The following is a 57,671-nucleotide window of genomic DNA, read 5'->3' as shown; positions in this document are numbered from 1 at the left end:
GCAGTCGACAAAGCCAACGACACGAACTTCGGGCTCGGGGCGAGCGTCTGGACCGAGGACCGCGACCGCGGTGAGCGGGTCGCCGGTCGCATTGACGCCGGCTGTGTCTACGTCAATCAGCTGGTGAAGTCGGACCCGCGGGTCCCGTTCGGCGGCGTCAAGGACTCCGGCTACGGACGCGAGCTCTCCGAGGTCGGGATCACGGAGTTCGTCAACCGCAAGACAGTGTGGGTGGAGTGATGAAGGCCTCGGACCTGCTGGTCGCCTGCCTCGAACGCGAGGGCGTCGACCACGTGTTCGGCGTCCCCGGCGAGGAACTGGAGGACCTGCTGTTCTCCATCCGGGACTCCGAAGTGCAGTTTATCCCGGTGCGCCACGAGCAGGGAGCGGCGTTCATGGCCGACGTCCACGGCCGCCTGACGGGTGATGCGGGCGTCTGTCTCGGGACGCTCGGCCCAGGCGCGACGAATCTCCTGACGGGTGTCGCCGACGCCCATCTCGACAAGAGTCCGCTAGTCGCGATAACCGGGCAGGGCGGGCTCGAACGCCTCCACCAGGAGAGCCACCAGGCTATCGACGTGCTGCGGACGTTCGAACCGGTGACCAAGTGGAACACGCAGCTCGACAGCCCTGACATCGTCCACGAGTCCGTCCGGAAGGCGTTCAAGGTCGCCGAGTACGAGAAACCCGGCGCGACCCATCTGGAGCTCCCCGAGGACGTCGCCGCCGAGGAGACCGAGATGCGGCCGCTCGAACCCCGGGGACGGGTCCCGTTCGCGGCACCGAATCCGGATACGCTCGCTCAGGTTCAGGAACTCCTCCGAACGGCGGAGCGACCGGTCGTGATCGCGGGCAACGGGGCGGTCCGCACGCAGGCCGCGACCCAGCTCCGGGAGTTCGTTTCGGAGACCGGCATCCCGGTCGTCTCGACGTACATGGGGAAGGGTGCGGTCTCGGACGCCGACGAGCAGTCGCTGATGACGCTCGGGTCCGGGGCGGACGGCGAAGCCTCGCGAGCCATCTCGCGAGCAGACCTCGTCATCACCGTCGGCTACGACATCGCCGAACACGACCCGGCCGACTGGAACGACGGGACGGCACCGCTCGTCCACGTCGACAGCGAGCCCGCGGAAGTGTACGAAGCGTACGAACCCGATCTCGAGGTGATCGCGGACAGCGGTCGGACGCTTCGGAACCTCACCGACTGGTACCAGTCGACCGGGACGACCTTCGAGACGGAGTGGTTCACCGACCTCAGAGAGCGGATCGTCGCCGACATCGACCGGTCCCCGCGGGATACGGCCCCGTTCACCCTCGACGGTGTGCTCCCGGTGCTGCGCGAGGCAATGGCGCCCGAGGACGTGCTCGTGTCCGACGTCGGGAACCACAAGATGGCGATCGCACAGAACTTCCCGACCTACGAGCCCAACACCTGCATCATCTCGAACGGGCTCGCATCGATGGGTATCGCGGTTCCGGGCGGGCTCGCGGCTGACCTGGCGGTCGATGCGAACGTCGTCGCGGCGACTGGCGACGGCGGATTCCTGATGAACGCCGCCGAGATCGAGACGGCGACCCGCTCGGGCTGTGACTACACCATCATCGTATTCAACGACGACGATTACGGACTCATCTCGAAGAAACAGCGCGACCACACGGGAGAGTCGTTCGGAACTGGACTGACCAATCCAGACCTCGTAGCCTTCGCCGAGAGCTTCGGTATCGACGGTTACCGGCCCGAATCGAGAGCCGAGCTTGAGGAAGTGCTAGCGTCCGCGGTCGGCGGTGATATGGCACTTGTCGAGGTCCCCGTCAAATAAACTACCCTCGCCGCGAACGGTGTGGCTCCGGCACTGAGGGCTAAATATTCTCAACCCAGCCCGAATGCCGATTTACTGTCGCTCACCGGTGTCATCGCTTTCGTCATCTGCCAGCACCCTGAACGTGCGCATCATGTCGTGGTCTTCGTGCTCTATCATGTGACAGTGCCACATATAGTCGCCCGTCTGGTCGTTGAATAACCCCTCGAATTCTCCGAAATGAGCGATTACGTGAACGACTTCACCCGGGTCGACGGTGACCACGTCGTTCCAGCCGAGTTCGTATGGCTCAGGTGTCTCGAGCCCAGCCGGGTCGATATCGTCCTTGTTCGGATCATAGTCGCCAGTCGACTGTCGTCCCAGAACTTGGAAATGTACAAGGTGGAGATGTACCGGGTGGGACATTCCGGTGAGATTGGTAAGGCTCCAGATCTCGGTATCACCGAGTGTCGGTTTCTCGGTGACCGGATCGGTGAGCCTGAGACCGGTTGGCTCTTTCTCGGTGCCGAGCAGGTAGAGCGGTCTCCCATAGTCGTCGGCCTGTACAGCGAGTGTGAGGTACCGTTCGGTGTCGACCGAATCGACGGGAATCTCCGGTACCTCTGTCAGCCTGCTAGGGATCTGACTGGTGTCCCGTTCAATTGCCGAATCACTCACGTCGAAGAGCATGACCTCGGAAAGCGGTTCCGAGTCATCCTGTCCGGCATCGACTGCACCACGATACATCGCCGGTGCGTTGTTGTGGAGGAGTAACGTCTCTCCAGCGTAATCCGTGAAATCGACGACGACATCGGCCCGCTGGCTCGACCCGATTTCGAGCCGCTCGTCAACTGTAACCGGTTCCGAGAGGAAGCCGCCATCGTTTCCTATCTGGACGAACGGAGGACCCTCGCCGTCAGTTTCGCCGGACTGTTCGTCGTACGAGAGTACCTCGAGATTGTAAAAGCGGCTATTGGCGCCGTTGAGAATCCGGAATCGGTACTTTCTGGGGTCGACCGACAATCGGGGCCACGCCTTCCCGTTGACAACCGACGTATCGCCGTAGAACTGTGGAACGATGCTTCGCTCGGGATAGGAACCGTCACCGTCATCCTGCTCGTCCGGGACGGCCGTCGGATAGTACAACGACCCGTCTTCGTTGAACGTTCGATCCTGGAGTACGAGCGGAACCTCGTACTCGTCTGCCGGCAGATCGAGATCTCGTTCGTGTTCGCTCCGGAGGAGATAGAAGCCCGCAAGTCCGGCGTAGACGTTCAACCGTGTGATTCCGAGTGAGTGGTCGTGATACCAGAGGGTCGCTGGCGGCTGATCGTTCACGTAGTAGTAGTCTTTCTTTTCGAACGCTGGCCCTGTCTCTTGGAAATCCCGGGTGAACCACGCCTGGGGGTCGCCGTCACTCGCAGCTTCGATATTTCCGCCATGGAGGTGTGTCACGACCCGCGTCCCCGGTGAATCGTACGGCACGATGTCACTGTGGATAGTCGGATCCTCCGGCAGGAGGTGGTCGTCGGGAAGGTCGTTCTGCCACTGGACGTAGATCGGTTCCCCCTGTTCGGCCTCGATCGTCGGACCGGGAAACTGACCGCCGTATCCCCAGACGGTCGTCGCCGGGAGGTCACGGTGGACCTTTTGCTCGACTTCCCGCATTTCGATCTCGTAACGGGGGTGCCCGTTTTTCGTCCCAGTCGGTTCAACAACTCCCGGGCGGGGGACCTCGTCGACCCACTTTTCGAGGTCGGGAGTCGATTGATCAGTCTCGGTCGCCTGTGTCAGCGTCTCCGTTCTCTCCTCGGTAGCTGGTGCGGCTGGTACACTAGTCGCACAGCCTGCGAGAGCCGATGTGCCGGTAATCCCAGCTGCTACGAGAAAGTCACGTCGTGAGAAATCGGTCTCCGGCAAGTCGAATCTATCACTCATTATAGATCGTCAGTAGGTGACCAATGGGTGTACGGGGACGGGGGAATCGATTCGGGGGGCAAGTGTACGTATCCCTGACTTCAGCAGTGAATTCTCAGTATAATGACCGCGCCCCGTGTTTCGAGGGAATATATTCGGAACGGCAGTCAGGAGGGGCGCCGCCCTAGCTGTCCACCATGGGTGCAATCCCGGGAAACATCGAGACGGACCAGCAGCCCCCGATGACGCTCCCGTTACGACACTTCGTCGTCGGCCTCGGATTTCTCCTCGGCGGAACTCTCGTCGGGATCGGGATTGTCGTCAATGCTATTCCCGGGCTCGGAACGCTGGCGCACGTCCATCTGCTGTTGGCGGGGTGGATCTGCATCACGATCATGGGCGCGATGACCCAGTTCGTTCCGGTCTGGTCGGGCGCCACTCTCCACTCTCGCAGACTCGCGAGCGCACAGCTAACCCTCGTCGTCGTCGGGCTGGTCGGGTTCGTGACTGGTCTCGTACTCAACTCACTCGTCTGGCTCGTTCCGTTCGGAGGACTCATGCTCGCCGGCTTCTGGACGTTCGTATACAACATCGGGCGAACACTACTCTCTCTCGACTCCTACGACGTGACCGAGCGTCACTTCCTGCTCTCGTTGGGGTTTTTCGCCGTACTCACAGTACTGGGATTTCTCCTCGCGCTCGATTTCACACGGCCGGTGTTCGCAACTATCGGTGTTAACCGGCCGAACGTCGTCGCGATGCACGCGACGTTCGCTGTCTTCGGAGCGATCCTGACGACCGTCTACGGCGCTCTCTATCAACTCGGAACGATGTTCACCCAGACCGAACTCCACGGCATCGACGAGTATCTGCGGCCGATCGAGGAGGTCGGGCATCCCCTCGGCGTCGTCCTGCTGGCGACCGGAAGGCTCCTGGAGACAGTACTCGTCGCTCGAGTCGGTGCCGTACTCGTACTGGCGGCGGCACTCGCGTTCAGCGCGATACTCGGGCGGAAACTCTACGAAATGCAAGTGGCCTGGACACCGATGCATACGCGGTATGCGATCGTCGTCCCTGGATTGGCCTCATGGGCACTCCTTACAGTACCGGCGTGGCTACCGTCTCCGACTGCACCGGACCATCTCTTCGGAGCGACAGGTGCAGTCCATCTACTCGTCCTCGGCGCTATCGGATTCGTCGTCTTCGGAACCCTCTATCATATCATCCCGTTCATCATCTGGGTCCACCGGTACAGCGACCTCCTCGGGTTAGAGGACGTCCCGATGATCGACGACCTCTACGACGACAGGATCGCGAAGGCGGACGCGACGATGCTGGTGATCGGGACCCTCGTACTCGTCGCGGCCGACTGGTTCGAACTCCCATCGATTCTCCAGATAATCGGTGGCGTGCTCGTGAGTCTCGGAATCCTCGTTTTCACTGCGAACATGCTGTTCGTCATCCGCGACCACAGCCCGCACACCCTGAGTCGGATTCTCCTGGGTTCGCTCGACCCAAGACGGGAATCAACGACACCAGGAGACCAGCCTGTCAAAGAGTGACCACTCGTGAGTCCAACCACGGTGTGTCCGACTTCGTCGGCGAAAGCAGTCGTTAGAACGACCGGAGCGCTGGCCCCGTTGATCGTGTCTGCCGTGAGATCTCATCGCTGGGAACCGTTCGAGGGTCGAACGAAATATCGGTCTCGTTCTAGACGGGTTTCGAGAGCCTCGTCCGCCGTTCAGGAACGTGGAGAGCGTCCGGATCGACACCGAAAAACTCACCACTGTCGGGGTCGGTCACGCGACCGAGCGTCAGCCAATCGGTCGTCCCCTCTGTTCCACACGTGATGCACCGGCCAGCAAATCGAGCGTCGATATCGGGCGGATAGACCCCGATCTCGACGAACCCCTCAGCGAGAAAGTCCGTTATTTCACAGTCGCAGAACTCAGATCTAGCCAGGGGCCAGAGGTTGCTGATCCCGAGTTCTCGACTCCCGTTGACGCTGAGCCACGCACCCCGGTCCAGTTGCCGTACCGTCGTCATCGGACCCTCGTTCGGCACGTAGACGTTAGAAGGCAGCGACTGTATCCGGAACGACTCCCAGGCGGTCGACGGTCGTCTCCTTACCAACGGTGAGGGGGAAGCTGAACGGCCGACCAGAGCGCAATTGACAGGCGTACCTGCGGCCTCTAGATCGGGGTATTGCCGACTTTCAGCGTTCAATGGGACAGATTTCGCCGCCGCGATACCGCTTGATGGGGTCACTCACCGTCTCGGGGCAGATACGTACCGCACTCCGGACACTCCTCGTCGGTGATTGTTACCTCGAGATCACATTCCGGACAGTAATCTCGATAACACACGGGATCGCCCATAGTCCAAGTTGCCAGCCTACCACAATAGATGTTGCCCCAGAAGCCCAGATCTTGATTTCCTGCCGGAATCCTTCTATGGTGCCCGAACCACGATATGGCCTGTCTCGAGTTGTGTCAACTCTGGGATTGTGTCGGTGTGCGGGTCGAAGGCCGTGTACGCGAAAGCCTGCCAGAGGACTCGCTCGGGATAGGGCCGCTGTGATAGATCGACACCCAATTTCGTCGCCAGAGTTGCATCGTCAAGTTCGTCAGCCGTGGTCGGGATTGAGAGAGGGTTCGGAATCTCATCGATCTCGAGATTGAACGACGGAAATAGCCGATACGTCGATCCGGGAGGTGGATGGTGGAGTTCGCGTGGGCCCGGATAGCGGACGACGAGTTCCGGGACGACTGTTGTCGAACCACCATCCCCGTCGCTCGGATCGACGTTTCGTTCACCGAGACGAATGCGACGCCGCTGACCGTTCGAGACACAGTATTCAGTCCCGTCGACGGTCAATCTCACTTCCGAGTCTGAGCAGGTATCGATGGAGAGAGCAGGCGCCGTATACGACTCGACGTGGCTCTTCGTCGTCTCACCGCCGATGGTCCCGCCGACGACCAGCGTCGTGCCATCTCCTTCGTCGGTGACGAGAGGCGGTCCCTCGGTCGGGAGTGCATCGAACCCGGAGAGTTCGTGCGTAGTTGCACAAATGAGGTTCCACTCGCTCGGATTACCAACCGATGGTGGTAGGACCGGGCGCCAGTAAAAGACCCGCGGCGTCCTGTCGAGCTCATACGGGACCACGTCCGGAAAAAAGCGCTCCCCGTGTCCGGCCGGTTCGAGCCCCGGATGTTCGAGCTTCAATTCGAGATACGGAATTTGCCGGACAAGGGGGTCCGACACCATATTGGACGAGATATATCTCCATTCGGTCATCTCTGAGGTCCCTTCGCGGACATCTTTCCGTCCATCAGGTGCACCTATAGCCCTGACTCGGGAGATCCCCGCCCCCGAACTGTTCGAATTTCCCCCTCATTTGTCTCGGTGATGGACCGCAACGCGCGTGACATAACCACCACAGGAACACCGACCCTCGTCCGAGAGGTCGACCGACCGGTCCACAGATACCACGTTCTCGTACAGGTACGACGAGGGATGGCCGTGTCGTTCGTGTGTGACGAGGTCGACGAACCGACCGGCACGGGTCTGTTCGACTGCGTCCACAGCCTCTGCGACGGTCAACACTTGGTCTGCGGCGTGTTCGTCCGCTTCGAGGTCGGCGACCCACGGTTCGTCATGTTCTCGCCTCGTAACCGGTTCGCGGTCGGCGTACGTGTTGGTCATCGACGGTCAGTCACCTCTTGTCTCGACAGCACGGTTCTTGGTCGCTCCGTCCACCGGTTCGGCGGTCACTTCCAGCAGCGACCCGACCGCGTCAAGTTCCGTCCGCCGCTGTCGTTCGATCATCGCGGTGCCAAGAGTTGCTCCGAGACTGGTTGTCGGTGGTTCGAACGATGTTTCTATCGTGAGCCGACTGCCCGCAGATATCTGATCGACTCGATATCGGGTAGCCATCGCCTCGAACGGTCCCGAGGTCTGTTCGTACGCGAGGGTAGCTGTTTCGTCGTCTCGAAGCCTAATAGCCAACTCGACTTGCATCACGGTGGCTCGTTTCCTCAGTTTGAGTCGATCACCATCGCGCTCAACCTCAAACCCGGCAGCATCGAAGAACGCGGTGGGATCCCCGAGCGTCGAACGAATCCGGTCGGCGGGAGCATCGAATATCCGACCGACTGATATTGTTTCCATAAGGGCGGCTTCACGGCGCAGTCCCGAGTGATTTCGGCCGAATATCTCCGCCCTTGAACTTAGTTTCGGCCGGCCTAATTATTCATAGAGGAGAATCCACCCACCATGCCAGAGTCCAGGACTACGACCGCTGCGGAACAGACAGACGCGCTCTTCGATAGATACACACTTCCGAAGATCGCCCTGGCCGTCATATTGGTAGCATCGCTGGTGGGGACGTGGGTCACCACGAGTCTCAACGGGGGCATGGGTGCGGGGTTCACCGTGGTCAAGTGGGCGTATTTCGTCGCACTGGGTGTCCTTACCGGTGGACTCGTCTGGAAACACCTCTTCGTACGTCCGGCGGATCTCGGCGACGACGCTGCCGACTACTGTGCCGAGATGTACGAACGGTTCGACTACATCGCAGTGGGCACAATTGCGACGGTCGCACTTAGCGGCACTGCGGTCATCTGGAACTATTTCGGAGTTCTCGGGCCGTCTCCGGCCGTCCTCGGGTACGCCGTGGTCGTGGGTGCTTTGATCGCGCTCACCGCCGTGACGACATCCCGAAGCGACGCCATCAAACACCAGTTCCGTAGTCCGATCGGGCTAGCCGCGCTGGCACTCGCGCTAGCGGTCGTCGTCGCGACGGCCGTCGCGGAAGTCGCGATGCGTGGCTTTGACCCTGTCGCCGCAGGTGTCCGTATACTCCATCTCCTGACGTTTGCGGTATGGATCGGCGGCGCGGTGTGGAACATTTTCGTAGCCGTTCCGACAGGCCAGAAGCGACCGACGGTCCGTGTCATTCAAGCAGCGGGTGAGCAACTCGAGCGGTTTCGGTGGGCAGTTCGGTTCATCATCCCGACGCTGTTCCTGACTGGTCTCTATCAAGCGGTGGACAGCCTCGGAACAAACGGTTCGTCGTATCTCGGAAGTACCGTCGGAGTGGCTGTCCTCGCGAAGGTCGGATTCATCGGTCTGTTGGTGGTCATCTTCAAGCTCTGCCCGATGTGGCGGGCCTGTTCCCCCATCGAAGGCGTCTGCGAACTCGATGATCTTGGCGGAGAAGATTCCGGTGAGAGCGCAGCGGAAAACGGAGAACCGATCAGCGACCCCGCAGAGGTGACGAGCGATGACTGACGCTGCGATACCGGACACAGCCCCCGATGTGGAACCGGACATGACTGTCGATAACCGCGGCCGCGGTTGTGCGAGCGGGATCGCCCGGGTACAGCGGGCGCTCGAGGACCTATCGGACGGGTCTGTACTGGTCGTACAGAGTACCGACAGACGAGCCAAACGGGAATACCCGCAACTAGCGGAACAGACGTCACACAAACTGCTCGCTATCGAGAGCGAACGCGGCCGCCTCCTTCGCAAGGAGTACACGACCTACTTGGAGATTCATCATCAATAAGCTTCCAGCGGAACAGTTATCGCGAAGATCTTCGGAAGTTGTTGAAAGTTTCCAGGAGAGTAGGACACGTTCAGGAAGTCATAGAACAGTTCACAAAGTGGTTCTCAGAGGTGGAGGCGAACTAGCTTCTCGGTACGGTTCGGAATTGATCGGTATTGCTACTTTCAACGGCGAATCTCACAAAGCTTCGAAAGGATTGTCCAGTGGGAATCACGTTGTATAGTCATCAGAAAGTGTCCAGAGTAGACTCTGGATCGTTTTTCCGAGAAAATATCCGACCAAACCACCCAGAAGGCCGCCTTCGGCCCCTTGGAGTACAAGTCCAGCGATTGCACAGATGAACCCGAGTCCAGGCCCAAGATGAGTAGTTACAGATGACAGTACTTGCACACCTATTTCAAAGTCATGCACGATAGAGTATATTCGTCCGAATCGTTTCGGTTCAATCACCTCGGGACATCAGAAACTGTCGAATCACTCATATCACTGCCACTAACTGAATGGTTTCGAGAACCTGTCTGAAAGCCGCTGTGTGGAACGTCAAACCCGCTCCCAAACTCTAGAGATAGCCCATTGGCATGGAATCTTTTTTCAGATCCGTACTCCCGAACTCAAATTAGATTCGTTTGCTGGCAGAGGTCCCGATTGAGATCGTACCGAGTACGAAGAAACCGACGCTGAAGATCCCGAGTAACACACCAACCAACACCCCTTCCAGTCCCGTTACCGTCAGTCCTAACATGCATACTACAGCGAGAAGGAGCGCTATCGCTCCACTGACGAGCTGTTGTCGTTCGGTGATGCTGATTGGGGCATACGTGTGTGCCATACTCACGCATTCGTTCTCGATCAGGGTACCAGTCCTCCCGAACATAGTCGCTCAGCGCGGTGGTGTCAGTTCTACGGTAGGGTGTCATAGAATGGTTGCTATACCCAACCTGCGAACGCTCGACGGTTATTCCGAGCGAAGGACTTACTGTTAGAAGATTTCTATTCTCTATTACGATGGACGACAGGATTTTCACCGCAACAGAAGCTGTCGAATTTTCCGACGATACAGCAACGAGTACGAAAGTAGCTGAGACTGATGACTCTGCGGTCTTCGTGTGGGGGATCAAACCTGGCCAAGAGGTCACACCACACGTTCATCCTGATGGTCAAGACACGTGGGTGATGATGCAGGGAACACTGACCTACTACCTTGGAGATGAGACATCCGAGCAAATCGAAGCCGGCCAAGTAGACGTCGCTCCGCAGGAGGTCGTCCACGGCGGCGTAAACGAGGGGAATGAAGACGTTATTTTCGTCTCTATCCACTCCGGCCCGGATATCGGATACGAGGAAGTGCCTCGGTAACTATCCTCTCGTGTCCGGTTCTACCACAGAACGTATCATCGAATCCGTCTCATAGCTTGAGCTTCTCACGACCAGGGTCGTCGCCCTGCTCAAAGTTGGTGATTGCAACGACAATCCGGAGACACAGCGCAAGGAACACTTGTGTTCGTGCGTGAACGCGGCCTCGGGCGCGGACATGCCCGAGGCCACAGTCCTTGACCGCATTGTTAGTTCGTTCGACTCCAGTCCGGCGGTTGTACGTCTCGTCTAAGACGGATTGCTTGAGTTGAACGTCATCGCCGTGTTCTTCGATACGGTCTTCGACCCTGTACTCGATATCGAGCGGATCGTCAGTGTTTCGTGGGTTGTACGGGGCGACTGGCACGACCCCTGCGGCCAGCAGTCGGTCGTGCCAGTCGAGCATATCGTAGGCGCTGTCACCAACCATCCAGGTTGGCGTATCGACGGCGAGCGCGTCACGTGTGACGCGAATCGCCGTCTCTTGGGATGCCTGTTTGGCCTGTGTGAACTCCGCCGCGATCGGGATCTTTGACCCGGTTGAGACGATCGTACAACCGAAGCCATAGTAGGGCTCTTCAGCTGTTGGGTCGTAGTTCCACGACGCCGCATCGTTGTACTGGATCGCTTCGATGTGAGTCGAGTCGATGGAGTACGTCGAGTCAAGCAGGCCGCGGGTGGCGGCCTGCTTGACGAGCCGGGCGAAGACATCGTCGATGACGTGTTCGAGGTCAGTAAGAAAACGGTCAACCGTGTCTCTAGATGGCGGTTTGTCGAGTCCGCAGTAGTACCAGACGAGCGTGGACTGGAGTTCTCGCGTGACCGGGCGTGTACCGTAGACGTCCTCGTAGTAGCAGTGCAGGAAGCCACGAAAGAGATTTGGTGGCTCGTAAACTCGTGTTCGCCCCCACGAAGCGGGGGCGAATACGTCGTACTCCAGCAGAAATTCGAATTCAAGATGCTCGAACAGCGCCACCGTCTCAGTAGCCGCGACATTCAAGAACTCATCGACTGAAGCTACGTCTTGCAGGGCTGCGGTTATGTTGGACACACTTTCCGCACCCTGCTACCTCGTACGTGGCACTTTCTATGACACGCTCGTTCTACGGACCTAATTCGGCCTTCAACACCCAGTATTCGATGCTACCCCCAGAATCCATCTGTTCGAGAGAGCCGAGCGAGTTCGGACGCACGCCCATCGACGTAGTCCACAGCTCTGAGCCGTCCGTACCGGGAATACCGCTCCCGAGACGACAGCGAGGACGACGAACTTTCCGATCAAGATGTTTAATGACACTCTCACATGACTGAACCTCGAGATTCGCTACAAGATGGCCCGGTACCGGTACGCCGTCGAGCAACCGGAAGCCGACGACACGACCGACGCCGATGTCAAACGCGTGCCGTACGCCGAGTCCACGCCGACGACGCCCTTCCGTCTCCAGATCTGTACGATCACGATCGGCTCATTCCGTACGTAGCCTCCTTGATCCCTTTGCAATTTCCACGGGGGTGGCAGTATTTGGTCCGTCCGCCGTCCTCGGTTCGTTTTTAGTGATTGCCGCGGGAAGTTCAATACGAATGATCGATTCGGACTACCACCTCGAGACGATAGCGACCCGCTTCGATGCAACCGGGGAGGGTGAAACCGATGCCGGTGACGTCGTGTCACCGATTCACCTGACCACGACACACGAGATGCACAGCCCGGGGCATTCTGATCACGGGTACAAATACACTCGTTTCGGGAATCCGACGCGTGATGTACTCGAAACTCGACTCGCTCAGCTGTGTGGTGCGGAATTTGCGGTCACGGCTGCATCTGGAACCGCTGCAATGGCAGCCATCTGTCTGTCTGTCATCGACGGAGGCGACCATGTCGTCGCGTTTGACGGCATTTACGGCGGTACACGGGTACTATTCGAGGATCTGTTGGTCGATTCGCTCGATGCTACCGTCGAGTATGTAGACGCAACAGACACGAATGCCGTCGAAGCAGCAGTGACTGACGAAACAGCGCTCATCTGGATGGAATCGCCGACGAACCCGTTGCTCCAGCTCTGTGATCTCTCGGCGATAGCCGAGCTCGCTTCAGCTGTCGATGCGACGTACGTAGTCGATAATACGTTCGCAACCCCGTACTTCCAGCGACCACTTGAACACGGGGCCGATGCCGTCGTCCATAGCACGACGAAGTATTTGAACGGGCATAGCGACTCGATGGGAGGTGCTGTAGTGACCGATAATCAGGCGATTGCCGAAGCAGTAACTCACACACAGGCATACGATCTCGGTGGAACGCTCGCTCCCTTCGACTGTTACCTCACTCTCAGGGGACTCCGGACGTTCCCGCTCCGGATGGATCGACACGAGACCAACGCGGCGGAGATCGCAACATATCTCGACGATCATCCGGCGGTAGTACAGGTCAACTACCCTGGGCTGAGGGTGTCATAGAATCCATCTCATACCGTGATGACGGTGCTTCCCGGATTGTCACCTCGTTCGTAGTTGGTGACGGCGACGACGAGTCGAACGCAGAGCGCAAGGAACACCTGCGCTCGGGCGTGGACGCGGCCTCGGGCGCGTAGCGTCCCGAGGCCGCAGTCCTTGACCGCATCGTTCGTTCGCTCGACCTGACTCCGGCGGTTGTACGTCTCGTCTAGGATCGACTGTTTGAGCTGAATCTCGTCACTGTGTTTCTCGATGCGGTCTTCGACTCTGTACTTGATATTGAGCGGATCGTCGGTGTTTCGCGGGTTGTACGGGGCGATTGGCACGACTCCTGCGGTCAGCAGGAGGTCGTGCCAGTCGAGCGTGTCGTAGGCGCTGTCACCGAGCATCCAGATCGGCTGGGCGACGGCGAGCGCGTCACGGGTGACGCGCATCGCCGTCTCTTCTGCGGCTTGTTTGCTCTCGGTGAACTCGGCTGCAATCGGGATCTTTGCGCCGGTTGAGACGATCGTACAGCCGTAGCCGTAATAGTACTCCTCAGCGGTTGGGTCGTAGTTCTTCGACGCATCTGGGTCGGATGGCATCGCTCGCACGTCCGTCGAATCGATTCGGTAGGTCATGTCGAGCAGGCCGCGGGCGGCGGCCTGCTCGACGAGGTGGTCGAAGACTTCGTCGACGACGTGTTCGAGGTCGGTGAGGAAGCGATCGACCGCGTCTCTTGAGGGCGGTCGATCGAAGCCACAGCTGAGCCAGACGACCGTGTTCTGGAGTTCTCGTGTGACCGGGCGAATGCCGTAGATGTCCTTGTAGTAGCAGTGGAGGAACGCTCGGAAGAGTTCTGGTGGGTGGTGGTCTCGTGTTCGCCCCCGGCGAGCGGGGGCGAACACGTCGAACTCGCTGAAAAAGTCGAACTCAAGATGCTCGAACAACGCGAGCGTCTCGGTAGCCACGACATTGAAGAACTCGTCGATAGAACCCTCTTCTTGCAGGGTGCTGGCGCTCGTAGACACAGTTCCAACACCCTGCGTCCTCGTGTGTGAGGCTTTCTATGACACCCTCTGGGCTACCAAATCATTCACAACAGAAGCTTGCACAGGATCAGATGGATGGATTTGGGGGGATCGTCTCGTTTGAATTAGATGCAACGGGAGCCGAGACGCGGGCGATCCTCGAAGAACTCGACGTTTTCACACTGGCAGTTAGTCTGGGCGGCACGGAATCACTCGTAGACCATCCGGCAACCATGTCCGCATCGTATCTTTCCGATAAAGAGCGTAAAGCCGCTGGAATTCCGGATTCCCTGGTCCGAATTCCCGTGGGTGTTGAGCACGTCGACGATTTGATCTCCGATCTCGATCGAGCACTCTCAAATCTGTGAAGGGCAGATATTTCACGACAAAATACTTGTATCGAGGGGCCGTGTTTAGACGCTCGTAAGAGCGGTTGAGGGCGGTTCTTCCCGAATCCACGAGTCGGAATCGTTGACGAGTATCGGCAGTTTCTGAGCCGAGGTCAGTCTGATCAGCCTGGATTGATTGCAGTAGCCGGGCAATTCGGTACGGGGACGCAAATGGATGAGCCGAACTACCGGCGTCTGTTCATCTCCGATCGAGACACAGGCTCTCAACGGCCTGCAATTCGGCGTCTAAACAAGGCCCTGTCTCTGTAGATTCAGTCGACGTAATCCTACGGCATCTCTGGTCTACAGAGAGACGTCAGTGACATCCCAATAGAACGCTTATCCCTAAGTAGCCCGCAAGCCGCTCCGCCTTTCTGCGTGTTGTTCTCTCCGGGTTCGGGATTAAACTGACTGGAAATCCGGGTTCACCTGACTGGGAGAGAATTATGTTGAATTTGGATCCTCGTCCCTATGGAGTGTTTTCATACTTGTAGACGCAGATTTTCGGATCTCCATTGATAGACGTCGGTAGCTCTGTACTGAGGATTTCACTGAGTGTCCCATCCCATATCGGATTTTTACTACGTTTTGTTGGTGCTTCACCACTACCTATCCCGATCTCTTTCCAGATGAGCGTCTCGTCGTAGAGGTCCGGATCTGCTGGAATATAGCCCAAGAGTGTTTCCGGGGCGATGATTACTAGCTTATCGCGATGACGGGTAAGTGATACGTTGACCCGGTTCTGACTTAGCAAGAAGTCGCTCTCTTTAGAGATATATTGTGGGTCAGAAACGGTCGCACTCACGACCATCAGATCCTGTTCCCCTCCCTGGAAGCGATTTACTGTCTCTACCGCGATCTCACTCTTGTCCTCGTTGGTGAGTTTCGCATCTTCGAGTAGGGCTGTCACTCTACTCCGTTGTGCATTGTGTGGTGTAACGACTCCTGCAGACGTGGTGTTGTTGCGCCCCTCGAGGACTCTCGTCGCTAGTGCTGCTTCGATTGGATTCCACTGCTGGTAATGCTCATCACTGTGGTATGTAACTAGTGTCACAGATGCATCTCCCAAGATAGCGTCCACTGGTATCGGTAAGTCATCATCAGAGACTTCCACGGGTGCCGATTCACGTCCCGATTCGTAGTCAATGCCGTCCGCTTTGTACACGGTCTGTCGAGCCAGGTCCGCCGTTGTTGACCCAAATCGGTAGGTTCTGGACAATCGGAAGAATGGAATGCCGGTGGCCTCCGTGGACGCCCGATGTTCGTGCTCCCACTCGCCCTGTCGCTCCTCATCCAAGACATCGTTTTCTCCGCGCAGAAGTCGAAGATAATCGAGAGCGGACAGGTAGGGAACGGTCGCACGGATGTCCCTTCGGGACTCATCATCCCAGTCGTGCTTCTGTACAGGCGGGAGTTGCCGGTGGTCGCCCCCGACCAATACTTGCCCTCCCGGCGCGAGTGCGCTCCCTACTAGAAGGAAATTAGGGAGCGTGAGCATCAAGGCTTCGTCGGCGGCAAGCACATCCCAGTACTCTTGATCAGCAGTTTCCTCGTCTTCAGAGTCAGGACATAACTTGCTCACTAGACGCCATGCACGCCCTGGTGTAGCGAATACGAGCGTTTGTACGGACTCGTCGGCGTCACTATCGTCGTTTGCGACAGCACCGAAGTTACTCAGCCTTGACTGTCCACCCGAGCCTGTTTCGCTTGAAGCACTGCCGCCGGAGGTCACCCACTCTCGAAGTTGTTCCAATTTCTCTGCATCATCCGAATCGTTGTAGTCGATGTAAGTGACGTTTTCTGGCGTATTTTCTGGCTCATCGTTGGCGATGCGGACGAGATGAGCATTCTCGAGCGACGCTTTGAGTTGCGAGGTATCCTTCCCAGTCGCCTGTTCCGCGTCGGTCATCGTCTCCGCGACATCCTCGAGGAGCTCGTCTATCGCGGTATTCGATGGGGCGGTCACGAGCCCAGCGAAGTGAGCGTTATTGGCAGCTGCGGCATACATTCGCGCGCACAATCCCGGTGCGAACGCACCGGCAGTCTTTCCCGTTCCAGGAGGCCCCTGGAGACCGACGATTTGTGCAGTGCCCTCCGTAATGAATGCTCGCTGCTCATCACTCGGGAGTGAGTCAGGACCAAACGACTCAGAGAGCCAGTCCGCGAACGTATCCAACCCATTATCGCTGATACCGCTGGCTTTGGACGAAAGCTCGTTTCCAAACCGAACAGCTTCTAGTACCTCATGAAGTTCGTTTGTGTCCGCATGATCTAATGCAGCTTTGGCTCGTCCAGCTGTGATATCGTCCGTTTGCGGGTCAAGAATGACCTGTTCACCATTAGCGAAGTAGGTCTGATTACTGTCTGACGTGTCGTATTTTTCTTCAGTAGTCCATTTATCGTGTGTCCGGCCGAAATCGTCGCCCTCGCCGTAGAAGTTGTGTGCATCGAAGGAGATGGCTCTACTATCCAGATCTAAGGTTTCCAGCGTTACCTGAACGCCCGATTCAATTTCATATGGCTGTGTCGTCTCGGTATCCAATCGACCGAAGTCGTAGGGATTCGCCACCATCCAAGACCCGCTCGAAGACCCCTCACTCCCCTTTTGACGACACGCGCGTCGGATTTCTTCTTCGTTCCTGAGAAACGGCAGATCAAATCGAACTACTCCTTCGACGTGAAGCGTGCGACTGTTCTTCTCCTCGACTTTGTTGATCGAAACGGGGATCGATTTTCCGGACAACATCCGCTGAGTCGGAAGCTTTCGATAGTGGTCATACTCTTCCTTTCGTTGGGCTGTATGTTCTATCCAAAGATACCGGTGACAAGCTGCTGCGAGTGATGGTGGTGAGTAGGCATCGACGGCCAATCGTCCCATCGGATACGGATCCTTGTTGAGTACCGCGTCACGACTGTTTAGAGAACGCTCAACGTGTTCCAAGGCATCGCAGAAGTGTCGGCCAAGGGCTCGAATATCTTCGGAGTCAATTTCCTGGTCCTTAGTTCGTACGCTCTTGCGAAGTAGATTGTTGATAGCGGGAGCTGCGGCTGGAAGTCGAAGAGGGCAAGGGCACCGCGCCAGCGGTGCCCGATATGTTCCCAATACGCCGGTTCGTGTCTGAATCGGCTGCCGCGAACCTGCTCCAACAGGTTCGCTGGCGTGATGGCGTCGAGTGCCCCCGCTGCCGTTCTGACCTGACGGTCAGAAACGGCAGCTATCGGGAGTACCAGCGGTATCTGTGTAAGAATTGCGGTCGGACGTTCAACGACAAGACCGGCACGATCTTCGCTCACTCGAAGCTCTCGCTGAAAGAGTGGTACTTCACGATCTACGTCTTCTTACGGTTCAACACGAGCATTCGCCAGATCGAGGCAGAGCTCGATCTTTCGTACAGAACGGTGAGACGGCGCGTCGAGCGCTTCGCCAGATCGCTCGACGCGCCTTCGATGACGCTGTCCGGGCCGGTCGAAATCGACGAAGTGTACGTGTCTGCGGGGCTGAAAGGCCGCGAGCGCGACCAGGAGTCGCGCTCGCGTGGCCTGTCCACGCGTGGGCGAGGCTCGTACGACGGCGACAAACCGCCGGTGTTCACGCTGGTCGATCGCGGCTCGGACGAGCGGTACGTCGTGCCAGCGAAATCCGCCGAAGAATCGACCGTGCGACTCCTGCTCGGCAACCGCACACAGGAGTCGCTGACCGTCTACACCGACGGATTTCGGGCGTACGACCCGCTAGAGGACGATGACGCATTCACCCGCGAATACGTCGTCCACGGCGACGGTGAATACGCTGATGGCGACGTACACGTCAACGGTTGCGAGAGCCACGCGTCGCTGACGCGACGGTGGCTCTCGCCCCACCGAGGCGTCTCGAAAGACAAGCTAACGCCGTATCTCAGAGCATTCCAGCTCCGGTGCGAACTCTACAGAAAACCAGGTGACGAAGCGCTCAAACATGCGCTCGACGCTGCCCTCTGAAAATCAACAACGTGCTTCACAAGAGCGTTCGATCAATCTTCTCAAGTATCAGGGGCAGAAGCAGCGGAGCTTCAGTGAGATCGTTCTCAGGCATGCCCATCAGGATCCCGATCTGACCGGAGTCGACGACGACATCTCGAAGGGGCTCTCCTCCCAACTCGACGTAGCGTATTTCGAGAAGTGGTTCCGGACGACCGACGCATGGCCTGAACGACAGACTCGGGCCCAGGATGCGCTTGAAACAGTCGCGGCCGGACATAGTGGGTACGACTTGGATACGGAGAATCTCTGGGAAGACATCCAGAGATACAACGCTCTGGCAGATGTGGTTCTCCCGAAGCTCTTCGAGGAAGTCAACGAAACCCGGGACGGGTATACCGATCTTCAACCCTCTGACATCGACCCAGAAGAGGTGGTGACTCGGTTAGACCAATTGCGCACAGAGCGGGAGGAAGAACTCGAGAAACCGGTAAAGCTGGTCTTGCTCCTCGACGAAGTGAGTCTCTTCATCGGGACTGACTTCGAGCGTTTGACCGAACTTCAGACGCTCGCAGAAAATATCGACGATATCGGTGATGGTGATATTCAGTTAGTCGCGACTGCTCAGGCGAAAATCGAAGACGTGCAGCCGAAGTTCGCCGCACACGGTGCAGACTTTAGCATCGTCAAGGATCGATTCCCACACCGTTATCAACTTCCCAGTAAGCATGTCGGTGATATCGCTAAGCGGCGTCTCTTCGAGAAGTCCGACCAGGGCGAATCCCGAGTCGATGAGGTGCTCGAAACTGCCTCTGTAAAGCCCACAGAATCACTGGTATACAACGAAATTAAACAGAACACAAAGCCACCACTCGACAGCATCGACGAAGATGCACTCGTTGAGTTCTATCCCTTCCTCCCCTATCACGCACCGCTCTTTCTCGAGATACTGTTTAATCTCAGGCGAGAAGCCACCGATCCCGCAAAGTCGATCTTCTCAGGAACTGCTCGCGCAATCCTCGCGCTCATGCACAACCTCCTCCAGCGCTGGATTGAGAATGGGAAACCCGACCACGTCATTACCTTGGTCGATTTCTACGAGTTGGTCAAACCAGAGCTTCGCGAGATTCTCACTCAGGACATGCGAGTCATCGAGGGATCGGACACGACCCGTGGGATCGCAGACGAGGTTGAAGACGGCAATCTCGAAGAGTTCGACCTTGCTGTAGCGAAGGCGGTTCTGTTGCTACAGCACGTCCACGACATTGTACCTCTGAATGAAGGGAACATCGCTGTCTCGGTCATGTCCGATCTCAACGGGCGGTCGTGGATCAGCACGCAAAATCGGGTCGAAGAATCGCTCGGTCGACTACAGAAGTTCATTCGACCCACTGAGGACGAATCTGGCGCAAGATACCGGTTCGCCACACAGGAGGAGCGCCTCATCTACGATGACACGGAAGCAAACGAGGAGAATCCAGATTGGGATGCCATCCTCCGTGCGTTAGATGAGCATCTCTGGGAGCGTATCATTCAGGATCTTGCTCTCCCGGAGTCCGTTCCATACAGCGACTCCGGTGACGAATACCCCGTTGCATACAAGTATCGTGTCGACGGGGAAGACTTTGAGACGACTACAGAGGCTGAAGGAGGGTTAGAGGTTTCCATCGCAGTGCAGGGTGTTCATCCCGACTATTCGTCTCACAATGGTGATGGGGAGACCCTCTACTGGGAAATCGATACCGACGGCCTCGAAGACCTTCGTAAGCATCTCGTCGAGTGGTGGGCACTTCGAGACGCGATTTCGACACACAACGCTCCCTCAGCGGTAGAACGTGATCTCGAACGGCGAGCCAGTGCTGTCAAGAGTAAGCTCGTTAGCGCCATGCAAAGCGGTTCCTACACCGTAAAGGATCGAACGGATATCGGAAGTCTCTCGGAGGCAGTGCAGACTGCGATTGACGTGGGGTATCCGGATGACTTCCACCCCATGATGCTCCAAGTGGACGAAGATCGTCTTCAGGAGCTCACAGAACTTTCCACCGAAGATCCGCTGCCAGCCTGGGCACATACAATTCAAGTACCGTCTTCTGACCCAACGGCAAGCCAGGGGAAGAAAACGATACAGAGCAACGTGATGGCGCTCACGGGTCGACAGCTAAAGGACAAAGAAGACGGCTTGAACATGAATACGGTCCTCGATGGAATTGCAGACAAAAAGCCGTTCTACGACGACGCTCATCCGGCACTGTGCGCCATTATCTGGGGCTTCTGTCGGGAAGGACGGCTTGTTCCCATCGACGAAGACGGGAATACCCTCGAAAATTCGGTGGTGCTGGATCAGAACCGGCTTTCGACGACGAGGCTGAAACTCCTCCCACGCGAACCGATCGGGAAGCTCCTCGAAAAGGGTGGCTTCAAAGAAACCACAGAGACAGTCGCTGACGGACTGATCAACCTTCAGGAATCAAATCAGCAGCTCCACTCGGCGCTCACTGGTCTTCGAGAGGACATCCAGCTCGTTGCCGACACCGACATCCGGTCAAAAGCCGTCAGAAGCCTTCTGGCGTCTCTCGCTGACGAGCTATCTGAACGGATTGACGCCGCTTCGGATCGTCTTGCTGTCGTCAGGTCACAGGGCGACGGGATCGGGGATGCGATTGAACAGACCAATGACGAACAGGAATGGCTCGATGAAGTTGTGGACGTTTGGAATCGTCGGCTGGTATCACTCTACCGCTTCGATGTCCAGCTCCTCCTGGGCGATAGTGAGTTCGAATGGATTGACGAGAATGCTCAGTCGTTGGTAGAGGAACAACGTGATGCGCTCGCGACGTTCGAAGGGAGTTGGTGGACGACCGAAGGGTGGAAAGTGCTCGTCGGCGAGACGGCCACGGGACTCAGCGACGAGCTTCAGCGATCGTGGGACGAGTATGTCGACGGCCAAGGCCTCGCTGCGTTCGTCAAGCGTCTCGAAGACCACCCCTGGATCGTTGACGCGACGGAACTTCCGACAAGTGTACAGCCTGCGTTTGAGCGGACATACATTACGCCACTCCGAGAGCTTCGCCGGTGGTACCATACCATCGAGGAAACAGTCTCCGCACTCGGTGCTGACGACGAAGACACGCTCGTTTCGGCGGCTGATGACGTCTCAACCGTTGAGTCTCGTGAAGAGGCTATCGAGGACGATATCGCTGTACTGGAGTCTAGACTCGAACGCCTCTCGACAATCGTCGGGGATCAGGAACCTGACGAAGTGGACCGGATCGGAGCCCTTCCGGACGACAGGCAGGCTATCAATCAGCGTCTCGAACAGCTCGTGGAGAACCGAGAGCTGGACATCGAAAAGGTGGATTCGGGGGTGATCGTTCGATGACAGACTCGCCGTATCTCGCATTCAAAGAGAAACTGTGCACGTTTGCCGACGGGCAAGCAGGAATCAGAAATCCGTTCGTCATCGCAGCGGTCGAACCAGCGGTCGAGCATCGGGTTGCAGAGCGGCTCAGTGCATGGGCAGTGGATGCTGACGAAGCACCAGCCGTCGAAACCGAGATCTCAGTACAACCAATCTGGCTCGACGAGCTTCTTCCGAAGACCAAGGTGTACAACCTATCGGTAGCACTGGGCGGCGAGACGACTGCCGAGCGTATCGAAGAGACGCTGCAAGATCGTCTAGCGGAAGAGCTCGTCGAGGAGATGATTGCGAACGAAATCGATGACGACCGCCTGCAGAGTCAACAGCACGTGGTATTGCTCCTCAATCTCGGCAGCCTCTATCCATTCACCCGTGCATCTGAACTTCTCGATGAACTCGACCGTCGTAACGTCAGGTCCACTATCGGCATTCCCTTCCCCGGCGACGTCGTCGGCGGGAAATTGAGTTTCTTCGGCGGCGATTCACGACACTACTACCCGGCACATCAGATCGACGGGCAGATTCGGGAGGTGCATCTCCAATAATGACTATCAAAGAGCTATTCCGTAGTGACCCCACGCGACAACTCGAAGAAGTCCAGAAAGTAAACGCCAGAGAGCGGGCTGAAACCGACGTTGCAGAGTTCCACGAGACCGAGAGCGCAAAACGCGTTCTTACGGAACTCGGAGAAGTCATACAGACACATCCGGGGGAGGCTGCACGTTTCCTCTATCTCCACGCGACCTTCGGTTCGGGGAAGACACACTTGCTGAAACTCATCGGCCTCGTAGCCGACAGCGAGTCCGAATTCGCGCACCTTGGAGACGAACTAGCCCAACAGTGGCCTGGGTTCGACAACCTAGCCCGGTCGATCGACGAGTCGCACGTCGACCGTCTCAAGCCGGTTTTCCTGAACCTTCTCGATCGGGACGCCTCCAAGGAACCGCCTCTCCCGTTTCTCATCTTCGAGGCGATTGGTCGTGAACTCGGATACCCGACGGACCCCAACTGGCTGCTCGAGTGGGCCTGGACCGTTGATATGGAATACGATGGTGTCTGGGATGCACTCATTGCCGCCGAGCAAAACGGACAGACCTTCGAGGACGTCCTCGAAGAACGAGCGTCGCTGCGACGCTGGCTCTACGAGACGCTACCGTCATTGCCGGAGACGAGTGGAACCGATCTCGACAGAAAATCCGGCGTCAAAGCGTCCATTGAGCGTGCAGAGGAGGAGGTCGACCCGGAATCGTTCGACCCCGGGGAGCTGGTCGACCGAGTCGAGGCCGTCACCGACGCGTTGAACGAAAGCGGACCACAGACGGAGTTACTATTGGGGCTCGACGAGGTTGCACTCTTCGTCGGTGATAGTCGTCACCGATACCGAGAGTTCGAGGAGACGATGGAAGCACTCCAGTATGGCCCGAATCCGGTCGTCGTCACGACCGGGCAGTATTCGCTCCCGGCGACACGCGAAAGTCTCATCGGGGAGCCAGCGGACGACCACTGGACCCATCAGCAGGTACCTCTCGAAGGCGCTGACACGGAGATTATCGTCCGGAAACGGTGGTTGCAGAAAGACGGATCCAGCAGTGATCGGGTATCCTCGCTCGTCTCATCGATGCCCGATCTCTCTTTAGAGACGTATTCGGCAGTCGAAAGTGCCGATCCCGACCCCGTCGAGTCGTACCCCTTCCGCGAATACGACCTCACTCTACTTCGAAAGGTGATGCAGGAACTGATCACACAGGGACGAGCAACCGACCGAGACTACATCCAAGGCCGAGCGCTGCTTGTGTTGGTTCGCTCGCTGTTCACGAAATTCGGGTGGGCGACGGCCGAGGAGGGGGCACTGGTAACGTGGGACGAGCTGTTCGATCTACTGGTAGAGGAAACCACGTACGTCCCGCTGTGGGTGCAGGAGATGCTCGATAATACGTTGATTCCGACCTTCGACGGCGATGAGAGCGCCTGGGAGGTCCGGGTATCGAAAGCACTGTACCTGCTTAATCAGACACCAGCAGTCCCAGCTACACCAGAGAATCTGGGCCGGTTGATGCTCGCCGACGTCCACTCTTCAGTTGATGAGACGGTGGACAACACCGAATCAGCGCTGAATACACTCGTGGACAAGCGAAAAGTGCTCACCGAAACCAACGACAAAGGTGACGAAGTATATACACTGGTTTCTGAGGAGCAGGAGAGTATTCTCAGTCGAGCACAGACCAAAGCTGAGCAGATCTCACCTCACCAGTTGTCTGCGTGGCTAGAAACGCGGCTCCGGGAAAACGACGACTTCTTCCGGAGCGATAGTAGCGTTCACGAGGCCGATGTCGGCGACGAACGCCTCGTTCCGCTTCGGTACGAGTACTCCATTCTCGACCCCGTCGGTCGAGCACCCACCACAGAATTCGATGCCGTTCGAATCCGCATCTTAGCTGATGATCCGGATACGGTCACTGATCAGGTCGAAACGTGGAAGGACGTAAACGACGGCCGAGCAGGAGGCGAGCACATTCTCATCGCGATCGACGTGCCCGAGACCACACTCGATAGGATTCGAAACGTCCTCGGGATGGGAGAAGTCCTCGAAGCGGAGACTGAGACACACGAGGAGCTCGAACGGGAACATCGGACCGACAAACGGCGGTTGGAGTCGTCCGTGAGCGATCTCCTCGAAAGTGCGTCTATCCACACTGTTCACGAGTATCGCGGTGAACGTCCGGGTGTACTCGAAGAAGTCGTCGAGGACCAGGTTCAGTCTGTCTTCGGCTCTACTCGGAAGGTACTATCGCGCCCTCTCGTCGAAGTCGACGATGCGAAGGGGTTAGCGAAGTTCTTCCGCGGTAGCGGCGAATGGCCCCTCGCCGACAGCGATGCGGTCATGTTAGGAGTAGACAGGTCTAATCGTCGGATCGGAGACAGTGGCTGGTGTCGAGAGTTCATCGACGAGTACGAATCACAGAGCGCAGTCGACGTGGAGACGTTGCTCCAGCAAACCCGTACCTCCAACGGAGACTATCGGGGGACGCCGCAAGAGTCGATCGCAGCACTCCTCATCACGCTCGCGACGTCGAACGAGAAGGTCGCTCTGAAGCAAGACACCGACTACGTGACGGAGCCAGCAGAAATCGGTCGGCAGGTGCGTACGAAGAGTGGACTCACTTCGTTGCAGGTCAGATTCGGCGTTGATACGATCAATCCCAAAGAGATCCGTACAGTCGTGTCGACTGTTCTGGGTCACGAACCAGACGGCGACGACCCCGACGAGTGGGTCACCGAGCTCGCGACCTGGGTGGATGAGCAGAGCGTCCTCGTCAAGCGAACATTCAAAGGAGTGTCTCGGGAGTTCGATGTCTCTCTGGAATCGCTCGAATCTGCACTATCGCCAGCGTACAGTGGTGGCGAAATCTCCACATCGGATCTCGTCGAAGATGGCGTTAAATCGGATGCAGAGACGTTCGCAGATGCGCGCGAGCTCTTCGCGGTCGAAGACGACGAGAAATCTCTCTGGACGCAGTTTTCTGAGACGTTAGAGTTAGTAGAATCACTGTACCCAAGTGCGACGATTACGTCGCGAATGCAGACTACAGCCGAAGGCGGTTCTGTGCCCACGAAGGAGACACTGGCAACCCGGATCGCTGATGCGACCGGTCATCGTATCGACGTTCTCTCCGAACAGTACCGGCGAATCACAGGCGGAACAATCGACGTAGCGGATCCGGCAGAGATCTGTGCAGACCTCTCCGCGTGGGTGCGAGAGAATGAATCAACGGTCAAAACGCTACTCGAGCATGCTACGGATACGTTCAGTGGTATTTCGTTCGACCACCTCGAACCAGTGTTCGAAACAGCTTGGACCGGTGACCAGATCGAGGAAGAAGCACTCGTTGCCTCTAGTGTGCGCCAGCAAGCGAAAGCCTACGAGAAGATCCGCGAGATCCTCGATGGGGATCCGAGTCCGTGGAATCAGTTGGAGGCAGCCAGGGAAACCCTTCGTACGGACCATCCAGACTCACCCACGACCGCGGCAGTAGACACCGTCCTCGATTCATCGCGACCGCCGTCACTTCAGCGGGTGCAGCAGCTCATCGATGAAGCAGACGATCCGAAACCACCGGATGCCGACGACGATGTCTGGGCGGAATTGCAGCGTATCGCAGAGGACCTCCGCCAGGAACTGCCGAACGCGAAAATCACCGATGAGGTGACTACGGTCGTGGACACTGACGAACAGCCAACCGAAGAACGGTCAGAAGAACTCCTCTCAGAAGCGAAGACGATCTTGGAGCGGATGCGGACGATGCAAGAGGAGTTAGATGGTCTGGATGACGACGAGATCGTGCTGATCGACAAAGTTGAGTGAAGACTACCGCCTCAGGGGCAACACATTGCGTAATTGGTGATACTGGTCTCTTTGAGGGGAGTTCGGGATTTAATTCGGCGAATGGCTATTTCTGGAACTGCTCGCTCTCAGGGAGATCATACGAATCGTAGCCCCCAGAGTGCAAAAATGCACGAATCTCCTCAGCTTCGCCCTTTGATGAAGGAGGATTCGCCTCGAATAGCTCCCCGATTACACCGCTGCCATCGGTACAGAGAGTGACAGTCTGATCAGAAGGTGTCCGACTCAGCGGGTCTCGGATTTCGTCTATCAAGATCGGCTGCTGTCCATCTCGGTGCGAGTATTCGTACAGGGAAAGGGTTCGGACCATGTCGTCGTCGACGAAAAAGCTAGCCTGTTCGATCTCAGGCGCGACCGCAATCCTCCTGTTTGCAAGGTCGTCCGCAAGGTCCTCGAACTCGTGTATGTCGGCAGGAACAGGGCCATTGATCTGATGTGTGATAGCCCCAGGCCAATTGAACCCGTAGACACGCTCGAAGAAGTTCACCGACTGCTCGTCATCGTGATCGAATACCAGAAGTAAATCTCCGATCTGGATTTCTGTTCCCTCGATGCTGATATGGGAGGAATAAGCGTACGTGGAAGCATCGTCGAGAGCGACGATATCTGGTTTGGACATACTATCGCTGTGTCTCCTTGCTACAAAGAATCATCCGCTCTAGTGAGCATTGAGACGACCTCACCAACTTCTTTGTGATACCCAAGTGTACGCGGCTGGTATGCCAAATCCTCTCTTCTCCACGTACACCCAGGGCGAGAATCGAGTAACTTCGACACTATTAGCGGTTCTCGAGCACGTGAATAGTCGGTTAGCCGAGGATATTCTGGAAGCGATTACCGACGAGTCTGACCTTTCTCTGGTCGGCTTCGATAATCAGGTTACAGGGACGGATTCAGTTCCGGATGCGGCGATCCGGGCTTCCACGGCGTTGTGGTTCGAGACGAAGACCAGTCGTGACGCTGTCCGTAGAGAGCAGTTGGACAATCACTTGCAGGCACTGGATGAGGACCCATCTGATCTCCAGCGGTTGATAGTCCTCACGCCAGATACCCGGGTTCCCCCCGAAGTACAGGCAATCGACGACGAACGGATCGTCTGGGCGAGTTTCGATACCCTCGTCGGGAGTATTGAATCGGTTCTAGAGCGGGATGTTGGGAGTGCCGAAGCGAGTATGTACGTTCCGACCGAACGCGAAGCCTTCCTGCTCCGTGAGCTCGTCCGATTTATCTACGACGAATCACTCGTAAGCGGGCAAGAAGATCGAGTGCTGGTCGTCGCTGCCCGCAAGGCGTGGCCGGAGTATCACAAGTATGGTCTCTACTTCTGCCAGCCGAATCGCTCTTTCAAACCGGTTTCGCACCTCGCGTTCTACAAGGATGGGGAGATCAAAACAACCGTTCCGAAGGTCACCGGGTCTATCGAGAGCGTCACCCTCGACGAGGAGACGGTACGTGGTCATCCCGACCTCTCCCAGCATCAGGAGAGCGAACTGCTAAGGGCCGTGGAACTGATGCGGGAGAATGGCTCCGATCGGTACCGAGAGACGGAGAAAGTCCTATTCCTGGAGGAAGACGTTGAGCTGGAACAGGCAATTCGGAACGACAAGACTGCGAGCGATTCCAATCGGACGGTCGCATTCGTTCAGGGCCACCGCTACGTGTCGCTAACGACACTCCAGGAGAACCCGACGTATACCACCGAATTAGAGGAGTGAGTGGGCCGGAGTGATGAAACCGTACATCGCACAGCGAGGTCTCAATTTGTAGCCGAGAGATACACTTATTATTGGAACCTCTTAATCGGCCATCGTGAGTTCCGAGACTGACTTTTCGGTATACCGTTTAAAAATACAGCCTGGCGGGGCAATTGAGACTGCGAATCCGTACGAATTCTGTAAGGGCGAGGGCATTGTTGGAGTTGGATGGGGCTACAATCCGGCGGTGTTGCTCGAAGATGGTGAAATTGAGAAGGTAGATGAGATGCCGGACACTGAGTCTGCAGTCGACCGGCACAACGAAATCGAACAAAGGTTTCGTGAACGGAAGAGCGACGATTACGCCCCCTCTCGAGTGAAACTCAATGGCGACCTCAAGTCCTCCTTGCGATACATGATCGAAGACATCGAGAAAGGGGATTTTCTTTGGGTGAACGAGGGAAGCGAATTCGCTCTCTGTAAGGTAACCGGAGACTGGGAAACTGACCTTGATCTGAGTGCCGAGAAACAGGACGAATTCGAGAGCAACGACATTCGGAATTTCCGTGAGGCAGATTGGGAGGTCGTCCCGTACCCGATGGTCCCAGGTTTCGTAAAGCGCCGGTTCGCTGGCCAGGGGAACACGCTAAGCCAGATGCACATCGAGGATAGTCAGAAATTGATTACAGAACAAATCTTCGCGGTGAGTGAATTTGACGATGCTACTGAGGGGCTTTCCGCGGCTGTGTCAGACCAATTGCGGGCAGATGTGACGGCTTCGCAGTTCCTTGGTATTCTCGATCCCGCTGAGATCGAGGACATCGTCCTTCTGAAGCTCCAAGCGGGTAAGGGAGATTGGTCGATCATCAAGTCGACGACCAGCAGTTCTGAAGCAGACATTGAGTGCGAACTACGTCGGATTCGTGATGATGAGGTTGAACGTGCGTTCGTACAGGTGAAAAGCGGAAACGCGTCTGTTTCTGAGGAAGAGTACGTAGAGAAGGCAGAATATGGAGACGTATTCTTCTTCGCCGAGGAACCGATCGATGTTGGGCAACACGGTAATATGTTCGAGATCAGCCCCGACGAAGTCTTCGAGTTCGCAAAAGAGCAGACGGGCCTTCTTCCCGACTCCGCATTATTGAAACTCAACGCCTACCTCTAAATTTCCTGGACGAGGGGTGTCTCGGAATTTATTAGCATAGGATACCACCGTGGTAGTATGAGCGCAAAGGGCCAGCTCCGGCGATTCGAGAACAAGGCACAGTTGCTCCGGCACATCGCTGAGGAGACTGGTACGGACATCGACACCCTGTGGGACGAGTACGAAACCCAGATCGAGTAGAACACGTTGACTCGCTGTCGTAGAGGAAGTCATAGAACAGTTCACAAGACGATTGATCCTCAGAATTGAGGAGTGAATCACCTGCTCAACCGGTGTGCGGTTTCAACGAAATTGTTCTTCAAACTCGATTGAATCGAACTTCTGTCTTCCGCGGCTGATTAAGAGGTCGTACTCATCTTCTCGGACAAAATCAACGACGGGCTCGTTATCCATATTGTACCGGATACGGTCAGGAGCCCATCCCAAGATCGAGAAGTACTCGAGAACGGCATTGGGATAGATATCCGTTCCACGGGTCTCACCCGTAACCTCGATGCGATTCTCCCCGGATTTCGCAGTGGCCCGCACGTGTTCACCGATGTCCTGTTCCAGACCTGCAATAACCTCATCGGCGTCGGAATCAGAGGATACCATACTTCGGGGAAAGAGTATCTGGGCAATAGAATCTATCGGCTGTATTGAGTGAACAGGGATTATGAAAACTAGGCGCGTGAACTGTTCTATGACACCCTTCTTGCTGGAGAACGTTAGCGAACGCTCGCCGCTAGAATTATAAGTCCCGCTCCTTTTAGAGTCTACTAACGGCAGGTGAGATTCATGAGTGAGAAAACAGCGGAACTGTGGGCGCGTGCGGAAGACTGTCATGAATCACCTGCAGATATAGAGGCAGCACTCGAGGAACTCAATCGAGATCTCGACTGGGATCGAGAGAACCTCATCGCAGAATCAGTCAGCCAGCGAGAATCGGTGCTGGCCGACGACTGAGTTCCTGAATGCTGATTTTGGACAGCAATGTCTGGATATACATAGCGACAGCAGCGGAACTCCCCGTGGAGATCTACTCCGATACGCTCGGCGAACGTCTCTACTTCACTGAAGAATTCTACGACAGTCGTCATCAGACCGTGGTTTCGGCGTACATGGTGGAAGAAATCCAGCAGGGACTCCATCGGTCAGAGCGAGTAGAGAGTGAGGAAATCGACGAGGCACTCACACTCCTGTTCAAGCTATTCGGTAGCTGTGACGACGTGATCACGACCTTCGACGGAGACGAACTCGAGGACCTCCAGTTACGAGACGTTCGACAGAAACCCCACAATCAGCTACTGGGACACCTGCTGGACATCCAGGCGAAAGACGTGCCTATCTTTTCGCTGGCGTACGAGTACCGATACGAACGGCCGCATATCTTGACCGACGATGGGGGTTTCGGGGAACTATCGCCGGCAGCGTTCGGTCTACAGAACATCACCGTCGAAGAGCTCTCACTGACGTGGTGAGTGGGAAGCCAGTACCCGGGCGCCCTCGGCAACATTGAAGTTGGTGGTGGTCAGTTGAGAATACCATACAGGTCATCTTCGAATGGAAAGCGAGTCTCTCTCTCAGCGGAAGGCGCAACTGGACAAGGGCGAACGCGAGCATCTCGAAGACGTCGTCGCCGAGATGCGAGATCGCGTCGAAGACAACGTACGGTTCCAGCTCACTCAGCAGGACCTCGACAGCAAGCCAGAAGACACTGATACACTGGACGAGGACACGACTTCACTGGTCGAGGCTATCGAACTGGAAGCCGTGGACGGCCACTCCTGGGACGACGGCTTCGAGAAGTACGTCACGAGCGTCGGGTATACGATCGTCAATCGGCTAGCCGCCCTCCGCTGTATGGAGGTTCGTGACTTCATCGACGAGGAGGTCACCGTCTTCAAGGAGAACGGCCTGACGCCTGCCGCGGAGACACTCGTCCACGAGGAGTTCCTCCTGGAAGACGAAGCTATCCTCGAGGCGTACCATCGGGCATGTGACTCACTTGCCGAGGAGATCGAGATCCTATTCGATCGCTCCTCTGCATACAGCCTCGTCGATCCGGACGACGACACCTTCGAGGAACTCTGCGGAATGCTCGACGAGGTTCCCGACGAGGTCTGGCGGGCCGACGACGTGCTCGGATGGGTCTACGAGTACTACAACGTCAAGCTGCTCGACGATCTGCGCCGCAAAGGCAACCGTGAAGGCCTCGAACCAGAGGACGTTCCTCCGGCGAATCAGTTCTATACCCCTCACTGGGTCGTCCGGATGCTCACCGACAACTCCCTCGGGAAGCTCTACCTCGAACACACCGGCGAGTTACAGGACGTCGTCGAAGCGCAGGAAGCATTCTCACCAGACGAACGCAAGAATCGACCGCTCTCTCCCGACGAGTCACCCGACATCGCTGATTTCTGTACCTATCTCGTCCCCTCCGAAGATGAGGGCGAGCCGACCGACTTCGACCACCCGGAGGAGCTTCGCGTCATCGACCCTGCCTGTGGGAGCGGGCACTTCCTGCTGTATGCGTTCGACGTATTGGAGCGCATCTGGCGTGCCGAGACGGACTTCCCCGAGGAGGAGATCCCGCGGAAGATTCTCCAACACAATCTCTACGGCGTCGACTTGGATATGCGGGCCTGCCAGCTCACAGCCTTCAATTTATATTTACGCTCTTGTGAAGCACGTTGTTGATTTTCAGAGGGCAGCGTCGAGCGCATGTTTGAGCGCTTCGTCACCTGGTTTTCTGTAGAGTTCGCACCGGAGCTGGAATGCTCTGAGATACGGCGTTAGCTTGTCTTTCGAGACGCCTCGGTGGGGCGAGAGCCACCGTCGCGTCAGCGACGCGTGGCTCTCGCAACCGTTGACGTGTACGTCGCCATCAGCGTATTCACCGTCGCCGTGGACGACGTATTCGCGGGTGAATGCGTCATCGTCCTCTAGCGGGTCGTACGCCCGAAATCCGTCGGTGTAGACGGTCAGCGACTCCTGTGTGCGGTTGCCGAGCAGGAGTCGCACGGTCGATTCTTCGGCGGATTTCGCTGGCACGACGTACCGCTCGTCCGAGCCGCGATCGACCAGCGTGAACACCGGCGGTTTGTCGCCGTCGTACGAGCCTCGCCCACGCGTGGACAGGCCACGCGAGCGCGACTCCTGGTCGCGCTCGCGGCCTTTCAGCCCCGCAGACACGTACACTTCGTCGATTTCGACCGGCCCGGACAGCGTCATCGAAGGCGCGTCGAGCGATCTGGCGAAGCGCTCGACGCGCCGTCTCACCGTTCTGTACGAAAGATCGAGCTCTGCCTCGATCTGGCGAATGCTCGTGTTGAACCGTAAGAAGACGTAGATCGTGAAGTACCACTCTTTCAGCGAGAGCTTCGAGTGAGCGAAGATCGTGCCGGTCTTGTCGTTGAACGTCCGACCGCAATTCTTACACAGATACCGCTGGTACTCCCGATAGCTGCCGTTTCTGACCGTCAGGTCAGAACGGCAGCGGGGGCACTCGACGCCATCACGCCAGCGAACCTGTTGGAGCAGGTTCGCGGCAGCCGATTCAGACACGAACCGGCGTATTGGGAACATATCGGGCACCGCTGGCGCGGTGCCCTTGCCCTCTTCGACTTCCAGCCGCAGCTCCCGCTATCAACAATCTACTTCGCAAGAGCGTGTCTACTATCGTAGTCGCTCTTGGCACCCTCGTATCGATGGGACTCGTTAGTTCCAGTCCTGAGGAGATCCCCGCTTTCGTTGGACCCTTCTTCGTTGCTGCAACGGTTGGCTGCCAGTTCGTCGGCGCGTATCTTGTGTCTGCACTCTTCGCTTTTGCAGAAACCGACACCGAAGACCCCGACCCCGTCCCCGCTGGACTTACCGCCTCGGACTCGTCGGCTCAGTCCACTACGCCCTCCTTCAAAACAGGAACTCCAGAAATTCATCACCCTGCCGAATCTACATCTCACAACCGGTCTGCATCACCTGTCGGAGCGTCGGATCACCGGCTTTCTTCTGCCGCTCTCGATCAGTATTCCTACGATTGGCAGTACTCGAACACCGAATTCGCGGATATCGGTGGCTACTACGAAATCAAGAGCGAGTTAGATTCCAAGGTGATCGAACCGATCCGGTCGGCCGGAGCTGACGACGACCGCTTCTCTCGGTTCGGGATCGAACCTGCTCGAGGCATCATGTTCTACGGTCCTCCCGGCACAGGAAAGACGATGTTTGCTCGGGCACTCGCTGGGGAGTTGAGTGCTCCTTTCCTCGAGCTCTCGCCTGGTGATGTCACGAGCCGCTGGATCAACGCGAGCAGTGAGCAGATCAAAGCGCTGTTCGATGAGGCGGATTCGATCGGGCGATGTGTTATCTTTCTCGACGAGGCTGAGCACCTGTTCGGCGCACGGGACGTCTCTGACCTTAGTTCCCACGTCGAGGACAGGAAGGTGACCTCCGAATTCCTTGCACAGCTGAGTCGTGAGGGCCGAGAGGCAATCGTCGTGTCGGCGACGAACCGACCGGGAGATATCGATCCCGCCATCCTCCGTCCCGGTCGTCTCGCCACTCACTTCGAAATCGACCTGCCTGATGAAGAGACCAGACATGCTATCTTGGAGATCCATCTTGCTGGAGTACCCTCGTCGCTCTCCGGAGAGGAACTCGCTGCTCTTGGGGCTCAAACAAGAGGGCTCACCGGAGCTGAACTCGAAGAACTCGTACTCGAGGCACGACGAAACGCGGCTACCCGGGATGCCGAGACGATAACTCGCGAAGACTTTCCTTCGGGGGATAGACTCGCTGAGCAGTCCGAGTCGAGCCAATCGCAGACACCTTCTCTTCCGAACTTCGGCGATCAGAGTCGAGGATATCAGTAGCCTCGCAAATTCGCTTCGGACTATATGGATTATCCGTATAACACGGATGGCTGAGCTCATGATTTGCTTCAGAACCGTTCGGTGAAGGCTCTGTAGCGTCGGACAGCATCCACCTACGCTACAAGTAGGAACAATACTGGTGTAGCGTAGGATATCCGATAACGGATTTTCAGGAAGTCGTACAGGGTCTAATTCCCCACCAGTCGATTCTCCCATCCTCCCCGAGTGGACTTTCGCATCGATAGTGGGTGTGTCCGATTTGGATGTAGGGGTGATGTGTGGGAAAATTCCGTGTTAAGCTTCTGAGACACTGATTCCGATAGCTGATTTATAATTGATCGCGGCGTATCGTTGAACGTCATGAAGTTACTCCGAGGGCCAGATGAAATCCACTATTCACAACTCAAACCGTATCTCGCAGCCGTAGACCATCTCGTGGAGCTGAAAGCCGAGTCTGTACAGCCAGGCACGGCAAAAGCGGAGACGCGTTCTGAGTAATGTTCGGTCGTGGCTCTGGAGTGAGCGCTCGATGGGATGACCCGGACACCTACGAGGGTAAGTATCCGCCTGACTGGGATTTCCGCCGAAAGGCTGTGTATGAACGGGACAACTACACGTGCCAGCACTGCGGGGTTCGTAGTGGCCCGCACGCCGGCGATGGTGGCGCTGTTCTTCATGCACACCACCAGATCCCTCTAAATCGTGGTGGTGGGAATCACCTTGAGAATCTTGCGACTGTTTGTCAGTCCTGTCATGATCGGGCCCACGGCCACCCTACCGGGCGCAACTACGAGAACCGTGGATACAACGGCGTCCGTATTCTTCGAAGGACGGGTAACATCTTTATGCGCATTATTCGGAGATTCCTCTGAAAGGCATTAGATCAGTGGCGGATCGTTGGTACAGCCTTGCTCTATGAGACCGTAATCTAGGTACAGGGAACCGAGTTCAGAAGGCCCGGAGTATCTGCCACGTGAATATGCGGCAGTAGGGGTAATTTCGATTGGTAACACGGAATACTCCTCTCTGGCTTCGATTGAGTCTGAAACAACCGAGATCAACTGAATAACCCACGGACTCTTCCCAGAAAGCCGCTCTCTCCGTCGTCATTGGGGGCCTCGCTAATTTCTTCCTGAGTGTCTGTCTTGGCTTCCGTATCAGGCAGATCAACTCCGGCAGGTGGTGTCCCCAACCATCCAACGAATTCCTTTGGAGACTTGATTAACAGGTCTCGGCCACGTTTCTCTACCCGTGCAACTGTAGGAGGATCCCGCATGTAGGTGTAGGTCTCTGTGGACATCTCCTCCGGAAAGGTGACGCGCAGCGTATCTCCCCGGTCCTCAGTAGAAACATCCTCACGTTGGAGCAGATCGTACCACCTGTCTCTCCCGGAGTCATGTTCCTCGTCCGCGGGTCGCCGTGGGAACCAGTCTGGAACGGGTTCGTTGGCGTACTCGTAGATGTCGATCATGACTTCACGGGCGACCCGGAGCGCATCGTCATCGTCAGTCAGCTCAAGATCTCGAGTGAGGAGCTCATGGGTAAACCAGAGGAAGAGGGGGTTCTCTTGATCAATGAGTCGATTTACCTCCGCCTCGCCCTTGTAACTCGTGTCAAAGTTGACGTCGAAATGGAGGATCTTCGCCCTGTTCCGGAACCACTCGTCGGGACGCTTGTCATTGCTGATGAACGCAAATAACGGATAGCTGGCTTCGGAGGTCCAGTTACCCCAGTAGTTCCGGAACGTGTCTAACCGATTGACGGTGTCTTTGGTAATGTCGTCGACGACGACGGGGAATGCCGTGTTAGCAGATCGCATTCCTCGAATCTCTCTCTTTCCTATTTCGTCGGCGTCTACTGGCTGTTTGACGCGGCCGCCACTAATGAGTGATAGCGCGAACTCGGCGAACGTCCCTTTGCCGGCGTCGGATTCTCCGTAAACGTACAAGTTTGGGAGTGCTTTGTCGAGATCGATTCCGTACTGGCTGTAGAAGGCCGCGGTCCGATTGGCAAATGGTGCCCACATCATCCAAAGGAGCGCCTCAGCCATGTGTGCCTTTACGGCGTCTGGATCGTTGCAGTTTCCGTACTTATCAACCGTTTCGAAGTAATCTTGGATACCTTGGAGAGCCGACGCAACTCGGTCGCGATCATCTGGAAGTGGCTGTCCGATTTGATAGACCTTCCCGTCAGCGTGGAACGTCAGGTGGTCGCCGAACTCAACGTTGTTCGGTGTCGCGTTCTGCTCGTCGGATTCGATTCGGGAAACGCGCATCGTTGGGACCTCGAATACGTCACGTTTGTACTGCTGAACGGCCCGCGGAGTAGCTGTTAACGAGTCGCCGGAGAGCGACGCATCGAAATCAGTCATCTTCGCTAACGTCTCAATCGCTTCGTCGCTGTGCCCTACGAGTGAGAGATTGATGCGGGTATCCCCCGAGTCACCAGGGTCAAGCTCGGCTACTGATTCCTCGCCGTTTTTGGCTTCTTCACCCTGACTGACGTCGTCCATCGAGGCCGCCCGTTCTTCAACGGCTTCTTCAACATCCTCGCTGAGGTCGATATCGTCCCCAAGCACGAGATCAACCTTATCAGCCTCTGCCTCAACCCGTTCGTCGAGGCGTCCGTGGAGTTGTCCTACTTCGTCACGGGTTTTGACCTTGCCCTCCGTATAGAGCGTGAGGACCTCTTCACGATCGTCGTCAGTGTTGGCGATACGCTCAGTCAGATCATCGAGGAACGGACCGTTTTTGTTGTACTCGCGGTGCTCTTCGTAGAAGTTCTCCAGGTCCGACCAGAGTTCGGTGGCCGTCGACGTTTCGAATACTGCTCCTGCGTTCGCTTGTCGGGTCCACGCATTGCTGGAAAGATTTGGTGAGCCAATGATTGCGGTGGCTTCGCGGACCGGCGAGAGTTCTGTCTCCTCGGATTCCTCAGATAGCTGTTCTTCGGACGAATCTTTGGATTCCTCCTCTACCGCCGATTCTACTGTCCCAAGCGTCTGCTGATTAGCCGTTTCGTCCCCAGTTGACGAGTCTGGCGTGTCCGACTCGGCTTCTCGGCGAGAAACGTCACTGCTTGGGCCGTATTCAATGAGATACACCTTGCTGTGGACTTCTTTGTTCTCACAGAGGTAGATTACGAGCTTCCCGTCGCGTTTCAATTGTTCAAGTCTATCCGCGAGTTCTGGCTTATCGATGAGACGTTCTCGGTAATCGTCGATATCACCGACGACGACTTCCAGATACTCCAGCGTCTCAACTCGGTCGAATAGTTCGAGGATGAATTTCGGCGAGTCGCAGTACGTAACGACTTTCATTCTGGTCGCATCCTCGAAGTACGACGCAAAACGATTGTAACTCTTGAACAATTCGACCCGACCGCTGTCGTCTCCTCCGAAGGGGAGTTCAAATGATTCCGTCATTTGTAGTGATCTGGTTTTGGTGAGTTGAGATATTTCGTGAAGCGGCCTACTCTACACATATGGGACTCCTTTGAGAAGTTCGCCGTTCAGGAGATACCCTTTCCTCGCATGTTCGGCACACCGGTCCGCATAGTATGTAGTGATCGGCAGGCGGGTCGATCGACTGATCGACGCAACGTGGGCTTCCGACAGCCAATAGGCCTGCTTGGCCAGCGTGGAGAGGTCTGTCGACCCGTGTCGCTTTACGACGCGGATCGGTTGTGGGGTTCCAGGAAGCCGCTCCGGTTTGCCTGTCGTCGCTAGATAGGCGTGATCGGCGTTTTCTGACTCAAATGCAGTCCCTTTCCGTGCACTTTCGAATCGGTCGCCCGTGTAGGAAGCGATACGCGGGTTCCCACTCTTTCGGATCTCGACGAGATCGAACTTTGGGATGAGGTCACTAGCTTTTTCGAGTCGTTCTACGAGGGCCTCGAGATCCAGATAGAACTGGCCGTCGCGATGGATGACGACGTGGTTTGGTGTTCCATCTTCCTCTTCGAGGTAGATATTCAGGAGATTCTTGATGACGTCGACGATATCGTCAATCTGGAATGTTTCTCCGCTCTGCAGCGACGTCGACTGTGATGCAAGAATAGAGCCATCCCCGAGAACGACGTTTGCGCTCGCACCAACGTGCTGTTCGGTTTCAGTGTCGTAGGTGACGTCGAGCCCGATGAATACGTCGGTATCTCCGGGAACATCGTGGACTCGCCACGGGATGCCACCGCATTTTGCTACGAGTCCAGCAGCGATGTTCCCTAAGTAGTCATCTTCGGAAAGGCTGGAGACCGCGACCATCTGGGAGGGGAGTTTTTTCTGTCCGAACTGTTGTTTGAACTCTGGGTACGGGTCGTCGATATCGATCTGATCCTCTATCCAGCCCTCATCCGGTACAACCGCAACGACGCCGTCGAAATCAGTGGCTTGGTCGGCTACCTGGGTGTAGTCGAATTCAGAGCCGAGCGCGTACGCCTCTCGTTCGATCTTCGTTGGACTCGTGCCGTAGGCGTGGAGCTTCTTGAGGAGAAGCCTGACGAAGTCACTACTCTCGTTTTGGTAGCGCTGTGGATAGAGGAAGAGAAGATCGAATGACGAAGGGGACTGATACACTCCGTGCCGGTCAAGTCCCTTGGCTCCGTAAGATGCAGTCTTCCCGTCCTTGAATCGCAGATTCGACCGATTCGAGTTAATCGAAATTTCGTCGTAGCAGACGTTGGAAGGACGGGTTGAAGGCTTTAGCGCTAACGACGGCGTCGTTCCGACCGACTCGATGAACGACCGAGCTATGCTGAACCGTTCGTTAGGCCGTTTTCGAGATACGGATTGGAACCGTCCGTGGAAGTCCCCGTCGAGGAGTTTCAACTGGTCTAGCGTCGGGACCACGGAGCAATACTCGAGCGCCTGGAGTCCGTCCATCGTCCCATAGTCGATCTGGGCCATGATGGGCTCACTGGCAGCGATCGTCTGTATAGTCTCCTCATTGACGTATCCACGCGTCCGGTGATACTCAGCGATGGAGGACCCCATCTCGTCGACGAATTCCTCGTAACCGGTCTCGACTAACTCCTGAACCGTTCCAGTGCCACCGTTCTCATAGACGTCTGTATCGTGCTCGACGGTGACTCCCTCGATCTCGTGACCATTTCGGACGTATTCGGCCGCAGAGAAGGTTGACTGGAGATGGTAGCTGCTGTCCACTCCGCAAATGACAGTCCCATCAGGATCTATCCAGATACGACATTTGTATTCTCTGGAGGCTGTGAAGTCTCCGCTGTTCGCTCGGATTTCCGGCTCAAATTCAATGATAGAGTTGATCGCCTTGACGTCGTACTGACCCGCTAGTGCTGCTTTCAGATCTTGCTTGACGAGTTCTCGAAGTGGCTCCCGATCATCAAATGAACGCGCTTCTAGCGTTTCTACGCCGGTATGCTCTGGCTCGACTGTATGGCCGGCCACTTCTATGGGGTTAGATACCTTGCTGACACTGTAAATCCGAAGAGGGCCGTTTGTCGTTGCCGGTCCTTGCGTTTGATATCGAAACTGGGCTGCTACACGGGCGGTGAAACCAAGAATACCATTTTCGACTCCATCATCTTGTTCGTCTATTCCGCCGGGGACCCGAAGTTGATAGCTATGTACTTGGAGCTCTGGGAGCTCTCCCAGACAGTAATGTAAGAGATAGTTCCCTCTTCCGAGGGAATTAGCCGACTTCGAACTAGTCGAATCTTGGGCTTCGGCTGACTCCTCTTCTGAAAGTTGCCGGATTGCCTCGTCGGTGGCCTCAGAGGGTGTATTATCGAGTGAGACTATGTTGAAATCCCAGGAGGGCTTGAGTTGCTTCTCTCCGTTATAAACGTCGCCCACCGCTTCCTCGAGTCGATACCAACGACCCACGTCCCACTCGTAGGACGCACAGTCATTGTTGTTGAAAATCGTCAGCGCGACATTATTCCCCTCGATATCTGTCAGGACTATCTTCCGGGCTACTGTATGGTGGTCCCACTCGTCGATCTCTACGACTCCCACCGTGATATCGATACGCTCGTCGGACCGGATGTCTGTTCGCGTATTCATCCCTCGTTCCGTAGTTCCGTCAATGCCGGCCTAGGTGATAAACCTAGTGACTAACCCCATCCCAAACTAACAAACTAGAATATACGGCCATCCCAAGGTAAATATACTCGGAAGTCCATGTCGCGACAATGGCATCGAGTGTTCAGACAGCGGAGGACATCGTCTCCACTGCAAAACAGGACGAAAACAGCCTCCGAATTCCCCTCAGGATAGACAGTATAGATGAAACTAAAGACCACGACTATTGGGCACAGATAGTCCACTGTTCTGACGTAACCGGCGTTCACGTGAAGATAACCGTCTTCGAGGACTGTGAGCTCGCCGGGTACGAATTCATCGAGGGGTCCTGGTACGAATTCGATGACGTCAGGCCGGATGTCTATCAAGGTACGATCGGCATTCAGGCAAAATGGGAACGGCAGATTCAGGAGCTAGAAAACTGCCCCGCGCCTTCATCGTCCTCTGGTGATGGTGTCGTCAAAAAACTCGGTGACGCTGAATCCATCGCTGCCTTGGATATTGAGACGATTTCGACTGTATCGGAGAGTGACCGCGAGGCGACGAATCCGGATCATCAGGAAATCCTCTGTATCGGTTTGGGATATCGAGCGGATTGTGACTCGGAAGTCGAGACCGAGGTTCTCTTCCGAGAGGATCAGACGGAGACGGCGGAATTAGAAGCAATCGAAGCAGTTGTCGACTGGATCGAGACACGTGATATCGAGGTTATTGTGACTTTCAGTGGGGCATGGTTCGATTTCCCCGTGCTTCTAGGGCGTGCAAAAAGAGCTGCTGTAGCTACTGGCGAGCCCGAAAGAGGAGACCGAATTCGAACAGTACTCGAATCCCACCATCATGCGGATCTCTCAGCGGCGAAGAATAGAGCTCTCGGCGCAGGATCTCTCGAGGATATGGCCAGCCATGTCGGTTCTCCTGTCCCAACGACCTGCTGGACGGATTACGAGACCGGCCTTTCACCGCGAAACTGGCGAGGTGACCAATGGCAGTTGATGCATGAAAACGGTCGAACACCGCCGTCCTACGATTTGGACGATACGGAGATCTTCAATAGCGACATCCCCTATTTCGGTGCTGCCTGGTTAGAGGCGCTTGCCGATGGATCAGATACGCGCGCAACAGAACTCTATGACTGTATAGAGGATTATACCAAAGCAGACATCCAGCCGCTATTTTCGATTGCCGACCACGAGATCACACAGGGGCAACCGGCGTTCCAGATGTCCTACGATGTGAATGGGGGATAGTTTCGTCCGGTAATATCTCATTCGTGTTTCTACTTCCAGTAGAGCTATAGTACTTAAATAGTCATGTTGGTCAATGGCATCTCCTGGCGACAAAATCGCTCCACAGACCACTGAGAACCACTTCACCGATCCCGTTGAAATCCGGGAGACAGCCTATAATATAGAGAGGTACATCCATCTGGTACCGCTCGATTGGTTCCTCGTCGTCTCGGGCGAAATCCACGCTTGGAACTACGAGCACTACCTCGATAACGAGCAGCACTTCGAAAAGAGAGGTGGGCAGTACTCTATCGACAATGTCTACTTCGAATACGAGCGCGAGCCAAACCCTGATGGAACGGGCAAGCCGTTCAAAATACGAGTAATTGACCCCAACGATGACGAAATCAAATGTCATCCTCGGACCCACTATCTGCTATGGCTACTCGACTACGACGAGGAATCGTACGAAGTCGTTAGAATAGCCCCCACCGAGAGGCACGATGCCGTTCTCGTCACTATCCAAGAGCGACTTCCCCACGTTCCCCGAGAAGATTAGGATACTCTGCTCCAGAGAGTACGAATACTGTCGTAGTAGCTGCTTTGACCCGCTCTCAGAAACGCAAGTTCTAGTAACGAATCAGTCGCTGATCTTCTGCACTGTGTACTTCTTGTCTGCACAGGGGAGCTGGTTGTGAGTACACCAACGGCAGTGGTCGTCCGCCTCGTATTGATTGAACGTCGTCTCGGAGATTTGCTCTATCGACTTCGTGATCGAAGAACGGACTGCTTCTAGATCAGACGCTCCGTATGATCGCGTAACTACTCTCGGTCCGACTTCACCGACGTACGCGTATCCCGCTCGGTGAACTGGTTCGTCATAGAGGTCGCGACAGGCAAGCAAATAGAGGGGAAGCTGCCGATTCGCCTCAATATCACGGGTACGTTCCGTCGCTTTGTAATCGATGACCACGAGCTCGCCATCGGACGTACGATAAACGGCGTCTATGAATCCGACGAGTTCGTGCCCGTCGAACTCGATCTGGAACTGCCGTTCGGCGTCGACGACTTCCCAGCTACTCATCTCGAGTTCGAAGTACCGGTCGATGCAGGCCCTCGCGGCCGGAAGGGCATCACGGGCACGGCGTTGGCCGGCGAGTCGTTCACAAATCTCGTGCCATCCTTCGGGGTCGGTCGTCTCCTTCTCGGCAGCGATCTCTGCTGTATCGTGGAAGAGTAACCCGATATCTTGCTGAGAAACTCCTTCGACCTTGCCACTGGTCTCCCTGTAATCGTCGAAAGCACCGACGACGTAGTCCAAGTAGTGTTGACGCGGACACTCCTCAAACGTCTCCAGCGACGTATAGCTGTGACGCAGTGCGGGCATCGGCGTCGACGGACCGGTGAGGACGTTGACTTCGAACGTTGGCTCTTCGATGGAGGACTCAACGTTCCCCTGTAGTGACTTCGTCGCAAGGGAGAGCACCTGTTCGCGACCCTCATCCGGCTCCAGTCGGTCGCCACTGTAAGTCACGCCACCGCCTACGGACCCGACGACATTGGTCGCCAAAGAGTCCGTCCAGTCGCTAGCCCCAGCCGGGAGACACGCGTTCAGGTCTCGCCAGAGCGGAATGTGACCACTGTCGGGTTCCCAGGGAATCGACGACGGGAGAATTTCATCCACGGCTTCGTGCATGGATGGACCAGGCTTTTCGTCCGATTCTTCCCCTGCACTCTCCTCGTCGCCGCTCTGTCCTTGGAGTACGAGGATGTCTTCTGTACGAGTAAGCCCGACGTGGAGTACGCGCCTCGTCTCTCTCGCGTCACGGGCGACGAAGTCTTCGTCGAACGCGGCTGTTGGACCCGTAGCGAGGGCCTCTTCTAACGCGCCGAACGTTCTCGAACTCGGTTCCCACTCATCGGCCGTGAGTCGAGGCATCAAGACGACGGGGAAGTCGAGACCTTTGCTCTTGTGACCAGTCATGACGTTGACCGCATCGTCCGCCAGATCCGGCTGACTCGATGGAGTGGAACCACTCTCGTCAAGCAACGAATCGTAGTGCTGGAGCGATTCGATGAAATCTGGGGATAACGGTGGTTGGACGGCACCAGTTCCGTACTGCTCTATGACCTCGTCAAGCTGATCCAGATCCCGACGTTCCTGACCGCTTAGGTACCACTCTATGTCAGTCAGGTCTTTGAGCTCTCGATAGAAATGACCGAGCGACGCAGTGTCTCGGAGTTCTAACAGCGTTTTCACGTGGTTTCGGGCCTCTCGTAGGGTATCTGGTTCCTCGAACTGATTGAGAGGCACGTCGAGAAGCGCCGTGAGTAATCCATCATCGTGGTCGTTAAGCAATCGGAGATCGCGATCACAGAGGCGATACCGCATTGTCAAGACACGATTCCAGCTGACCTCGTCTGTCTCGGGACGAGCGAGGGCTTTGAGATACGCGACGACTGTGCCCACGCCGATGGACTCTGTTGCGAGGTCGCCGGATACCTGATAGGGGATTCCGGCTCGGTCGAACGACTCTAGTATAGGCGTCGCGTGGTCGTTCTTCCGTACGAGCAACGCGACATCCTCTGGATCGTAACTCTGATCGAGGTCCTTTGCCTCACCACTGAGCAGATTCCTGACGAGAGTGACTAGCTGTTCCCCTCGCTGCTGAGCCTCCTCTGGCTCTTCGATAACAGCGACTGACGTCCCATCGTAATCGGGTTCCTCGACTCTCGTAAGCGTTTTCTCGAACTGCCGTTCGTCGACGAGTTCGAGGGCCTCGTTAGCCAGATCGAGAATTGGCTGGCGGGAACGGAAGTTCTGCAGTAGTGGTTCGTCCGTGAGGGAGTCGCCATACTTGGCATCGAGCTCGGAGGTAATGTTGTCGACATTCGCCCCTCGCCACTCGTAGATGGCTTGGTCGTCGTCGCCGACGACGAAGAGTCGATCGTCGGAGACTAGCGCGGTGACGAGGTCGAACTGGAGGCGATCCGTGTCCTGAAATTCATCGCAGAATACGTAATCCCACCGACCAGCTATCTCGTCGGCGACGTCACCTTGAAGAAGTTTCTGAGTCTCAACGACGAGTCCGTCGAAGTCGATGAGCCCCCGCTCGGTTAGTTCGCGTTCGTAAGCCTCGTAGCCGGCCGTGAGGTCTCGTGCCGTCTTGCAGTCTTCCAAGAAGTCCTCCAGATGGTCGGGCAGTTCCATCTTCAGGTCGTTTGGAATCCCACTCGGAGCGCCGCTGCTGTACCCGCCGAGGAGGTACTTCGGAAGTTTGTGGGCGTTCTCCGGAAGCGATTGCTCACCGTCCTGGTGGGCCTCAAAGGCTGCCTCTAGTGCATCGCAGAGATCGACGAGACGATCAAGAAAATCTCGGAGACACCCTTCGAGGCCGTCTGATTCGAGGCGTTCCCGTTCAGCGGCGATGTCTCGACTGGCGTCAGGAATCCCATCGAGCACACTACCGACGGAGCGACCGCCGAGGTGGTCACCGGCGATCGATCCAATCCGTTCGGGTAGGCCGTCCAGTTCATAAAGCCGTTCTGCCGGCCCGAGGAAGGAGTCGACATCCGCCGGGACGATACCGTTACGTTTCATCGATTCGATGAACGAGAGGAGTTTCGACGCGGCGCCGTCGGCGAAGGATTCTGGGCCATAGACGTTCGGCTTGACCGATCGGTACTTAATCTCGTCGAGCACGTCGAGGACGATAGCGTACTTTTCGGCGTCAGTGATGATATCGAAGTCCGGATCAACGCCGGCCTCGTAGGCGTAGTCCGTCAAGATCTCGTTGCAGATGGAGTGATAGGTGTACGCGTCAATATCATACCCTGCCGTCCCGAGTTTTGCATTGAGCTTTTCGCGCATCGAATCGGCTGCGTTGTTCGTGAAGGTCAGCGCGAGAATTCGGTCGGGGGAAACGCCCTGTTCGTCGATGAGATTCTCGATCTTCCGCACCATCGTGAAGGTCTTCCCCGTTCCGGCGCCAGCAAGGACACGCATCGGATACGTCTGCGATTCGATGATGGTCTGCTGTTGCTCTCTCGGTGGCTGTTCGTCTTCAGCGACGGGCAGCCAATCGGGCTGCTCCGGAGTCATCGGCTTACCCTCTCGGCGATGTACTCGGTACACGCATCACTGTAGTCACAGTCAGGACAGGCCTCGTCGTTGATCAGATCGAACGGTTTCGGGTCATAGATCTCCGACGTGATCCCATCGTGCGCCTCCTCGATCAATGACCAGATCATGTCGTCGTATTCATCGTAGATACCGGTCGTTTCACGTGGGTATCCTCGAGCAGATACCTCGTAACCGTCGGGTCGGCTGACGAACGATCCTTGGTTCATGAGCCCGTAGAAACTGAACCGGACCGTCATCCCGTCCTCGTACAGCGGCGATAGCTTAATCCCCTCAATGTACGTCGCCGTCTGGAAGGCGTTTTTCACGCGCGTCGGCTCATGGTCGTCACCGTTCCTGTGGTCTTCGAGCCTCGTTGCGGTTCCCGACGAAATGACGTCACGGAGGTTGCGCTTGTAGTCGATCAGGTGGAGCTCGTCCTCTGTCTTGAGGATATTGTCCACTTTTCCTTGCAAACCGCGGCCGTTTCGCTCGAACTCGACCCATCTCTCCGTTTCGACGGAGTTTCTGGCGTGCTCGATACCGTCCCCACCATTCGGATTGAAGAACGTATCCAGCGCTGCGCGATTCTCCGCCCGCTGGAACTCTTGGTGTGATTGAGACGCATAGTCGGCGGGATCGATGTGATCGGCCCAGGTTTCCTCGAAGGTAGCCATCGCCCGAGCGTGGATCTGCTCGGGTTCGTCGGAAGGTTCTGTCTCGTTACAGACGACCTCTATTGTTTCATGATACGCGAGCCCCTGATTGAGATACAGCGTCGTCTCGTCGGGTGTTTCGACACGCTGTTCGTACTTGTGATCGTACTTCCGGGCACAGTCTGCATACGTGGCCAGTCGCGACGGCGAGAGGTAAACGACGTCACTCACGGCGGATCTCCCCCATAGCGAAGTCGACACGCGCATGAAGTGCATCTCTCAGCCTTTCTCCGCGACGACCGCTGTTTTCGAGAAGCTCGTGAACCTCTGCGAGATCCGCCTCGAGGTCATCGAGTGATACGGTCACGTCTTGACTGCGACTGCGCCGAACGTCGGATAGCGCCCGATCGACGCGCGATAGAAGATACTCTTCGGCTGCTCGTTCACTTCGGATCGTCTCGTCTGGCGCCTCGGTGATCCAGGAGAGTGTCCGATAGGAGTCTGCGAGAAAGCGAGAAGCCTGTGTCCGCTCTTCCAGTGCCGTGTCCTCGTATTCGTAGAGGCAACAGTACAGTCGGTCCGTCGCGGCCGCCGCACCTGATGCCAAACGCCGTCGCGATAGTTCCGCGTAATATCGCCTAAGAGGTCGGCTTGATTCGGTTGAGTCAGTGCTGAAGGTTGCCTCGACATCGTCAGCGTCGACATTCGTCACGCCGGGATAATCTGGCATTCCAGCCACGCGTTCCTGTGGAAACAGCCTCGTCAACCAGGCATCCCCAGGATACTCCTCATCGACGAGATCGAGAAGAAAGACAGCACGGTATCGCCCATTCTTGATCGCTTCGACGTGATCGACCTGAACGCCACCGTCGCGTTCGGTGGCGCTCGTCTGATTATGCTGGGGCGCATACTCGTGTGCTCGTTCTAACATGGCCGCGAACGACTGCCAACTCGTGTCGATGAACGCGGTGTCCTCAACGAATGACGCCATTCGGAACACGCGCTCGACGTCGCTGAACTGGGAGCGGGCATCCAGAGGATCGTTCTCGTCGGCGATGCGGTGCTTCAAGTTCGAATCAGTGGCCCAACGACGAAGGGGAGCAGCAAGTCCGTTCATGGCCTCGATGTCCTCGAGGAGTTCTTGATCTAGCGTGGAGTAATCGTCGAGAATCTCATCCCGCTGCTCTCCGCCTGACGCGAGGTAACGAGTCACCTGCAAAAGCTCTCGAACGGCAGTATCGTCGCCGAACCCTACGACAGTGGACGATTCGGTCGGCAGGCCAGAGCGTTCTAGTCCCCGGAGAGTATCTGTAAGGGCCGAACCACTGTGCTGGAGTCCGACTGCGAAGTCGTCATAGTCCCATTCTTCCGTCTCGCGGAGTCGTTCGATTTCGTCAGCGACCTGGTGGAGCTGCTCGTCCGAGGTTTCGGCGGCTAGAATGTTTACCTGACCCCGCTCAGGATCGTCGGGCACGATTCCGCGAGCCCAGTATGCAGCCGCTGCATCGGGACGTCTGGCGATGTCGTCTCGGTCGAGCGTTTCCTCGTCGGTGAACGAGACTTGGTCGGCAAGTGATCCGGACTCCATTCGCGTTCGACGAATGCTGGCGTCCGTTTCTGCGACGCACACGAGGTCTACTCCGTCGGAAATCGTCTGCAGGTAGCGGCGGTCAGAGGGCAAGAACTCCTCGAACTCAACCACGAGAATAGCCGAAGCGTCGACGATATCGTTTCGCTGATCGGGGTCCTCCAGGACGGATGTCGCTTCGTTGATTAGCTGACCCCGGACCATGTGGTCGTGATCGGCGAGCCACTCGTGGAACGCATCTCGTACTGAGGCTATTTCCTCTAGCTCTCGCGTCGTATCGAGGGCAGCGTTTTGCCACGTCGCGGTTTCCATGAGTCCGCCGATGTCCTCTGCAAACGACGGTTGTTGGACGGCTCGGTGGAGGTAATCACACTCCCAGTCGTAGTCCTCGAGAAATCGGTGGACGAGTTCACGACGGAGGGTATCCGAAAGGATCGTCCGATCGTCAGTTTTGTTGACTACTTCCGTCGCCTGTACGACGAGCGATGTCACGCGAGGAACAGTGGCACCTGGAACTACATCATCGAGGAGCGTGCGGAATGTACCCATGCTCGTCGGCGATCCGGTGTGTACGAGTATCTCCTCGGAGTCGTATTCGTCGAGCAGTTGCTGATATCGGTCTACGACAACGTCTCTGACCATACCGCTAGCGAATGGGGTCATAATCAGTGACCCATCGAACGAGTGCTCACCGGGCACGGGATGACCTCCCGACCTGTATCGAAGTCGCAAGCGTTGGGGAACCAACCGATGACATAGCCAGTAGCTTCGGTTGAAGGACCAAATACATATCCCCTGACTCGATTCCCCGATCGGAGAGACTGCCGACACTCACGAGTCGGATGTTCCCTGCAGTTCTGCACGCACCTTTCCGACGCGGTCTTCGACGTCGTTCTGGATGCTGCGCAACTCCTCGTCGATCTCGTTTGCCGCCTCGCGGATGTTCGTCGTCTTCGTTCGAACCCGGCTGAAGCGACCGATGGCGTCCTCGATTTCTCCGACATCGTTCTGAATGGCTTCTGGCTCGAGGTCTGCCCCCGCATCGACGTAGGACTGGACGGCGCGAGCCCGCGCCCAGTTGATGGCGATGCGAAGAAATCCGGGTTCGACATCGTCGTCTTCGTCCGCACTCAACGCAACAGAGAGCCGGTCATCGTCGAACTCCTGGAAGTATCCGACCTTGTCCGGCACATACGACTCGCACTCGAAGACAATGAGCGCGTAGTCGGCGTCCCGGTTTTCGATGGCCTCGGCCAACTCTTCCTTGATCTTTGGCTGTGAGTAGTTCGTTGCACTCTTGGCCTCGACGACGATTCGCTGACCGGTGTCACCCAGAGTAACCACGAAGTCCCCGACCTTCCGATCCGCACGCTCACCGAGTTCCTCGCCGGTCGGTTCGACCTCATCCGTCGTATTTCGGACGACGTCTCCGAGGATGTTACCGACGGTCTCCTCGAAGTCATCACCCTTGAGAGTTGTCTCCTGTTTCAGTTCCTCTCGCGTCTCCTCTTCTGTTTCTCGTTCTTCGATCTTATCCCGCAGAGACCGGATCTCGTCCAGCAGTGCGGACTTCAGACGGTACGTGGGAGTCCCCTCGTCGTCTGGGTCGAGTGCTTCCTGAATCCGTTCGCCGTCCTCACCCAACTCCTCATCGAGCCTGTCGACGAACGGCCCGTCCTCACTGAACGCGTGTTCGATGTGTTCTTGGAGCTTTCCGTCCTCTCCAAGATGCTTTTGAAAAATCTCGGGGACGTCACCATCGCTCCCGAACCGTTCCTCGACTTCGTCTTCGATACGCTCGATTTCAGCTTCGAACTCCTGGTGCATCTCACTGAACTTCCGCTCGACAAACTCCTCTTCGCGAGAGGTCTCGGCGAGCTGTAGGGTTTTTACGCCCACGTTCAGCGCATACTGGATCGCCTCTTCTCGGTCCTCAGCTTCGATTTCCTCCAAGTATTCCACCACATCTGAGTTCGTGATCTCTAGCTCAGAGACCTGGACACGATCTGCCGCCAGTTCTACTTTGGGGGCCGGTTTCTGACTCATGCGCTTTCAACACATGAGGGTGTCATAGAAAGCCTCACACACGAGGACGCAGGGTGTTGGAACTGTGTCTACGAGCGCCAGCACCCTGCAAGAAGAGGGTTCTATCGACGAGTTCTTCAATGTCGTGGCTACCGAGACGCTCGCGTTGTTCGAGCATCTTGAGTTCGACTTTTTCAGCGAGTTCGACGTGTTCGCCCCCGCTCGCCGGGGGCGAACACGAGACCACCACCCACCAGAACTCTTCCGAGCGTTCCTCCACTGCTACTACAAGGACATCTACGGCATTCGCCCGGTCACACGAGAACTCCAGAACACGGTCGTCTGGCTCAGCTGTGGCTTCGATCGACCGCCCTCAAGAGACGCGGTCGATCGCTTCCTCACCGACCTCGAACACGTCGTCGACGAAGTCTTCGACCACCTCGTCGAGCAGGCCGCCGCCCGCGGCCTGCTCGACATGACCTACCGAATCGATTCGACGGACGTGCGAGCGATGCCATCCGACCCAGATGCGTCGAAGAACTACGACCCAACCGCTGAGGAGTACTATTACGGCTACGGCTGTACGATCGTCTCAACCGGCGCAAAGATCCCGATTGCAGCCGAGTTCACCGAGAGCAAACAAGCCGCAGAAGAGACGGCGATGCGCGTCACCCGTGACGCGCTCGCCGTCGCCCGCCGATCTGGATGCTCGGTGACAGCGCCTACGACACGCTCGACTGGCACGACCTCCTGCTGACCGCAGGAGTCGTGCCAATCGCCCCGTACAACCCGCGAAACACCGACGATCCGCTCAATATCAAGTACAGAGTCGAAGACCGCATCGAGAAACACAGTGACGAGATTCAGCTCAAACAGTCGATCCTAGACGAGACGTACAACCGCCGGAGTCAGGTCGAGCGAACGAACGATGCGGTCAAGGACTGCGGCCTCGGGACGCTACGCGCCCGAGGCCGCGTCCACGCCCGAGCGCAGGTGTTCCTTGCGCTCTGCGTTCGACTCGTCGTCGCCGTCACCAACTACGAACGAGGTGACAATCCGGGAAGCACCGTCATCACGGTATGAGATGGATTCTATGACACCCTCAGTAAGCGTATTCGCATGCTTTCGTTGTCAAATGAAATATAGTTAATCCCATTGTTTTTTCAACTGGGCAAGAGTGATGGACTCTGGCAATCTTGCTTTCCTGTGTCGATCCCTTTGAATTCCACACTCATCCGACCCACCGCCCCTTGTCATCGAGCCAGCTAACGCCCAGTGGACGTTCTGAGGGAGATTTTGCTTGCTGAAAGTAGAACATAGGTACTCTTCAGTTCCCCAAATATTCCAGTTCGCATCTATCCATGACGATACGCCACTCATCCTCGCCGTTTTCCTTCCCCTCATGCTCACGAGCCTCCAGGGAGATAGTCTGGCCACAAGGATTCCGACTGTTGAACGTCACGACGTGAGGGACCTGTTTGCAGGATAAATCCACGGGGGAAAATTCTCTCGGAAAGTCGTGATATCGCCAATCTCTTCCTCACACACGACGCCCCCAGAACTGTCGTAGCCGACGATACTAACCTCACGAATTGGTTCCCAGTCACCGTGAACACCCATATCCGGTCTTGCACGGATAACGATCGATTCAGCAGTCTCCTCTAGTATGCCGACGCCAGTAAATGATAACTTCCGGTGTGAGTCAGGATTCGAAAGACAGCCAGCTGAAGAGGCCATCGAAAGACCCGTCAAGAGTAGGGCTTTTCGCCTCGATATATGGTTAGTCATCTGTCGATGGGATATCTCTGAAATCATTAGTCATCAACTCTTCCAAACTAAAACCATAGCGTACTGTCACTACCGTGTTTGGGCTGCCAGTTGTCGACATAATACTCTACTGACTGTTGGTCCCAGAATTCGGGTTTTTCGGCGCCAGATCCACTGTTTCCGACGTTTCGTCGTCACCACCACCGACGCCAAATTGACCGGCACAGAAATCCCCGCTGTAACACTCGGCGATGTGGCCGGACCCTTTGTCGTCGAGCCAGCCAGCGCCCAGGCCCCGGCCGAGTTCACTCACATTCGATCGGTTCTTCGACCCAGAGGTCTCGCTCTTCGTCGTATACCATTTTGTTCACTGTTACGCCCTGGGAACAGGGGTCGCGCTCAATCTCGTATGTGAGCGCGTGTGGAAACTGTTCACACGTAAGCGTTACAGAGTTACCGCCGCCCACGTATTCTGCATCGATCTCGCCGATGGCTTGACGACAGATCACGGCACCGTTTTCGTCAAGACCGACAGCGGAGACGTTCTTGAACGACTCCCAGTCGCCAGTGACGCCAAGTCCGATCTCACCTTCGATGGTATATGTCGAACCGGTCTGGTTGACACTTACGGAATCAAATCCAAGTTCCGCATGAGACCTCGAATGACAACCGCTAATTAGAATCATCGCAGATGCCACGAATGTTAAGAATTCTCGTTTTGAAATTTGTTCAATCATCTGTAGACGGGACATCATTAAAATCGATTGTCAACAATTCCTCAATGCTATATCGATATGTTTCGAAAGGGGATCCGATGGGATCGCCAGTTTCTCCCATTATACTCCATTCTGCCGTTTGAATCCCTCTGCCCGGAATTTCGATCCTCTCTGGCGTTTCGTCGTCACCACCGCCGACGCCAAACTGACCGACACAGAAATCTCCGCTATAACACTCGGCGATGTGGCCGGACCCTTTGTCGTCGAGCCAGCCGATTCCCAGGCCGTGGCCGAGTTCGTGCATCGTCGTACTCTTCAACGTCCCGACGTCGCTTAATTCTGGTTGGTCAGCCAATATGACCGACCCGTACGGTGCGGTCGGGATCAGATTGCGTTGGCCTGGCGACCCCGTGTGACCTTCGATTCCGTCAACGCCGGAACCGATGAAAGGGTCGTGAGTCGACAATATCGGTGTGTCAGCCGCGTAGTTCGTCGCGAACAGGATGTGATGTCTACTGGTGTCATCGTGATACTGGTCTTCTACCTTGTCGAGTTCGTGCGCGTTCAACCCAGGAAGGGTGACTGTGCCACCGCAGGTAGGCCCGGGCCCAGCCCGAGGCTGTTTGCAGACACTAGTTACGTTGGCAGTCGTGAGACGGTCATCCCGGTGGAAGACGATATTGAGTCCATAGAGGGCATAGTTCTCTTCGATCGAGTCGAGCAGACTTTGCCCGCCGATGGTCTCGTTGTACGGGTTTTGCCCTTCGATCCAGTCCACCTCGACGTGCAGAGTCGTTCGCTGGTCCAGACTAGGTGTCGGCGTTTCCGGGGCGGTCCCCCAGTGGAGTTCACCGAGATGGATATTCGAGTGTTCGCGGTTGCCGTCACTGTCGACATCCGTACCTGCTATCGGACTCGAAACATTATGAATTCCGGCCTGTTCAGAGACTACTTCGTCGCCTTCGACCCCGTCCCCGGTGGATAGATGCTCCTGATACAGAACGACGTTATCAGACCACGCAACGCCGTAGACACCGATCCAGCCGTCCCAGTAGCCGTCGCCATCGGTGTCGACATCCGCTGGATTCGTGCCGTAACTCACACTCTCGTCGGTCTTGACGACACTGCGGCCGTTGACTTTCGTCAGCCCCTGGACTTCCTGGCCGTCGGTTAGCCCGTCGTCGTCCGAGTCGGGGTCCCAGACTCCGAGCTCGCCTGAATTGAACACTTGCCACCTAAGTTCCTCCTCATTCGACAGCCACGTATCGGTGCGCGTCGTCCCGTCTAGCGCCGTGAAGTCTAACCGGTCGACGAAGTTCCCACCGCTATCGGACCAGACGAAGTCGAAGTCATCGGTCCGGTCGGTCAGCACGAGGTCGTCGACGCGGCCGCGCCGCTCGACGATATCCATGTCTACCGCGGCGTCGCGCTAACTGTTCGAAACGAGGTTCTCTAGCATCTGCTGGTGGACACCGGTCACCGGTGCCTCCGCTACCGAAGAGTTCGAGTTCAAACGATTCCAGACCACGAGCAAGACAATAATCGAACGTCCTCTACCCAATACTGAGATTCGCTACATCTGACCTCAGAAACCGGTTATCTGATTTATATCTGTTAGATCTTGTCCAACACTCCGGTTGTTATTACAGAATCGGATTTAGCTTCGAAGCTTCCAGCATCCGTATACTATTCGTGCTCCCAGTATTAGAATCCCAACTCCGGTAAAAATAATGAAGACGAACCCTTCCCAGGCGAGCAACCCATGTGACCCCCCACCTCGTATTTCCGAAATTGCACCCCAGATCCATACCGCAAAAGCACCGATGAAGAGGGTCTCCGATACGATGATCAATCTGTCGGTCAGAGCCAGGTGATAGATCCACCCACACAAGCGACGGAACCGAACTGACACTCGGAGCGCTAGCACCACTAGAGCGACCACAGCGAATATCGGCATCCCGAAATATGAGAGTATACCAATATATCCGTCCCACGCTCCGTCTGGTTGTACTTTCAGAGCCGCTATATATATCAAAATGACCGCCGTTAAGAGCAACTCTACTATCACGATATACATATCAGTGATCAGTAGATTCAGGGACGGGGAAAGGCCATCAGGCGCGAGCGGACTATCCATTGACCGTTATGTCTGAAGGTGTATACTTACCCATTGAACCCATGATAGTTCAGATCCATAGCCACCCCATAAAGGTGTTACTAATTGACATAAATCTGGTGCGGATTTCCTGTAGCGAGGTCCCCCTCGGAATCGAGGCCACGTTCCGTTCGTGGCAGTCGATGGAATTCCGGCACCAGCCGTCGGGCACGGGTTTCTTGATCCAGCGGGGCGGTTTCTGTTTCTGCCCACAACAATTGTCTCTGTTCCCACCGAAAGTGGGAACATGGCGAAGGTGGATTCGAAGGGACGAATCGTCCTCCCGAAGGAGCTACGAGAGCGGCTCGGTATCACTCCCGGGACGGAAGTCGACATTCACGAAGAAGGCGGGAAAGCGGTCGTCGAACCGGAAGACGACCCCGACGAAATCATCGACCGCATGGAGCACCTCGTCGAAGAAACGTCGCCGGAGCGAGGAGAGACGACTCCGCTCACCGACGGAACCGACCCGATCGCCCAGAAGCATCGAGCGGCTGTTCGGAACTGCGCAGCCGAGACCGACGATGAGTGACGCTGGTGGCCCGTATCTTTTCGATGTCGGAGTGATCGCCCTCGCGCACACACAGGCCCCCGGTCGTGACGCCGCGCTCTCGTACGTCCGAGACGCCATCGAAGGCGACATCGATGCAGTAATTCCGTATCCTGCGTTGTTCGGTGCGCATACCGTCTTGACGACATGTTACGGACGTTCGAACGCGGACGCATCTCGACTGCTCCAGAATTTCATGGACGCAAAGCGGATCCGGTGGTACGACGGGATGCCCGAAGACGTCGTTTGGGAGGGGCTCTCTCGGGCGAGTGAAGCGAACGTCGGCGGATGGGATGGATACTACGCCCAAGTAGCGATCGACGAAGGGGTGAATACTGTTTTGACGATCGACGACGCCTTCGGACGATTCGACGCATTCGACACCGAGGTCATTCTCTCACCCGACGAATTCGCCGAATTGAACGAGTTTCTCGGACGCTGATCCCGCCTTCCATTCTGCGAACGGGGCCATATTCCAAACGCTTGTTCCGTACCAATCACTGGATAGTCCGATCGGTCTCTGTTCCAGCGTCCGGACCGTCTCGCCGACCAGCAGAGACGGTGACTGTTACTGCCAACACGGAGGAGGGAGTGACAACCAAGGCACAAAAATAGATTTCAGAGAACCATTATCACGTCGTCGTCCGTCCGAAGCAATGCACATGCCAGAGCAATCCGATCCCGAGCTGCCACCGCTCCCGTACGACTACGACGCCCTCGAACCGCACATCAGCGAGCAGGTGCTGACGTGGCACCACGACACCCACCACCAGGGCTACGTCAACGGCCTCGCTTCGGCCGAGGAGACCCTCGCCGACGCGCGCGAGTCCGGTGATTACTCCTCGACGGCGGGCGCGCTGGGCAACGTCACCCACAACGGCTGTGGGCACTACCTGCACACGCTGTTCTGGGAGAACATGGCCCCGAACGGCGGCGGCGAGCCTGACGGCGAGCTGGCCGACCGCATCGAGGAGGATTTCGGCTCCTACGAGGGCTGGAAGGGCGAGTTCGAGGCCGCCGCGTCCGCTGCGGGCGGCTGGGCGCTGCTGGTCTACGACCCCGTCGCCAAACAACTGCGGAATATCGCCGTGGACAAGCACGACCAGGGCGCACTGTGGGGCGCACACCCGATCCTCGCGCTGGACGTCTGGGAACACTCCTACTACTACGACTACGGCCCCGACCGCGGCAGCTTCATCGACGCCTTCTTCGAAGTCGTCGACTGGGACGAGGTCGCCGACCAGTACGACACCATCGTCTCCCGCATCGAAGGCTGAGGCGGCCTCTCGGTGGGCATCTTCCGTCTTTCCTGAAGTGAGGTTCTAGCCTCCATTCGACCCGACATTACGCCGAGATCGTAGCGGACGATGGGCAAGGAAGTGTCGGGATTTACGGATGACGGCTCCAACAGATCGGTCGTGCCTGCTGAACTGACGCCCGACTTCCCGCTATTTCTCGGTGGGATGCTCGCGGGTATCTGCGGCGCCGTCGCCGCCCTCGTGTATGTGGTCGCGCTTCCAGGGTCCCCTGCAGTCGCGCTCGCATATGGCTTCGCAGCACTCGCGGTAGTATTTCTCGCGATAGGTGCCCTTGCAGGGGCTGGCCTTTGGTTGTGGGGTCAAGGGTAGCCTGTCTATCTGGCCCCCTGTGAGTGCTTCGTCCGAGGGTCAGTGTCCTCACCTGGCACCCCATAATCACCAAGAAAATTACGTATTTGGCGGGCAGGTTGCCTTGGCAATGGACGATTTTGATTTTACGAGCGTTGTCCGGGTTCTCGAAGCGAGTAGAGGCAAAATCATAACTTGAATTATAGTACAGATCACAGGGCGACTAAAATCGATATCGAAGAATAATATTTACTGACTCCTTATGATTTCCGTTGTCGATGAAGGCTGTTGCTCTGCTGCGCTTACTCAGTGGAGATGAATTGGTCAGATATTTGGACGAATAATTTATTTTATATTTCTTGAAACCCACCCTACTGATGGCGGGATCATTTCGTACTCGATTCCCTCTCTCGGAGGCCAAATTGAGCCCAGTGTAGTCGCCAGACAAGGCCCCAGTAAACAAGAGAATCGGGAGAAAACCCCTTTCAGATTCGGTTTTTCTGTCGATACAGGCTATGCGACTCGCCGCTAAATTAGAAAAAACATGCCGTCGATCGTGGCTAGACTGGGGTGGATGGACGCCATCGCGAAACGGCGTGGAGAGCCCAGCGTGGGCAATTTTGCGGGAAGACGGCCGTCTCTGCGGAGACGACCGAAACCCGGTGCTGCTGAATACATGTCAACCCGGGGGTCCGCGATGTCCCCGAAATCGGAAAAGGTTGGCAATAGCGACGGTGTACGGCCAACCTTGAAACCTCTCGGGGTTCGTAGGTGTCCGGTGCAGCCTGGATCACCCGTCCGCTCAGCGCAGGGATTTCACCGGTCTCCGCCCACTCGGCAGTCCATCACGCCGCGCACGCGTCGTGGGTGGGCAATCTAGGCACGATCCAGCCAGATTCCGTCTCTTATAGCGGCGGGTTCGCCACCCTGTATCGACGAAACACTGGGGATACACCGGGGTTTTCCCGTCACATTTCCCTATATCGAGCCTTGGCCGGGGAGGCTGTGATCGACGGTGCTCTATCCTGGCTCTCCCCCCAACAGATGGCGCTTTCGCGACCATGTGGAGTCGGATTCCATCTATGTCGAACCGACGACAAGATGGGGTAACGGGCACTGTCTAGTTGAGTCAGTTTGAGAAGTGAGCAGGTCGTTGAGTTAGTTGGTCAAGATGCTCGCAGACCTGCTCAGCGAGAGCTATGAACCGGATTTAGAAGAAACTTGGG

General features: G+C 56.5%; 46 protein-coding genes and 2 pseudogenes (2 of these 48 only partly in view). 28 read left to right on the top strand and 20 right to left on the bottom strand.

Annotation, left to right across the window (positions count from 1 at the left end; all coding sequences use genetic code 11):
- Both PSC72_RS08065 and PSC72_RS08060 read left to right on the top strand, forming a co-directional pair.
- A protein-coding gene (locus tag PSC72_RS08065; RefSeq protein WP_274325368.1) for an NAD-dependent succinate-semialdehyde dehydrogenase crosses the window boundary here: on the top strand, nucleotides 1-240 show its final stretch. Its footprint begins 1,122 nt before the window's first position; the window shows 240 of its 1,362 coding nt (coding positions 1,123-1,362); the start codon falls outside the window, past its left edge; its stop codon occupies nucleotides 238-240.
- Nucleotides 240-1,820, top strand: a complete 1,581-nt coding sequence (locus tag PSC72_RS08060) for an acetolactate synthase large subunit (RefSeq protein ID WP_274325367.1) — start codon at nucleotides 240-242, stop codon at nucleotides 1,818-1,820. Before PSC72_RS08065 ends, PSC72_RS08060 begins: the two co-directional genes overlap by 1 nt.
- 72 nt (nucleotides 1,821-1,892) lie before the next feature.
- Here the strand turns inward: PSC72_RS08060 and PSC72_RS08055 are convergent, their stop codons facing one another.
- A complete protein-coding gene (locus PSC72_RS08055) occupies nucleotides 1,893-3,737 on the bottom strand; it encodes a multicopper oxidase family protein (protein ID WP_274325366.1) in 1,845 nt (614 codons plus the stop codon).
- A 176-nt stretch (nucleotides 3,738-3,913) separates the two neighbouring features.
- Between PSC72_RS08055 and PSC72_RS08050 the strand changes: the two genes are divergently transcribed.
- Nucleotides 3,914-5,278, top strand: coding sequence for a hypothetical protein (locus PSC72_RS08050; RefSeq protein WP_382261454.1), 1,365 nt, complete (start codon nucleotides 3,914-3,916; stop codon nucleotides 5,276-5,278).
- 148 nt (nucleotides 5,279-5,426) lie between these two features.
- On the opposite strand, the gene PSC72_RS08045 is transcribed toward PSC72_RS08050, so the two are convergent.
- From PSC72_RS08045 to PSC72_RS08030, 4 genes are all read right to left on the bottom strand, one after another.
- Nucleotides 5,427-5,762: a hypothetical protein gene (locus PSC72_RS08045; RefSeq protein WP_274325364.1), complete on the bottom strand. Its 336-nt coding sequence runs from the start codon at nucleotides 5,760-5,762 to the stop codon at nucleotides 5,427-5,429.
- Between the two features lie 405 nt (nucleotides 5,763-6,167).
- Complete coding sequence (locus PSC72_RS08040) at nucleotides 6,168-7,013, bottom strand: hypothetical protein (RefSeq protein WP_274325363.1); 846 nt, start codon at nucleotides 7,011-7,013, stop codon at nucleotides 6,168-6,170.
- A gap of 96 nt (nucleotides 7,014-7,109) precedes the next feature.
- Nucleotides 7,110-7,421 (bottom strand): CGCGG family putative rSAM-modified RiPP protein, encoded by a 312-nt coding sequence (locus tag PSC72_RS08035; RefSeq protein ID WP_274325362.1) that lies wholly within the window; start codon nucleotides 7,419-7,421, stop codon nucleotides 7,110-7,112.
- 6 nt (nucleotides 7,422-7,427) lie between these two features.
- Nucleotides 7,428-7,886, bottom strand: coding sequence for a hypothetical protein (locus tag PSC72_RS08030; RefSeq protein WP_274325361.1), 459 nt, complete (start codon nucleotides 7,884-7,886; stop codon nucleotides 7,428-7,430).
- A gap of 105 nt (nucleotides 7,887-7,991) precedes the next feature.
- Between PSC72_RS08030 and PSC72_RS08025 the strand changes: the two genes are divergently transcribed.
- From PSC72_RS08025 to PSC72_RS08015, 3 genes are all read left to right on the top strand, one after another.
- Nucleotides 7,992-9,008 (top strand): hypothetical protein, encoded by a 1,017-nt coding sequence (locus tag PSC72_RS08025; protein ID WP_274325360.1) that lies wholly within the window; start codon nucleotides 7,992-7,994, stop codon nucleotides 9,006-9,008.
- A complete protein-coding gene (locus tag PSC72_RS08020) occupies nucleotides 9,001-9,285 on the top strand; it encodes a sulfurtransferase TusA family protein (RefSeq protein ID WP_328518182.1) in 285 nt (94 codons plus the stop codon). Before PSC72_RS08025 ends, PSC72_RS08020 begins: the two co-directional genes overlap by 8 nt.
- 1,005 nt (nucleotides 9,286-10,290) lie before the next feature.
- Nucleotides 10,291-10,641: a cupin domain-containing protein gene (locus tag PSC72_RS08015; protein WP_274325359.1), complete on the top strand. Its 351-nt coding sequence runs from the start codon at nucleotides 10,291-10,293 to the stop codon at nucleotides 10,639-10,641.
- Nucleotides 10,642-10,690: 49 nt separating this feature from the next.
- Here PSC72_RS08015 and PSC72_RS08010 read toward each other — a convergent pair whose 3' ends face one another.
- Nucleotides 10,691-11,689 carry a transposase gene (locus PSC72_RS08010; protein WP_274325358.1) on the bottom strand — a complete coding sequence of 333 codons (999 nt, stop codon included), beginning with the start codon at nucleotides 11,687-11,689 and terminating at the stop codon, nucleotides 10,691-10,693.
- A gap of 280 nt (nucleotides 11,690-11,969) precedes the next feature.
- Between PSC72_RS08010 and PSC72_RS08005 the strand changes: the two genes are divergently transcribed.
- Both PSC72_RS08005 and PSC72_RS08000 read left to right on the top strand, forming a co-directional pair.
- On the top strand, nucleotides 11,970-12,119 hold the full coding sequence (locus tag PSC72_RS08005; RefSeq protein WP_274325357.1) for a hypothetical protein: 150 nt from the start codon (nucleotides 11,970-11,972) through the stop codon (nucleotides 12,117-12,119).
- Between the two features lie 100 nt (nucleotides 12,120-12,219).
- The gene (locus PSC72_RS08000; protein WP_274325356.1) at nucleotides 12,220-13,095 is read left to right on the top strand and encodes a trans-sulfuration enzyme family protein; all 876 of its coding nucleotides are present in this window, start codon (nucleotides 12,220-12,222) and stop codon (nucleotides 13,093-13,095) included.
- A gap of 8 nt (nucleotides 13,096-13,103) precedes the next feature.
- Here the strand turns inward: PSC72_RS08000 and PSC72_RS07995 are convergent, their stop codons facing one another.
- Nucleotides 13,104-14,102 carry a transposase gene (locus tag PSC72_RS07995; protein WP_274321708.1) on the bottom strand — a complete coding sequence of 333 codons (999 nt, stop codon included), beginning with the start codon at nucleotides 14,100-14,102 and terminating at the stop codon, nucleotides 13,104-13,106.
- A 92-nt stretch (nucleotides 14,103-14,194) separates the two neighbouring features.
- On the opposite strand from PSC72_RS07995, the gene PSC72_RS07990 reads away from it, so the two are divergent.
- A complete protein-coding gene (locus PSC72_RS07990) occupies nucleotides 14,195-14,470 on the top strand; it encodes a PLP-dependent transferase (protein ID WP_274325355.1) in 276 nt (91 codons plus the stop codon).
- Between the two features lie 490 nt (nucleotides 14,471-14,960).
- On the opposite strand, the gene PSC72_RS07985 is transcribed toward PSC72_RS07990, so the two are convergent.
- On the bottom strand, nucleotides 14,961-17,432 hold the full coding sequence (locus tag PSC72_RS07985; protein ID WP_274325354.1) for an AAA domain-containing protein: 2,472 nt from the start codon (nucleotides 17,430-17,432) through the stop codon (nucleotides 14,961-14,963).
- A 152-nt stretch (nucleotides 17,433-17,584) separates the two neighbouring features.
- Here PSC72_RS07985 and PSC72_RS07980 point away from each other — a divergent pair, with 152 nt between their 5' ends.
- The 4 genes from PSC72_RS07980 to PSC72_RS07965 are packed head-to-tail and all read left to right on the top strand — an operon-like array spanning nucleotide 17,585 to nucleotide 26,229.
- A complete protein-coding gene (locus tag PSC72_RS07980) occupies nucleotides 17,585-18,469 on the top strand; it encodes an IS1595 family transposase (protein ID WP_274322818.1) in 885 nt (294 codons plus the stop codon).
- Nucleotides 18,447-21,827 carry a hypothetical protein gene (locus PSC72_RS07975; RefSeq protein ID WP_274325353.1) on the top strand — a complete coding sequence of 1,127 codons (3,381 nt, stop codon included), beginning with the start codon at nucleotides 18,447-18,449 and terminating at the stop codon, nucleotides 21,825-21,827. Before PSC72_RS07980 ends, PSC72_RS07975 begins: the two co-directional genes overlap by 23 nt.
- The gene (locus PSC72_RS07970; RefSeq protein WP_274325352.1) at nucleotides 21,824-22,411 is read left to right on the top strand and encodes a BREX protein BrxB domain-containing protein; all 588 of its coding nucleotides are present in this window, start codon (nucleotides 21,824-21,826) and stop codon (nucleotides 22,409-22,411) included. The genes PSC72_RS07975 and PSC72_RS07970 overlap by 4 nt, the downstream gene beginning before the upstream one ends.
- A complete protein-coding gene (locus PSC72_RS07965) occupies nucleotides 22,411-26,229 on the top strand; it encodes a hypothetical protein (RefSeq protein WP_274325351.1) in 3,819 nt (1,272 codons plus the stop codon). The genes PSC72_RS07970 and PSC72_RS07965 overlap by 1 nt, the downstream gene beginning before the upstream one ends.
- A gap of 85 nt (nucleotides 26,230-26,314) precedes the next feature.
- On the opposite strand, the gene PSC72_RS07960 is transcribed toward PSC72_RS07965, so the two are convergent.
- Nucleotides 26,315-26,887: a hypothetical protein gene (locus tag PSC72_RS07960; protein WP_274325350.1), complete on the bottom strand. Its 573-nt coding sequence runs from the start codon at nucleotides 26,885-26,887 to the stop codon at nucleotides 26,315-26,317.
- Between the two features lie 100 nt (nucleotides 26,888-26,987).
- On the opposite strand from PSC72_RS07960, the gene PSC72_RS07955 reads away from it, so the two are divergent.
- The 3 genes from PSC72_RS07955 to PSC72_RS07945 all read left to right on the top strand — a co-directional run bounded on the left by PSC72_RS07955 (nucleotide 26,988) and on the right by PSC72_RS07945 (nucleotide 29,307).
- Nucleotides 26,988-27,983, top strand: a complete 996-nt coding sequence (locus tag PSC72_RS07955; protein WP_274325349.1) for a hypothetical protein — start codon at nucleotides 26,988-26,990, stop codon at nucleotides 27,981-27,983.
- Between the two features lie 94 nt (nucleotides 27,984-28,077).
- The gene (locus PSC72_RS07950) at nucleotides 28,078-29,127 is read left to right on the top strand and encodes a hypothetical protein (protein ID WP_274325348.1); all 1,050 of its coding nucleotides are present in this window, start codon (nucleotides 28,078-28,080) and stop codon (nucleotides 29,125-29,127) included.
- 57 nt (nucleotides 29,128-29,184) lie between these two features.
- The gene (locus PSC72_RS07945; RefSeq protein WP_274325347.1) at nucleotides 29,185-29,307 is read left to right on the top strand and encodes a hypothetical protein; all 123 of its coding nucleotides are present in this window, start codon (nucleotides 29,185-29,187) and stop codon (nucleotides 29,305-29,307) included.
- Between the two features lie 102 nt (nucleotides 29,308-29,409).
- On the opposite strand, the gene PSC72_RS07940 is transcribed toward PSC72_RS07945, so the two are convergent.
- Nucleotides 29,410-29,721, bottom strand: coding sequence for a hypothetical protein (locus PSC72_RS07940; RefSeq protein WP_274325346.1), 312 nt, complete (start codon nucleotides 29,719-29,721; stop codon nucleotides 29,410-29,412).
- 183 nt (nucleotides 29,722-29,904) lie between these two features.
- Between PSC72_RS07940 and PSC72_RS07935 the strand changes: the two genes are divergently transcribed.
- The 3 genes and pseudogenes from PSC72_RS07935 to PSC72_RS07925 form a co-directional block, all read left to right on the top strand.
- Nucleotides 29,905-30,072 carry a hypothetical protein gene (locus tag PSC72_RS07935; RefSeq protein WP_161625241.1) on the top strand — a complete coding sequence of 56 codons (168 nt, stop codon included), beginning with the start codon at nucleotides 29,905-29,907 and terminating at the stop codon, nucleotides 30,070-30,072.
- A gap of 8 nt (nucleotides 30,073-30,080) precedes the next feature.
- Nucleotides 30,081-30,587: a hypothetical protein gene (locus PSC72_RS07930; protein WP_274325345.1), complete on the top strand. Its 507-nt coding sequence runs from the start codon at nucleotides 30,081-30,083 to the stop codon at nucleotides 30,585-30,587.
- 82 nt (nucleotides 30,588-30,669) lie between these two features.
- Nucleotides 30,670-31,785: pseudogene (locus PSC72_RS07925) on the top strand (N-6 DNA methylase); the annotation flags it as partial.
- A 24-nt stretch (nucleotides 31,786-31,809) separates the two neighbouring features.
- On the opposite strand, the gene PSC72_RS07920 reads toward PSC72_RS07925, so the two are convergent.
- Nucleotides 31,810-32,694 carry an IS1595 family transposase gene (locus tag PSC72_RS07920; protein ID WP_274322818.1) on the bottom strand — a complete coding sequence of 295 codons (885 nt, stop codon included), beginning with the start codon at nucleotides 32,692-32,694 and terminating at the stop codon, nucleotides 31,810-31,812.
- Nucleotides 32,695-32,816: 122 nt separating this feature from the next.
- Between PSC72_RS07920 and PSC72_RS07915 the strand changes: the two genes are divergently transcribed.
- Nucleotides 32,817-33,980 carry an ATP-binding protein gene (locus tag PSC72_RS07915; RefSeq protein ID WP_274325344.1) on the top strand — a complete coding sequence of 388 codons (1,164 nt, stop codon included), beginning with the start codon at nucleotides 32,817-32,819 and terminating at the stop codon, nucleotides 33,978-33,980.
- A 497-nt stretch (nucleotides 33,981-34,477) separates the two neighbouring features.
- Nucleotides 34,478-34,852 (top strand): HNH endonuclease, encoded by a 375-nt coding sequence (locus tag PSC72_RS25585; RefSeq protein ID WP_382261444.1) that lies wholly within the window; start codon nucleotides 34,478-34,480, stop codon nucleotides 34,850-34,852.
- A gap of 185 nt (nucleotides 34,853-35,037) precedes the next feature.
- Here the strand turns inward: PSC72_RS25585 and PSC72_RS07910 are convergent, their stop codons facing one another.
- Together PSC72_RS07910 and PSC72_RS07905 are read right to left on the bottom strand one after the other, a co-directional pair.
- Nucleotides 35,038-37,404 (bottom strand): tyrosyl-DNA phosphodiesterase, encoded by a 2,367-nt coding sequence (locus PSC72_RS07910; RefSeq protein WP_274325343.1) that lies wholly within the window; start codon nucleotides 37,402-37,404, stop codon nucleotides 35,038-35,040.
- Between the two features lie 51 nt (nucleotides 37,405-37,455).
- Complete coding sequence (locus PSC72_RS07905; RefSeq protein ID WP_274325342.1) at nucleotides 37,456-39,969, bottom strand: Piwi domain-containing protein; 2,514 nt, start codon at nucleotides 39,967-39,969, stop codon at nucleotides 37,456-37,458.
- A gap of 176 nt (nucleotides 39,970-40,145) precedes the next feature.
- Between PSC72_RS07905 and PSC72_RS07900 the strand changes: the two genes are divergently transcribed.
- Together PSC72_RS07900 and PSC72_RS07895 are read left to right on the top strand one after the other, a co-directional pair.
- A complete protein-coding gene (locus tag PSC72_RS07900) occupies nucleotides 40,146-41,282 on the top strand; it encodes a hypothetical protein (protein WP_082223408.1) in 1,137 nt (378 codons plus the stop codon).
- 73 nt (nucleotides 41,283-41,355) lie between these two features.
- Nucleotides 41,356-41,820: a hypothetical protein gene (locus PSC72_RS07895; RefSeq protein ID WP_274325341.1), complete on the top strand. Its 465-nt coding sequence runs from the start codon at nucleotides 41,356-41,358 to the stop codon at nucleotides 41,818-41,820.
- 81 nt (nucleotides 41,821-41,901) lie between these two features.
- On the opposite strand, the gene PSC72_RS07890 is transcribed toward PSC72_RS07895, so the two are convergent.
- From PSC72_RS07890 to PSC72_RS07875, 4 genes are all read right to left on the bottom strand, one after another.
- On the bottom strand, nucleotides 41,902-45,363 hold the full coding sequence (locus PSC72_RS07890; RefSeq protein WP_274325340.1) for an ATP-dependent helicase: 3,462 nt from the start codon (nucleotides 45,361-45,363) through the stop codon (nucleotides 41,902-41,904).
- Nucleotides 45,360-46,268, bottom strand: coding sequence for a PD-(D/E)XK nuclease family protein (locus tag PSC72_RS07885; protein ID WP_274325339.1), 909 nt, complete (start codon nucleotides 46,266-46,268; stop codon nucleotides 45,360-45,362). Before PSC72_RS07885 ends, PSC72_RS07890 begins: the two co-directional genes overlap by 4 nt.
- Nucleotides 46,261-48,267 (bottom strand): PD-(D/E)XK nuclease family protein, encoded by a 2,007-nt coding sequence (locus PSC72_RS07880; protein WP_274325338.1) that lies wholly within the window; start codon nucleotides 48,265-48,267, stop codon nucleotides 46,261-46,263. Before PSC72_RS07880 ends, PSC72_RS07885 begins: the two co-directional genes overlap by 8 nt.
- Before the next feature lie 189 nt (nucleotides 48,268-48,456).
- The gene (locus PSC72_RS07875) at nucleotides 48,457-49,671 is read right to left on the bottom strand and encodes a hypothetical protein (RefSeq protein ID WP_274325337.1); all 1,215 of its coding nucleotides are present in this window, start codon (nucleotides 49,669-49,671) and stop codon (nucleotides 48,457-48,459) included.
- 64 nt (nucleotides 49,672-49,735) lie between these two features.
- Here PSC72_RS07875 and PSC72_RS07870 point away from each other — a divergent pair.
- Nucleotides 49,736-50,733: pseudogene (locus tag PSC72_RS07870) on the top strand (transposase).
- Nucleotides 50,734-51,108: 375 nt separating this feature from the next.
- Here the strand turns inward: PSC72_RS07870 and PSC72_RS07865 are convergent.
- From PSC72_RS07865 to PSC72_RS07855, 3 genes are all read right to left on the bottom strand, one after another.
- Nucleotides 51,109-51,438 carry a hypothetical protein gene (locus tag PSC72_RS07865; RefSeq protein WP_274325336.1) on the bottom strand — a complete coding sequence of 110 codons (330 nt, stop codon included), beginning with the start codon at nucleotides 51,436-51,438 and terminating at the stop codon, nucleotides 51,109-51,111.
- A 284-nt stretch (nucleotides 51,439-51,722) separates the two neighbouring features.
- Nucleotides 51,723-52,115, bottom strand: a complete 393-nt coding sequence (locus PSC72_RS07860; protein ID WP_274325335.1) for a hypothetical protein — start codon at nucleotides 52,113-52,115, stop codon at nucleotides 51,723-51,725.
- A gap of 31 nt (nucleotides 52,116-52,146) precedes the next feature.
- Entirely contained in the window at nucleotides 52,147-53,544 is a 1,398-nt protein-coding gene (locus PSC72_RS07855) for a hypothetical protein (protein ID WP_274325334.1), read from the bottom strand.
- A gap of 991 nt (nucleotides 53,545-54,535) precedes the next feature.
- On the opposite strand from PSC72_RS07855, the gene PSC72_RS07850 reads away from it, so the two are divergent.
- The 4 genes from PSC72_RS07850 to PSC72_RS07835 all read left to right on the top strand — a co-directional run.
- Nucleotides 54,536-54,820, top strand: coding sequence for an AbrB/MazE/SpoVT family DNA-binding domain-containing protein (locus tag PSC72_RS07850; protein ID WP_382261852.1), 285 nt, complete (start codon nucleotides 54,536-54,538; stop codon nucleotides 54,818-54,820).
- Nucleotides 54,813-55,280, top strand: a complete 468-nt coding sequence (locus PSC72_RS07845; RefSeq protein WP_274325332.1) for a hypothetical protein — start codon at nucleotides 54,813-54,815, stop codon at nucleotides 55,278-55,280. The genes PSC72_RS07850 and PSC72_RS07845 overlap by 8 nt, the downstream gene beginning before the upstream one ends.
- A gap of 220 nt (nucleotides 55,281-55,500) precedes the next feature.
- On the top strand, nucleotides 55,501-56,115 hold the full coding sequence (gene sod, locus PSC72_RS07840; protein WP_274325331.1) for a superoxide dismutase: 615 nt from the start codon (nucleotides 55,501-55,503) through the stop codon (nucleotides 56,113-56,115).
- Nucleotides 56,116-57,616: 1,501 nt separating this feature from the next.
- Nucleotides 57,617-57,671, top strand: the 5' portion of a protein-coding gene (locus tag PSC72_RS07835; RefSeq protein ID WP_274322797.1) for an IS6 family transposase. The gene runs 623 nt beyond the window's last position; 55 of the gene's 678 nt are visible here — the first part of the coding sequence; it begins with the start codon at nucleotides 57,617-57,619; its stop codon lies beyond the right edge, outside the window.

The organism is Halosimplex aquaticum (assembly GCF_028747785.1).
Lineage (GTDB): Archaea > Halobacteriota > Halobacteria > Halobacteriales > Haloarculaceae > Halosimplex > Halosimplex aquaticum.
Note: the sequence above shows the minus strand (reverse complement) of the source record. Positions and strands in the feature narration are given on the sequence as shown.

Bases quoted from the DNA above. Each gene is read 5' to 3' on its own strand.
- PSC72_RS08000 (WP_274325356.1), top strand. From the start codon at position 12,220: ATGATCGATTCGGACTACCACCTCGAGACGATAGCGACCCGCTTCGAT.
- PSC72_RS07970 (WP_274325352.1), top strand. From the start codon at position 21,824: ATGACAGACTCGCCGTATCTCGCATTCAAAGAGAAACTGTGCACGTTT.
- PSC72_RS08045 (WP_274325364.1), bottom strand. From the start codon at position 5,762: ATGACGACGGTACGGCAACTGGACCGGGGTGCGTGGCTCAGCGTCAAC.
- PSC72_RS07965 (WP_274325351.1), top strand. From the start codon at position 22,411: ATGACTATCAAAGAGCTATTCCGTAGTGACCCCACGCGACAACTCGAA.
- PSC72_RS07910 (WP_274325343.1), bottom strand. From the start codon at position 37,404: ATGACGGAATCATTTGAACTCCCCTTCGGAGGAGACGACAGCGGTCGG.
- PSC72_RS07880 (WP_274325338.1), bottom strand. From the start codon at position 48,267: ATGGTCAGAGACGTTGTCGTAGACCGATATCAGCAACTGCTCGACGAA.
- PSC72_RS08015 (WP_274325359.1), top strand. From the start codon at position 10,291: ATGGACGACAGGATTTTCACCGCAACAGAAGCTGTCGAATTTTCCGAC.
- PSC72_RS07945 (WP_274325347.1), top strand. From the start codon at position 29,185: ATGAGCGCAAAGGGCCAGCTCCGGCGATTCGAGAACAAGGCACAGTTG.
- PSC72_RS07875 (WP_274325337.1), bottom strand. From the start codon at position 49,671: ATGAGTCAGAAACCGGCCCCCAAAGTAGAACTGGCGGCAGATCGTGTC.
- PSC72_RS07955 (WP_274325349.1), top strand. From the start codon at position 26,988: ATGCCAAATCCTCTCTTCTCCACGTACACCCAGGGCGAGAATCGAGTA.
- PSC72_RS07850 (WP_382261852.1), top strand. From the start codon at position 54,536: ATGGCGAAGGTGGATTCGAAGGGACGAATCGTCCTCCCGAAGGAGCTA.
- sod (WP_274325331.1), top strand. From the start codon at position 55,501: ATGCCAGAGCAATCCGATCCCGAGCTGCCACCGCTCCCGTACGACTAC.
- PSC72_RS25585 (WP_382261444.1), top strand. From the start codon at position 34,478: ATGTTCGGTCGTGGCTCTGGAGTGAGCGCTCGATGGGATGACCCGGAC.
- PSC72_RS08030 (WP_274325361.1), bottom strand. From the start codon at position 7,886: ATGGAAACAATATCAGTCGGTCGGATATTCGATGCTCCCGCCGACCGG.
- PSC72_RS08055 (WP_274325366.1), bottom strand. From the start codon at position 3,737: ATGAGTGATAGATTCGACTTGCCGGAGACCGATTTCTCACGACGTGAC.
- PSC72_RS07990 (WP_274325355.1), top strand. From the start codon at position 14,195: ATGGATGGATTTGGGGGGATCGTCTCGTTTGAATTAGATGCAACGGGA.
- PSC72_RS07960 (WP_274325350.1), bottom strand. From the start codon at position 26,887: ATGTCCAAACCAGATATCGTCGCTCTCGACGATGCTTCCACGTACGCT.
- PSC72_RS07980 (WP_274322818.1), top strand. From the start codon at position 17,585: ATGTTCCCAATACGCCGGTTCGTGTCTGAATCGGCTGCCGCGAACCTG.
- PSC72_RS07845 (WP_274325332.1), top strand. From the start codon at position 54,813: ATGAGTGACGCTGGTGGCCCGTATCTTTTCGATGTCGGAGTGATCGCC.
- PSC72_RS07975 (WP_274325353.1), top strand. From the start codon at position 18,447: ATGCGCTCGACGCTGCCCTCTGAAAATCAACAACGTGCTTCACAAGAG.
- PSC72_RS08020 (WP_328518182.1), top strand. From the start codon at position 9,001: ATGACTGACGCTGCGATACCGGACACAGCCCCCGATGTGGAACCGGAC.
- PSC72_RS08005 (WP_274325357.1), top strand. From the start codon at position 11,970: ATGGCCCGGTACCGGTACGCCGTCGAGCAACCGGAAGCCGACGACACG.
- PSC72_RS08060 (WP_274325367.1), top strand. From the start codon at position 240: ATGAAGGCCTCGGACCTGCTGGTCGCCTGCCTCGAACGCGAGGGCGTC.
- PSC72_RS07865 (WP_274325336.1), bottom strand. From the start codon at position 51,438: ATGACTAACCATATATCGAGGCGAAAAGCCCTACTCTTGACGGGTCTT.
- PSC72_RS07900 (WP_082223408.1), top strand. From the start codon at position 40,146: ATGGCATCGAGTGTTCAGACAGCGGAGGACATCGTCTCCACTGCAAAA.
- PSC72_RS08040 (WP_274325363.1), bottom strand. From the start codon at position 7,013: ATGACCGAATGGAGATATATCTCGTCCAATATGGTGTCGGACCCCCTT.
- PSC72_RS07920 (WP_274322818.1), bottom strand. From the start codon at position 32,694: ATGTTCCCAATACGCCGGTTCGTGTCTGAATCGGCTGCCGCGAACCTG.
- PSC72_RS07890 (WP_274325340.1), bottom strand. From the start codon at position 45,363: ATGACTCCGGAGCAGCCCGATTGGCTGCCCGTCGCTGAAGACGAACAG.
- PSC72_RS07895 (WP_274325341.1), top strand. From the start codon at position 41,356: ATGGCATCTCCTGGCGACAAAATCGCTCCACAGACCACTGAGAACCAC.
- PSC72_RS07915 (WP_274325344.1), top strand. From the start codon at position 32,817: ATGGGACTCGTTAGTTCCAGTCCTGAGGAGATCCCCGCTTTCGTTGGA.
- PSC72_RS08025 (WP_274325360.1), top strand. From the start codon at position 7,992: ATGCCAGAGTCCAGGACTACGACCGCTGCGGAACAGACAGACGCGCTC.
- PSC72_RS07930 (WP_274325345.1), top strand. From the start codon at position 30,081: ATGCTGATTTTGGACAGCAATGTCTGGATATACATAGCGACAGCAGCG.
- PSC72_RS07940 (WP_274325346.1), bottom strand. From the start codon at position 29,721: ATGGTATCCTCTGATTCCGACGCCGATGAGGTTATTGCAGGTCTGGAA.
- PSC72_RS08050 (WP_382261454.1), top strand. From the start codon at position 3,914: ATGGGTGCAATCCCGGGAAACATCGAGACGGACCAGCAGCCCCCGATG.
- PSC72_RS07935 (WP_161625241.1), top strand. From the start codon at position 29,905: ATGAGTGAGAAAACAGCGGAACTGTGGGCGCGTGCGGAAGACTGTCAT.
- PSC72_RS07855 (WP_274325334.1), bottom strand. From the start codon at position 53,544: ATGGATATCGTCGAGCGGCGCGGCCGCGTCGACGACCTCGTGCTGACC.
- PSC72_RS08035 (WP_274325362.1), bottom strand. From the start codon at position 7,421: ATGACCAACACGTACGCCGACCGCGAACCGGTTACGAGGCGAGAACAT.